A 57,671-nucleotide genomic window follows, 5' to 3' on the forward strand; every position below is an offset into this window, starting at 1 on the left:
AACGCAGGCCGGAAGCTTCCGCAGCCGTTTTCCAGAAGTATCCGGCAAAAATCGTTACAAGCAGTCCACCGACAGGCAACAGGATGTTGGATGCTACAAAGTCCATCCAGTCGAACACACTCTTCGATCCAATCGTCCATTCAGGCAGCAAGCCGAGCGACAATACCGAAGGAAGTCCCACGATGAAGACCGCTAGTGATATAACCCATACCGCACGACTTCGGCTCCAGGACAAACGTTCCATGAAATATTTCACCGGAACTTCCAGCAAGGATACTGCTGACGTTAATGCCGCAATAGCCAGCAGGATGAAGAACAGTCCACCAAACAAGAAACCAAGTGGCATTGCCGAGAAGGCCGCCGGAAGTGCCACAAAGATCAGTGACGGTCCTTGGTCCGGTGCAATACCAAACGAGAATGTTGTTGGGAAGATGATCAGACCGGCAATGAATGCATAGATCAGGTCACCTGCACCAACGGCGACGGTTGCCGCACCGAGGGATTGATTTTTATCCACATACGAACCGTAGGTTACAAGAATACCCATCCCCAGTGACAGGGAGAAGAAGGCATGTCCAAGCGCCACCAGTGCGGATTCCGTTGTAAGCTGCGAGAAGTCCGGATTCAGGAAGAAGGAGACACCTGCGCCTGCACCCGGTAATGTAACCGCACGGATCATCAGGATAATAAGCAGTACAAGCATAGCTGGAATCAGAACTTTGTTGAATTTCTCGATTCCGTTGGATACCCCTTTGGCTACAATCCAGCCTGTAATGAGGACCGCGACCAGTTGCCATACAATCGGCATATAACCACCTATGAAGGAATCGAACTGTCCGGCATAATCCGGATTGTTGAACAGTGTTCCACTGAATGACGTAATTGCATATTGGAGGGTCCACCCTGCAATAATGACATAAAAAGAAAGGATGATAAAAGGCGTCAGTACTTGCAGCAAACCGGCTGCGAGCCAACCTTTATGTCCACCTGCTTTGATAAAAGCCGTAGCTGCACTACCTCTGCCACTGCGACCAATCGCAAGTTCAGCCAGGAGCACTGGCAGACCAATCAGCAGCAAACAAACGATGAAGAGCAGGAAAAACGCAGCCCCTCCGTTTTCACCCGTAATGTATGGGAATTTCCACATGTTGCCCAGACCAACCGAACTACCAATGGCCGCCAGGATAAATCCAGCTTGAGAGAAACGTTCTCCTTTGCCAGCGTTGTCTTGATCTAGATTAGGCTTACTAAAATTCATCGTATCTACTCCATCACTTTAAAGTTTTCCCGTAATTATATACTACTCACCTTGTCAGGTCATTCGAAATTCGAAATTTGTCGAAATGTTATTTTTTTACATATAAAACGCACGGAAATCTTCATCTCATAAGTTCCTTAAACACAGTATGTGATAAAGTCCGTTAGTCCAACCGTATGAAGTTTCAACAAATCCGTATTCCCAACTGTTCAAAGCCCAATAGAATCAAAAAGAGGTGTCCCCTCAGCCATTTGGATGACTGCGGAGCACCTCTCTTTTTGAATTACACTTTAATTTGAAGTAACTCGTACTTGATAACGCCCATCGGAGCATTGACATGAATGACGCTGCCCACTTCTTTGCCCATTATCTCCTTGCCCAGCGGGCTCTCGTACGAAATTTTATTATCCGCAACATCGGCCTCGGCAGGGCCAACCACTTTATATTCAATCTTCTCGGCGAACTCAATGTCATTAAGCAACACCGTGGATCCAATGCTCACTTTGTTGGAGTCTATATTGTCTGAAGAGATGACTCTTGCTTTTGTCAGCATCTTCTCCAAGATCAAAATCCGGGTCTCCATAAAGGCCTGATCATCTTTGGCTGAATGATACTCACTATTTTCCTTCAGGTCACCGTAACTGATCGCGAGTTTCAGACGAGCTGCCAATTCCTTACGCTTCACCGTCTTCAAATCCTTCAGTTCGTCCTCCAGCTTTTCCAAGCCTTCCTGTGTCAAAATCACTTCATCATTAGCCATTTTTCCATCTCCTAATCCTGCTATCTATCTATATTCTAACCTATATCCACTCCAAAGGGTTAGCATACCCCGGAAAAAGAAATAGCTCATCCATATATTGTATTTCAATGAAATCAGAACCATGCCCATCTCTTGAGATGAATTTCAAGGCTTTGTTCAATAATTGTACCGTTACAATCTGCACAACTGATGATGTCGTTTTCATCCGTTCGCTTTTACAATGAACACAGGGCAGCAGAAGTTTATAACCATCGCCTGCAGCCCACTATATGACGTGAGGTGATCTGAATAATGATTGAACTATTGAATACAGCTGAAATACAGGCCTATCTGAAACGGATCGGCATAGATGATATAAAGGAACCTACACTGGAATTCTTATTTGAACTCCAGCGAGCACATGTGCAATATTTATCCTGGCAAACGCTCGATATTTTTGCAGGTCTTCCTGCGGAAATCAGTCTTCAAGATTCAATTCAGCTTATATTACAGGGACGTAGCGGCTACTGCTTTCATCTAAATGGTGCATTTAGTGTTCTTCTCCGCTCGCTGGGTTATACGGTTGATTGGCATCGCGGGGGAGTACAGCCTCATGGGGAACAACCCCGTGTGAACTCATTCCATCTCGGTCTATCTGTGCTTCTGCCAGATGCTGACCCGACAGTTGAACGCTGGATTGTAGATGTAGGTCTCGGCGGAATGCCCTTTGAACCTCTGCCACTTCGTTATGGAACCTATGGTTCAGCTCCGTTCACGTACCAATTGATGCCATCATCTGTTGTGGCTGGGGGATGGCGGCTTGAGTACGAGCCGAATGGGCCAAGTGAAGGTGTGGACTATGCTCCTGAAGCAATTACCAGCCTGGAAGAGTTCATTCCCAAACATGAATTCTACAGTCGGGCAGTCGAATCACCTTGGCATAACGTATTTTTGCTTCGTCAGCGGAATGAGATCCGCAGTCATGAACTACGTGGATGTATGCTTCGAACACATGATATGGAAGGAATCCGGAAAAAGGAGATCCGGAATTATACCGAGTGGCGTAACGTATTAACTGAAATATTCTATGAACCCTTGGTGAATTACAGCGAACTGGAATGCCAAGATATGTGGGAGCGAATACAGGCTGCGCATACAGAATGGAAACGAGTACAGGAAGCATGAAGAGGAAGATGCAAAACCTGAGGCCTTAACATGAAAAGCGAGACAATCGGCTTGCTTGTTAGGGGCATCCGTATAGTGATGATTTGGGAGGAAGAGTTGAGGGGACGTTCCATATAAAGGAAAGTTACTGAACTGCGCCGAATACGTATTCAGGTGATTAATGATGATAACTATTCGTGTACTCCAAGTTCCAGAAGTATTGCCCGAGGCGAACTGGAACCAATTGCTATCGCAAGTTTCTGCGGAGCGACGTGCTCAGGCTTCGCGTTTTGTGCGTCAGGCTGACGCGTATCGCTCCGTGCTGGGAGAGATATTGACTCGTGTGACTTTGAGCAAGTTAACTGGACTGAGACCTGCTGAGCTTTCTTTTACCCGTAATTCCTACGGCAAACCTTCGCTCAGTCACCATTCGGATGTACAATTCAACGTCTCCCATTCTGGTGATTGGATTGCTCTGATCTCCGGCAGTACAGATGAACTAGGCGTGGATGTGGAAAAGATAGCTCCAATTGACATGCAGATTGCAGAGCGTTTCTTCTCTCCTAAGGAAAGCCAGTTCTTGGCTGCCGAGCCTGACGATCGTCGGCTGGAAACCTTCTACCGTCTATGGACGCTGAAGGAAAGTTATATCAAGGCAGTCGGTATGGGGTTGTCCATACCATTGGACTCCTTCGCCCTAATTCGTAATGTGGACGGAGACTGGCACTCGCCAGAAGCGACTTCTTATCAATTCCTAAGTCTACGGCTTGATCACGGACATATGTTGGCAGCTTGTTCCGCAGGAGAAGATTTGCCTGCTCAGCCGGATTTCATCACAACTGAAGAAATGTATCAAGTTTTATTATGAAGGCAGGGTATAAACCAATGTTATTAATTTAAGCTCAAAGATAAGACCAGGATAAAAAAATTGAAGTATAACGGCATGGGAAAAACCCTGTGCCGTTTGTTTTTTTTGTGCAGGCAAGAAAAAAGTAAAGAGCAAACCAAGCGAAAAAAAATGCTAAAAAATGTTCTTATGAAAAAATTATGCTGTTATTTAGACGAACATACCAAATCTTGAAGTTGACTTGGTGAGAATAGTAAAAACCATCTCCTTTTACATTACCTTAGGACGTTATTCGTATATTCACACCGAAACTGCGCCTGTGTTTCAATTTCTATCAATTTAATTTGAAAGATATCTTAGATTTCGCTCTACTAATCAACTTAATGATATAAGCTAAAATATTAATTCACTGGTTATTTTTTAGACTTAATTTATAACTTATTAAAATTAATAAATAAAAGAGTATTGATATTCATTGGTTAAATATGTATTATAAAGAATATAAAATCAAAATATATATTTTTATAACTTAAATGGGATATATTAATTTATTGTAATCAAAATATGTTATCTCAAGTATCCGAATTTTTAAAGAAATAGTCAGGGTATGTTATTAAAAATATAATTAGAATTTTTGATTTAATCTTTTTGAAAGGGGATTTTGATATGTAACATTAGGCTCTCTTTTTTTAATATAGATATGAGTGGTTTATATTTTCAATTCGTGCCTGCCAAATAATTCTCTTAACAAAGAAATAAAGATACTCATTATCTTTTGAAGACATGAGCAATTAGGGATTTTTTTGAATTATAGAATATACTGAGAGGAAGAAAATTATGAAAAGAAAAAAAATTGCTGTTGCCCTTACTGTTTTAAGTTCAGTAGTATTGTTTTCAAGTTTTGTATCGGCGGATGTTTTCCCCAAAAAAAGGCTTGAAGGCAAGTATTCGGCCTGGTATGACTCTTCCGTAAGTTCATACGGTTATACGGGCTCTGTTGATGCAGGTAGACAAAGCTGGAACGGGATATCCTCAAAGGTTAATATAGGTAAAACTACTGTTAAAACCGGGAATAGCACGGATGAGGTTTATGTTGGAACTACTACAGACGCTGAGACTCTGGGTCAAGCAATGCCATATATGATATCTTGGCCTGCTAATATTATTGCACCACCTAACCTATTTAACTGGGATTACTCTGTAATATCGCTTTATCATAACACTATATCTGCCGGCAAAATGAATACTAATGACCTTCGTAAGTCAATTGTATCGCACGAATTCGGACACGCACTTGGCTTGGCCCATACAACAGGTAGCAATGCCTCTAAATCAATAATGAAACCAAAATCTAATTCTCAAGAGACTATTTTTGAACCACAAACGTATGATAAAGCTGAATTAAAGAGTAAATGGGGAAATTAAATCAGTATGACCTTTATTTTAATAATCATCTAATTAATTGGAGGTTTTGAGAATGTTGATAAATCATAAAAAAAAGTGGATTACAGGCTTTGCTATAGTCCTTGGACTTTTTGCTGCTTATTACTTTTTCATATTTAACAGCTATAAAAGTGGAATAGTGGATGTAGATTCAACCTACATATCATATGATAACGCAGATAGTTTGGTCAGTTCCGCAGAACTGGTTGTCATCGCGAGTCCTGTTGCAGATTTTGATGATCGTGAACATGATGTTACTACTTATTTAACCGGAGCAGTTCAAGATTTTTCTACTAAAACAGAGCTGAGAGTGGAGAATATTCTAAAGGGGGACTGGAACGAAGAGTTTTTAACAGTTATTGAACCCGTCTCTTATATCCAAAGTTTGGATGGCAAACAAAAAATCACACGTGATGGCTACGTTGAAATGCAGAAAGGGCACACTTACATTATTGCGTTAAAGAAAAACACTTTTGGAGATTATAGTATTATTAATAGGGAAAATGGAGTGTTTGATTTAAATGATAAGATTTCAACACCAAATTCATTCTCCGCTGAACAGAATAATACATCTGATATAATTTCAGTTGAAGGAGAGAACGAAGAACTTTTTGAACATGAACGAATTAAGAATGAGATTTTAGACATGTTTAATATGTAAGAAAACTGATACAGATATAAATGAGGTTAATATTTTTTGATTTACTTTACTTAAATAGTTTTATGTTTTCGGTGAATTCAAAAAATATAAAAAATCTAACAACCAGCCCACTTTAATGATATGGAGGCAGGTTGTTAGATTTTATTTTAGAAATATTATCCATAATAATCAAAATTAATCTCCAAATTGCAAAAAGAATCATTGTATTATATCGCTTTTCACAAAGTTCAGTAAACAGTTAATAAACATATTGGAGATGACAAAACTGATTATGAATAAAGATGTTGCAATAATTCAAGAGTTCTTTAATAAGATTAATCAATTCGAACTTCCATCAACTTGGGACTCACATCGAAATGAGTTAAAAAAGATTATTGGCATTTCCGAGTTTTTTGGTGAAAACTTTGATAACAGCGTAATAATTGGTGCAGGAAATTTATACGATCTTCCATTCAATGAAATCGTTGAAAACTATGAACAAACTGATTTACTAGATGTAGATTCTGCAACCTTAATTAAGGCTAAGGATAGAGTAGATACGGAGTTGCAAAGTAAAGTTAATTTAATTACTAGGGATATAGTAGGTTATCCTGAGCAAATTTCCATTTTAGATCTTCAGGACTTAGACAAAAATTCTGTTGCAGTTAAGGAATTGTTACAACAACTTTTTAGTGCTGAATTATGTCCAATCAAAATATTTCAAACTCAATATTCGTTAGCTATTTCTTCGACTGTTTCTAGTCAGTTAATCCTTCCTATATCTAAGATAACTGATCATTCTTCAAACGACGAAGTGATAGTTATGACAAAAGAATTAGGAGATGTAATCGCTGACAGACATGTAAAGCAAGTTTGGGATTTACTTAAACGAGGTGGTATAGGAATAATATCTTCAGAACAATATGCGTGGGGTTCTATAGATAACTCCCCTCTACCTCTTACCAAAGTTATAAACGATCCAGCTTTAATGATGGATGAAAACATTCAAAGTCAAATTGAATTAATAAAAGGGGGATTGGTCATTAATGGACGAGTAACATCTGAGTCTATTTTACATCATATACCTCAAAGCAATATTCTGAAGGAATCTGAATGGATTTGGCAGTTTGATAATGAACTATTTTATTTGGTTAAGTGCTGGGTAATTATTAAAGATAGGTAATAAATTTGAAAATAAACTACACCTTATGTAAAGGACATTTCTTACAAAATATCTATACGGCTTCTAGAAGATGATCTCCGTATTTAACAAAGATCATTCATTTTTAAGTTCCACCGGTGTCTGTAGTTGTTCTAAGTCATGTATACTTTGACTTAGTCCAGCATGCTGCAGATTACATCCTTAAAATGACCAAAGAACGACTCTTGTTAAGCGTTATCCCCGCCAAATTCCTCTTCTAAACATAGTTTGCCAACCCCATACGTTTCACTCTCTTCTAAAATCGAGATGAGTGTGGTGGATGCCTCGATCGGAATGAAGGCATTTTCTGTGCACTTCATTTTCCAGTAACATGAGGCTACTCCTTTCGATCTGGTATTAGACTCATTCATAGACAACAACAAAAAGCCAACGGCGTATTTCTACACCCATCAACTTTTTGGGGAATGCGATTCTGAGTCAGAGGAAGAAGGATTTTATGAAACTAGTCCCGGCTACGCAATTTGCCCAGCAGACGGATGATCTCAATGTACAACCATACCAGCGTCACCATCAATCCAAATGCACCGTACCACTCCATGTACTTGGGCGCACCACGTTCAGCACCACCCTCGATGAAGTCGAAATCAAGGACCAGATTGAGGGCAGCCACAATGACGATAACGACCGAAATACCAATGCCGATCAAGCTGTTATCATGCAGATAAGGAATCGAAATGCCGAAGAAACCCAGTACAAAGCTCAACAGATACATGATCATGATACCGCCAGTTGCAGCAACAACGCCCAACTTGAAGTTCTCCGTAGCTTTGATCAATCTGGTTTTGTATGCCACCAGCAGAGCGATGAATACAGCCATGGTCAACAGAGCCGCCTGCAATGTAATTCCGTTATACAGTGACTCATAGGTTGCGGAGAGTGCTCCCAGGAACAGGCCTTCTGCCACGGCATAGACCGGTACGAGATAAGGTGCCGCTACTGGTTTGAACGAAATCACAAGTGCCAGAATGAAACCAACAATTAATCCACCATAAGCGAGCGGCATCACTTGTTGTCCGTTAAAGAACATCATCCATGTTGCAAACGCACTGCCCAGCAGAATCACAAGCGTAATAAACGCTTTGTTCACCGTGCCGTTGATTGTCATGTAATTCTGATACCGATCTTCTCCATATCCTCTGTTTTCAAACGTGCTGTCTTTAAGTGTAGGGTTTCCGCTACGACCGATCAACACAATCACCTCTTCATATGTATTTGATATATCTGTGATACTAAGTTTGGGCGTACTACGTTTCAAAATCTACAAGCTACTCCCTCAAAAAGATCGGGATGGCACCAGAAGGAATCGGATGCAATCCTTCGATTACATCCTTACCCACTGGCGCACCACTTAGGACATATGTCCCAGACATTGCATGTTCATGTGCTTTTTAAGCGTCTTATTTGTACAAGACTTTATCTACATTGTATTTCGCACGCATCGTGTTGATGATATACGTCTCGTAAATTTCACGATCTACAGGATCTTCAACCAGGCATACTTCAATCTTCGTTACTTCTTCGCGGTGATTCTTGATTGGTGATACGGTATCTTCAAAATGCTTTTTGATGCGGGGTCTTAATTTTCGTGCTTTCCCGACAAATAACAATTCTCCATCGGCATTGTAAAACATGAAAATCCCGCCTAGTTCCCGGGTAATCAGGTGAAAATCAGTAAATCCATAAATGTGGCTAAGCTGTGGATCAGCCTGCTTTGTAATGGTTACATCAGGTGTTGGCACGGTAATATTAATCAATAGGCTCACTTCCTCATTATCTATAGGTTTACATCCTATCACATATTATAAAGGGACACCATTTCAATCTATATGAAGTACAATTCACGCAATTTTCGCTATTACGACAAATATTTCAAAAAAAAGGTTAACTTCCCTGATTCAAAGTGGTACTATAGGGGTATGAGGAAGAAATTGGGCACTGAGACATACGTCTTTATATCTACCTCCGTCTATTGTACCCTATGATTGAATATCTTTTTCATGCTGAATTCTGTTACGTGATCACGACAAGAGTACAGTTAGCAAGAACCCTAGCTTATAGATTGTAGATTCATCATCTAATCGACCCTTGCAGCAAGCAAACCTAGAAAGACCTAGATTCATGATTCGCTGTAGATTTTAAGTATCACCTAGAAAGCCTGCAATTATAGTCGTACTGAAGTTAATAGACACACGTAGAAGGTCAGATAGCTATCGATCCTAGAGAGACTAGTCATGCAATACAACTGTAGAAATTATAGCAGCAGTACTATAGAAAATGGATCAAGTTTCACCACCAGGCCCCGGCATACTGCCAGGGCTTTTTTGCGTTTGTGCGAACAACCAACCACACGCTCAGGGAAACAGAGGTATCGTGGTTCTTCCTGCTGGGTTTATAATATGGCAAGATACCAGTAGAGGGAGTGATGGGATGTATTCCGATCTGCAACTGACGGAGGACCGCCCTGTATATATACAAGTCAAAGATTATATGAAGCGATTGATGCTCAAAGGCGGCCTGCAAGCCAAACAAAAGCTGCCCTCGACCCGTGAACTCAGTACACTCATGAAGGTTAGTCGCAGCACGGTCCTGCTCGCTTATGCCGAGCTTGAAGATGAAGGTCTGATCTATGCAGTCAAAGGCAAGGGCAATTACGTCAGTGCCTCCATCGAAACACCTGAGGCAGCAGCGAACTGGGAACTGGACTGGACGACAGAGGTAAGCGAGTACGCAATTCAGGCAGAGCAGTACGATCTGATGAAGCATGGCTCCGGAGCAGAGCGAGGTGAGATATCGTTTACTAGCATAGCGCCGGATGAAAAGCTGTTTGATCTGCACAACGTGAAGCGGGCTTTTTTGGATCGCATGTCACTTGAAGGCGAAGTACTGCTGAATTACGGATATGCGCAAGGATACAGACCGCTGATGAATTATTTACTACGTTATATGGAGAACAAAGGGGTCGACCTCCGTGGCAAGGACATTCTGATCACCAACGGATTCACGGAAGGTTTCGATCTGGTGCTTGGAGCGTTACGCAAAAAAAGCGGAAAAGCGCTCTGCGAGAATCCAACGCACCACACGGCAATCAAAAATCTAAAATTGCACCAGTTCCACCTGACCGGTGTGAACATGGAGCCGGATGGCTTGGACTTGAAGCAACTGGAACATGAACTTGAGGCAAGTCCATATGATCTGGCGTATCTCGTGCCATCCTATCACAATCCAACCGGGATTGTGACGTCCCCTGCGAAACGGGTAGAGATCATCCGGTTGATGAACAAGTATCAGGTACCCATCATTGAGGACGGTTTTAACGAAGAATTGCGATATTCAGGTTCCCACGTATCTCCCCTGATCGCCAGCATGGGCAAAGGCAATGGACTGGTGTATCTGGGCAGCTTCTCCAAAGTCCTGTTCCCAGGTCTGCGGGTAGGTTGGATTATTGCGGATGCGGCGCTGATTGATTATCTGGAGAGTATGAAACGGGCACGCAGCATCCATACCTCCACGCTGGACCAATCGTTATTGTATCAATATCTGAGCAACGGTAATTTCGAGAAATATTTGAAGCGAGCACGCACCGAATATAAGCGAAAATATGAATTGGTTGTTCGTTGCCTGAAACAGTATCTGCCAATGTGCCGAATTTCCGGTGCGGGTGGTCTGCATCTGTTCGTGCAGTTCCCGTCCGAATACAGAACCCGTGAACTGCTGGAAGCCTGTAAAGTGAAAGGTGTAACGTTCACACCTGGGGATACCTTTTATCTGGAACCCGGTCAGGGTGTAAACACGATGCGTCTGGGTTTCTCCAGAGTCAGCGATGAGAATATACGTAAAGGCATTCGCATCATTGGCGAGACAGCAGCTCAAATGAGATAAGGAGGATTTCACATGAAAGTTGGCGTGATTATGGGCGGTACATCTTCAGAGCGGGATATTTCCCTGCTCACCGGACAGGAGATGATTGCAAACCTGAATAAAGACAAATACGAGGTTGTACCCATCGAGCTGAATACCAAGCGCGATCTAATCGACAAGTCAGCGGGGATCGATGTGGCACTGCTTGCCCTGCATGGCAAATACGGCGAAGACGGTACGGTCCAAGGCACATTAGAATCTCTGGGTATTCCCTACACAGGCTGTGGTGTGCTGGCAAGTAGTGTATGTATGGATAAAGACATGTCCAAACAGCTCATGCAGCATGCAGGTGTACTTACAGGAGAGTGGCTACGAGTGAGTCATATTGAGGAACTGTCCTCAACTGCTGTTCAACAATTAACGTACCCCGTGGTGGTCAAACCCAATTCAGGCGGTTCCAGCATCGGTACCCAAGTGGTGAAGGAAGCTTCCGCCCTGCCAACTGCTGTAGAGGCTGCCCTCGCCTGGGATGATACGGTCATGATTGAACAGTATATCGAAGGTGAGGAGATTACCTGTGCCATTCTGGATGGTAAGATGCTGCCGGTGATCTCCATTCGTTCGAGCGCCGAGTTTTTCGATTATGCCTCCAAATATGATGACCACGGGGCCGATGAGCAGGTTGTGCAATTACCTATGGACCTTCACCATCGCGTCGAAGCTGCGGCCTTGGCCTGTTATCAGGTGCTCAAATGTAGCGTCTACGCTCGCGTGGATATGATGATTCGGGAGGGTATGCCGTATGTGCTTGAAGTGAACACGCTGCCGGGTCTTACCCGTAACAGTCTGCTGCCCAAAAGTGCAGCTGCTGCAGGCATTTCTTTTGCAGAGCTGCTGGATACCATTATTGAACTTTCGTTGAAGGAAAGACCCAAGGAGGATACAACATTATGAGCCTGGATGTGACGATTAGACATAGCTCCACTACCGATCTGCAAGATATGGTCATTCTGATGGACCAACTTGGTTATCCCACCACGTACGCCGAGATGGAAGAGCGCTATACCCATATCTCTGCGGACGCAAACTTTACTACACTGGTTGCTGAAGCACGAGGCCGCGTAGTTGGACTGATCGGATTACAGACTTCTTATATGTATGAAAAAAACGGAAGACACTGCCGCATCTTGGCATTGGTTGTACACGACCAGTTCAGGGGCTCAGGCATCGGCCGTCAGCTCATTCTTGAAGCTGAGCAATGGGCAGCCACGCATAACGTGGATTCCTTGTCTCTGAACAGTGGCAATCGCCCAGAACGTGAAGCTGCACATGAATTCTATCGCCAGATGGGCTTTATAGCCGGGAGTACCGGGTTTAGCAAAAAGCCGCAGATTCTACAGCATACTTAACCTGCCGGATACGGGATACGCCCCCTTAAATATCAAATCAAAAAAAGAACGCCCCAATCCACACATTGGCGAAAAAGGGCGTTCCTCAGTATATATCTATGCCACATTGATATACTTTTTGATGAATATGGGATCAATATTTGGCTGACTGCGCACCATCAATCGGAATAATGGCTCCATTGATAAACGGTGCTTCGCCAGACAGCAGGAAGGCAACGAGACGCCCTACTTCCTTCGGTTCACCCAAGCGCTTCGCCGGGTTGTCCTTCACGAACTCTTTGGATGCTGACTCCCAGTCATTCGGATTGATCTGTTTGAACGAACCGATGACCATATCTGTCAGAATGGCTCCGGGTGCAATTGCATTAACGCTGATCCCGTGCTCGGCGTATTCAATCGCTGCGTCTTTGGTCATGCCGGCTACGGCATGTTTGCTCGCTCCGTAGGCAACCAGGTTTGGCACGGCGCGAATCCCTCCAACAGAGGACGCGTTCACGATGTAGCCTTCGCCCTGTTTTTTCATCACAGGTAGAACATGCTTCAACCCGAAAAATACACCCTTCAGATTGATGTCGATAACTTTATTAAACATCTCCGTCTCGTAGTTCTCGATCAGGTTTTGCTTGCCTTCAATGCCTGCATTGTTGAAAAATGCATCGATACGCCCAAATTCATTGACCGTATCACTAACATACTTCTTCACAGCTTCTTCGTCCGATACGTCACCTTCAATTAACAGAAATTCGGCATGCTGTACCTCTTCCGAGATCACACGCTTGGTCTCTTCCAGCGCCTTCATGTTCACATCCACTAGGGCAAGTTTGGCCCCTTCACGTGCAACTTCCACAGCAGCCGACCGTCCGAGACCGGAGCCACCGCCTGTAATCAGTACCACTTTACCCGCAAATCGTTCAGTCATAATCCATAGACCTCCCTTTGCTGTTTTGACATCCTCCATACGTAAATACCCATTTCTTCATTTGCTCTAATCTAACGGGGAACAGTTACAGCCATCATCTCAACCGGATTAGTATGCTTCCGTATTGGCCCTGACATTCGTCCTCAGGACTTCATAGCCTCATAGGCTGCAAGTAATTCCCTTACTTCTACTCCGTTGATCTTCATCCCGTTCACTTGACACTGTTCCAACTGTACTCCAGATAGATCGCAATCGATAAAACGACTTCCCCCAAGATCACAATGCGCCCACTGCATGGGTACACGGTCAGATCCAAGATGTGTGTCCTGGAATTGAACGCCATTCAAAGCACAAAATTCAATCTTGCTATCAGTTAGGCGTAAATCAGCTAGCAATATATTGGTCATATTTAAATTGGTAAATTTGCTTCCACTCAGGTTGCAGTCGGTAATCCGACTATTGGTCAGATTACTGGTGCTGTAACGGACTGAGTCCAGATTAGCTTGAACATATTCAACCACCGACTCACCCGAGTCCTTGGCTAATGTCTCATCACATGTTGGATCAAAAGAATCAACGGACATATTCTTCTCATATACAAACTCATCCTCAGATGCATAGATACAAACATATCCCATTTTTTCGTAAAAATGATGATTATCCAGTTGCCGACCTGAGGTCTCCAGCTTCCAGGTTTCAATCTGCGGAAATTCAGCCTCAATAAGCCTCATGACTTGAGTTCCCACGCCACGGCCCTGGCATACGGGTTCAATATAGATCTTATCGATCCTGGCATGTTTTCGTCCAAGCACGTTAACACTCACTCCGCCAATAGCGCATCCATCTGATTCTACAACATAATAATCCCATTCACGGATCACGTAACGATGCATGCGAACTGACGAATAATCAGGCGGGCATAGATTGCTATCGATATCCTTCTCATTATCCGCCCAGACTTTTATGACATGATCAAAAGCACGAGTGCAAATCTCTGTAAGTACAACAGCATCTTCCTGCTGTGCTCGTCGTAAGCGAATTTCAGAATGTATCTGCTTCGGTTGCACTGGTTCGGTCTTTACTTTGAGCAGTTCAAAATAATCGTAGTTCTCCTGATCCACAAGTTTCCTGCGAGAGATATAACGAAAACCCGCATGCTCCAGAACTTTGCGTGACGGCTGATTGAAGGGCTTCACAATGCCCACAATTCGATCCAGCAAGGTATGCTCAAATAAATATGCTGTTAGGGCATGCACCGCCTCTGAGATATATCCTTTATTCCGGTAATCCCGGGAGATGGCGTAGGCCACTTCACGGTCATCACGATCCAGCAGTTCATTTGGAAATACGCCACACCAACCAATGATACGCTGATCTTTATTGTGTACAACAGCAAGCAGGATGCGTACATCTTCCGGGTTGAACTGTTCGTAACTGCCAACGACAAATTGTAAGAATTCGCGCAACTGCTCCTCGGTCATCTTCCAATCTGGCAGGACATCTGTGATTTCAGGTTGTTGGGTTAATGCATACACGGCAGCCTGATCTTCAAGCGTAAATGGACGCAACGTAACGGAGTTTGAATGGGTGAATAATTGACTTTTCATATACAACACCTCTGGGGATTTATTTAGGATGAAACGACAAAGAGGAGCACCTCCAATAGAGGCACTCCCCGATCCGTTTCATCATTTCAGAAACGCCGAAGCTCCTCGTAATGGGTCAAAAGGACACACGTATCCCGTTCATGGTCTAACGGAATTTTTGCGGTGTTCTTTTCACGATCATTACGAGAAATCTGGCATACTCTGAAATCCCCTCTCATACTAAGGATTACTTATAACGTCTCACTTAAGGACGGTCAATGTAAATCCAGCCTGTTTCTTGTTCCTTATCTACAGTAGCTCCAAGGGATTCAGCCATAAAGCGCAGCGGCACATACGTCTTGCCGTCTTTGCCTACATAGGCGGATTCCACCATAGTTACTTCTTTACCAGCAACGGTTGCCTTCTTGGAACCTACGGTCAGGACAATCTCATCACCAGTGATGTCGTCAATGACAACGATTTGGTTCGAGCCTTTGGTCCATTTCACTTCAGCATCCAATTCTTCAGACACGTAGCGAAGCGGTACAAATGTTGTGTTCTTAACAGTGATCGCCCCAGCGTATTCATCATCCGGGAAGAGCACTACACTTTTACTCGTGATCCCAGCCTCATCTTTCAGCAATTGGTATGCGAGTGAATTGGAATCAAAATTGCGCAGCATCTGTCCAGGCGTAATATCATCCTTCATCAGATCCATAACGCCTCCCGATACATCCACTTCATCAACTGCAACTGTGCCACCGATATTCCACTGTTCACTGTCTCCACTTACGGTTACAGAGTTCACCGGCAGATCCTCAGAAGCAGGCAGCGCTACTTTCAGTTCAAAGTTTTGCTTGCGAATATCCAGCTTGCTGTCGAGATAGAAGTCCAATTTCAGTTTGGTTTCTGTGCCAAAGACCGTTTTGAATTCAGGAGTCTCATTCAACAGGTTGTTCAGCTCCTGATCATAATTGACCAGCATACTGTCCAGTCCTACTTTGATGATGGCATACAGAGACGCAACGGCTTCATCTTTCGATTCAGGAACGATCGAATTCAGCGTGTCATCTCCCCCACCTTCTACCTCATTCACTGCTTCCAGTACAGGGTAGAACACATCGTACAGATCGCCAATCAAATCTTTCAGTCCTTGCTCATCCTTCGAAATACTCGTCAGGAACGGTTTAACCATGGCAAGCATCTCTTCACCACTAACTTCCAGATGCAGCTTGGAGAGGCTAAGTGCTTCGCCATTCACGGATTCCTGTACCGGTGTTACGGAGATGTTCTTCGGATTGGACAGATGTTTCAGGACAAAAGAGAACAGTTTCGGGGAAATTTCCTCGAGTTGTTTCTCCAGAGCCTTCGTATCTACCATCGGAAGCGCCTGTGCATCCTGGAACGTATCCAGAGACATGTACAGCGGTTTCTGGGCTCCGTCCAGATCAATGACCAATTGGGACTCATTCATGGACACGTGGAAAGGTAACTTCGTTCCCTCCATGCTCAGTGTACCTTTGATCGATGCTGTCTTCGCATCTTTCATTTTGGCTTGATCAATATCCAGGGATATGGAGTTAATAAGTTCGATCATTTCAAGGTCTTTCTCTGTAGCAAATTCCTTAGCCGGTTCTATGTTTATATTCATGGATTGTCTGGATTCACCGGACTTGATACTCGCGCCATTGGCCATTGCTTTGCCAACGTCTACTCCACCCACAGCCTGACATCCTGTAAGAACAACCATTAAAAGTACTAGTGGCACTGCCATCCATTGGACTAACTTCCGATTCGTAATATGAACTCCTCCTTAGAAAAATATGGTTCATTTCCATTATGAAGGTATAGGTAATTCTTGTAAACGGATACGCAAAAAAATAAACCAAAAGGCCGGAACATGTCCGACCTCTGGTCTATCTATATTTCAGCATATCGTATGTTTCGATAAAACATCCTGCTTCATTGTGCAATGCTGGGAGTTATTCTTGCTCCTGATCTTCTGCGAGTTTCTCATCCGTTTCTTCATCTTCCGCAGTTGCGGGAGTCTCGAATTGATCCGGCTCGTCCTCTTGAATCGCTTTATTCTCTTCGTTCTGATCCTGTGTCATATCGCATTCCCTCTCTTCTACCGGATTGTCATGTCATCAAGGCCTGAGCCTTGTGTCTATCAATAACCCGAATAGGCGTAGTTCAAACCTGTCTCTGTGTCGGCCAACCATTTTCCATCATAATTTCAATGCTCACTTAGAAAACATAAAAGATGATCCCGTTCCCACTTGCAGCCGTGGCCTGAAATAAGGCCTGGACATCATCCACAGTCTGAACGATCTCCTGAAATGTCTCTTCCGCATCCCAATCTTCCATGACTGGATAGACACCTTCAGCGATCATCCGGTCCAGACTATACCGCTCCTTTAATTCTTCCGGTGTGAGTTGCTCCAATGCCATGTAGGCTTCCAGCACCTGCTCGTTACTAAGCAAAAATAGATCCATGTCCGAATAGTTTCCCACGTATTGCTCACCTGCGAGAGGCACCACATAGCCCAGGGGCGGCTCCCCTTCTAACAAGTTACCGTTCAGCGTGAATTGAAGCATCTGCCACGTTTTATCAATATCCAGATCCACTGCACAATCATGCACACTAATCTCACCTGACTTGATGGATTCAACTAACTCCTTCGTTACCACAAGATATCTGCCGGACATTCCCATACCGCTATCCCTCCTGTGTAATTCCTTCTATTGTTCCCCATTAACCGTGCTTGTTGGTTCAGAATCGGGGTAATCCCTATCAAGGAGGGTGTATACATGAAAAAATTTGATTACAGTCTCAATTATGATGAGTTGGATCTGCGCAAACATCCTGAGCTGTACACCGTAGGCCGAGGTGAGCAGGGTGTTCTGATGGTAGAGCCGTACAAAGGCGAGATTCTGCCACACTGGCGATTCAAAACACCCGAGATTGCGACAGAGTCATCGGAGAAGATCTATGAGCTATTTTTGGAGTATAAGAAAAAGGGAGATTTCGTGGGTATGGATATGGCTCGTAAATTTCTCCAGATGGGCTATACACGGGCCAGACGTTATACGAATCACAAAGGAGGACGCAAATACTCGAAGGAGGATGGCTCGATCCTGCCCTATCAGAATGATAAGGTGAAGGCAGAAGCCGCCGCTATATTCAAAGCACAATGGGAGATTGCGAAGACGGATCCAGACTATGTGAAGATGAAGAAGGAGCATCGGGAAAAGTACGAGTCTGATGAGGCGTAGGATCAACGGTGAAAAGATTGACTTATGGAAACATTTGTCTCAGAATCGATCTTGTTACTGTTCATTTTCAACCATTATATTGGAGAAGAGAGGCACATCCGATTATGACAGATTCGTTCATCCACTTAAACACAGGCCAGAATATCAGTATCAACGAATCCACCCAACTTCAGGTGACCATTCAATGTACATCATCTCCTTCTCCCTTGGATGTTAGCTGCTTTATGGTGAACGAAGAGGGAAAAGTCCCATCTGACGACTATTTTGTATTTTATAATCAGAAGGCTGATCCCCACCACAGTGTACTTCTGCAACAGGCAGATGAACTGCAATCCTCTTTTGTACTGGATACGAATCAATTACGGCAAGCTCCTGTAGAAAAATGTGTGTTTACGGCTACTCTGGATGCGGAAGGCACATTCGCCAATGTTCAGGCATGTCAGGCGATTGTACGAGCTGGTTCCCAGCAGATTACCTATGAGATCACGCAGGTCACTGCGGAAACAGCGCTTATTTTCATTGAAATCTACAAGTATCGTGACGGATTCAAAGTTCGTGCGATTGGACGAGGTTTCTTTGGTGGATTGCAGCCGCTGGCAGAATCATTTGGTGTTGAGATCGAGAGTAACGATACTTCAGAAGCCGAACAGGTTCTTAACACGGCACGAGCTGAAGTTGCAGCCGCCTCTCCAGAAGCCCTGGCACCTGTTGCTGCACCGAACACGAATCATGCACCGCTAAACCTGACCAAGATCGATCTCCTCAAACGTAAAGTAACCCTGTCTCTGCAAAAGAAAAAGATTGAACCTATACAGGCACGTGTTGCCGTTGTATTTGACGCATCAGGCTCCATGTACCATCTGTATCGCAAAGGCATCGTGCAAGAAGCCTTCGAGCGTATCCTGGCGATTGCATCAGCATTTGACGATAACGGAGAGTTGGACGTATGGTTCTTCGCCAAAGACTTCTTGCGTGCACCTAGCGTCACCGCCAGGGATTTCGAGAATTATATTGAGCGCACATATACGCTGGGAAGCAAAGGCGGTACCAATAACGAACCTCCTGTGATGCAGGATGTCATTCGCAAATATACGATCGAGGAACCCGATGTGAAGATTCCAACGTATATTATCTTTTTTAGCGATGGTGGAGTCAGTCAAAAAGGGAAAATCATGCGGCTTATTACCGAAAGTTCAACCAAAAATCTGTTTTGGCAATTCATTGGCCTGGGACAAGCCAATTACGGTATTCTGGAGAATCTTGATGATATGACTGGACGTTTCATCGATAATGCTGACTTTTTTGCTCTCGACGACATCTCCAAGATCAGCGATGAAGAATTGTACGATCGTCTCCTCACTGAATTTCCAGGTTGGATAAAGGAAGCTCGGGCCAAAGGCATTTTGGCCTAAAGCTTTATCCCTATACCACTAATCAGGCTTGTACTTTTTCTGCTTTACCACCCTTGGAACGTGGACGGAGCATACTTCCTACAATTCGCAACATCAACTTGCGTGGCACGAGGCGGGTGAACTGCGCTGTCCAGTAATTACCGGCCCCCGGCACAGCATAAGGTTTGCCTGACTCGAGTGCTCTCATGGCCACCGCCACGACATGCTCAGGTGTATCACGTTTACCCACCGAGGCTTCATCAGCGCCCACTACATCAAAGAACGAAGTCTCGGTTGAGCCTGGGCATAGTGCCAAAAACTGAACGCCACGCTTCCTGTTTTCTTCGTATAATGCCTCGGTAAAAGAAAGTACAAATGCCTTCGTCGCTCCATACACAGCCATATACGGATCAGGTTGAAAGGCAGCCGTCGAAGACACATTAATGACAGCACCATTTTTCTTCTGTAACATGCCTGGCAAGAAAAGATGCGTCATGTTTGTCAAGGCAAGCACATTCAACATAATCTCCTCCTGCTGGCGGGAACCATCCACCTGTTCAAAACATCCATGGGTAGCAAATCCCGCATTGTTGATCAGCATATCGATGTGTATTCCCCGATTCTGACATTCCTCATATACCCTCTGAGGTGCATCGACTTGAGACAAATCCGATACGATCACCTCAGCCCTTACTTGATATGTACGTTCTATACGTTCTGCCAATTGAATCAGTTTGGATTCTGTTCTGGCCACCAGCACAATATTTTTACCCTTGGAAGCCATTTCGAGTGCAAAAACTTCCCCAATACCTGAAGAAGCACCTGTAATAAGTACCCATTGATGCTGTTCTTTTATCATCTCTCATCCATCCTCTATGCATAATTTGAACACTTGTTTTTACTAGGAAACACTGTTTCTGTATAGAATCATCGTAACCAAAATCCATGACGCTGTCAAATACATTTGTTAAATTTGAATCTAGAACGTGGTGCTTACTTATTAAATTCGGATTAAATTGACGTCATCCGGCGTAAAACAGTAGAATGACCATAAGAAAAAAATATATCGACGTACTTTCATAGAAGACAGACCGCATTTAAGCTGAAGTTTTTCTTGCCATCATCGAATCCTTCAGCTCCGCTGAAAACGTATAAATTCTATAATCTTAAGAAAAGGAAACGTAGTTTCTGTTCAACAACAATACGGTTACGAGGATGAAATCAATGAAGGATCTTAATTCGGGTTCCACAGAATCTGCACATACGGTAACAACCTTTCAGGAAGCCAGACTCCAGCACTCGGATAATCTGCGGCAAAATATTGTGCATGCTGCTGCTGCTTTACTGCAAGAGCATGGACCAGAAGCCGTCACGGTACGCCGTGTAGCTGAACGCATGGAGTGCTCCACCAAAATCATATATAACCTTTTTGGCAAAAAAGAAGGGTTAGCCAAACATCTGTATTTAGAGGGATGCTCCCTCATGGCCCAGCGATTTGAAACTATACCCCGGCAGGCATCGTTCGAACAGTATTTCCGTGATCTGGCCTACGTCTACTGGGACTTCGGCATTTCTCAATCCAGCTTCTATCAGCTGATGTTTGGAGGATCTTTTTCCGAATTCAAACCAGATGGAGAAACCTTACAGGGAACAGCGACTGCACTGAAGCAAGTGTCTGCTTTGGTGGAGATTGCCATTGAACAGGGAATGCTTCAGGTACAAGATCCCATGCTTGCGGTTCGGATGATCTGGGCTCCCTTACACGGTGTTATTCATCTGTATTTGGGAGGCCATATTGAGAGCGAAGAAGCTGCCAAAACCCTCTATGATCATACGTTATCCATGGTTATACACTCCCTTGTGAGTACATCTGCGAATGGATAAGCATTAAATCTGTGCTGTTTTAGATACTTTTAGAAGATAAACGAAAAAGGAGCAGGCCCATTGGCGTAATACGCCTAGGGCATGCTCCTTTATTTGGTTGACTCTATCTAGTTCTGTAACGGTTTCAGTCGATTAACGTGCCTCTTGGTTCTCAGCTTCCCAACGTGCAATTTCTTTGCGCACAATTGGAGCGACTTCTTTACCAAGCAGCTCGATTGCTCTCATAACCTCGTTGTGCGGCATTGTGCCGAGGGGGGTGTGCAACATGAAGCGTGTGATCCCGACTTCTTTACGCAGGTAAATAATTTTCTGAGCTACGGTCTCCACATCACCTACATACAATGCACCTTCCAGGCTGCGCGCCGCATCAAATGTCGCACGGCTGTAGTGTCCCCATCCACGTTCACGACCCAGTATGTTCATGACCGCTTGCGCTGGCGGGAAGAATTTCTCCACGGCTTCGTCTGTTGTATCGGCAATGAAGCCGTGAGAGTGAGAAGCAACGGTCAGCTTGGAAGCATCATGTCCTGCATGTGCAGCTGCTTTCTTGTACAGTTCCACCAGTGGTGCGAATTGCACCGGACGACCACCGATAATGGCAAGCACCAGTGGCAAACCGAGCAGTCCTGCACGAACTACCGATTCCTGATTACCGCCACTGCCAATCCATACCGGAAGTTTTTCCTGTACCGGGCGCGGGTAGATGCCCAGATTGTTAAAGGAAGGGCGGTGTTTGCCTTCCCAGGTTACTTTTTCCGAATCACGCAGCTTGAGCAGCAAATCCAGTTTCTCGTCGAATAACTCATCGTAGTCGTTCAGATCATAGCCGAACAGTGGGAACGATTCGATAAATGATCCCCGCCCTGCCATAATCTCTGCACGTCCGTTCGAAATGCCATCTAATGTCGCAAAATCTTGATATACCCGTACCGGGTCATGCGATGACAGCACGGTTACCGCACTCGTCAAGCGAATATTCTTGGTCTGTGAAGCTGCGGCCGCAAGAATGACAGCTGGTGATGAAGCGGCGTAGTCAGCACGATGATGTTCTCCCACGCCATATACATCCAGACCCACCTGATCTGCCAAAACAATCTCTTCAACAACATCGCGAATGCGCTGCGCATGACTGATAAGTTCTCCTGTTTTTACATCCGGGTTTGTCTCCACAAATGTACTAATTCCGATTTCCATTGTCTGTTCCTCCCTGGTATGAAGCGATCCGTCGTTCATCTAACCTATTGTAAGTAGATCACCTTTTGTTATGTATCTTAATATTGAACTATTTTGATGAAAAACACAAGTACCCTCTGTTTCCAGAGGGCACATTTATGTTTATTTTCTATCGATTATGGCTTACCTATACTTAGTTCCATCAGGTTGGCATTAATTACAACACCGGTCTGTTTCATAAAATTAAATCCCAGAATTCCGTCAATCTCCAAACCATAATCCATATTTCCTATTTCAACTTGAAAATCATTAATAGTTGTTCCATCTACAGTTATAGAATCGAGCGACTTGGTATAAACATACTCTATACCGCCTACACCTCTTATAATATCAACGAGATCATCCTCTTCAGGAACCATTCCTACTTCCCGAACTGCATCTGCATTCAATAATGTACTAGCTGATCCGGTATCCAAAAGGACTTTTTCTAATTGTAGTACTTCTCCTCTAAATTCAAGTTTTATGCTTATGAAGGGTAGACCATAAATCTCTGAAATTTTCATCGAGGACCTCTCATGCCAACATATCGTTCTCTTGCCACAACTTCTGGACGTGAAGTGTGAAAAAAGCAGTATTCCCGTCTGGGATCTTCCTGATGCAATTCACCATAACGTTTTAGTGCCTTTGTAGAATCATCAAATGAATCAATCACTGCCATCTCTTCAATGTAACGCTGGCCTTCTCTAGAGTACGCCTTGGTTGCCTCAAAAACGACCCATTCATTAGGGAATCGCTCCTGAACTTCCTTCCATTGCATAGTGACACCTCCAGACCATTAGATAGAAATATTATATCATGTGGAAACAGTATTCCACGGGCTGACATTCTAAAATACATAGATTTTTAGAACATTGCCTGTAAGTCTATTATTTCTTTCTCCCAATGTACAGCAGATGAGACGAGATTCCCAATATGGAAGGGTCTTTGGCGGCTTCAATCATATATTGCATGAGTTCATCGTACTCGCCACGCTCTTTCCAGTATTGCTGCTGCTCGTCCGTAAGCATCGCTCTAAGGCTGGATGAACCAATCAAATCAACGGTTTCAAATCCATGTTGCTCCATGAAGGGTGCAACGTCCTGAATATTAAAATAGTATGCTCCCGTAAATCGTCCTTGATCCTGATGATCGAATATACCCTTTTCCACAAAAGAACGGATGGCTGCCATGTTATCATTCGGTTTCCAGTGCTGCGGAGATTGCAGCGAATTGATACTCATGCGCATTCGGCTTTGCATCGCTACAAACACCACGCCTTCTCGCTTGGTCACACGGTACAACTCCCGTACAGCAGCCATCCGCTCTTCGTCTGTCTGTAGATGATATAACGGCCCCAGCATGAGGGACGCATCGTACGTCTCGTCAGCCATACCGGAGAGCGAAGTGGCATCGAGAACATGGAACCCATCGAATTGCTGTGTCAAACCAAACTCCTGAGCCTTTTGCCTCGCAGTATCCACGGAGGAAGGTGTCAGATCCGATAAAGTGACTTGGTACCCCAGCTTTGCAAGCTCCATGGCATACTTTCCTGGTCCTGCGCCATTATCCAGAATACAACCAGTAGGGGGGAGATGTTCCCTGATGTAATGCATGTTAATGATGAATTCAATTGGTTCCCGCTCCAGTCTGCCCCACTCATCAAACCCGGAATAATATTTAATAATATGATCTCTCTTCATCGCTCTGACACCTGCCTTTTCTTATATGTAGACCACCTAACCATGTTCAAAATTAAATTCCAACCAGTATATATCTACTAAATATTTCCTGTCAACAAAAAAACGTTCAATTTCCATTGAATGCGGAACTGAACGTTTTTCGATCTTATATCTTTTTCACAAACTCAGATTTCAACTTCATTGCACCCAAGCTGTCGATCTTGCAATCAATATCATGATCCCCATCAATTAGGCGAATATTCTTCACCTTCGTGCCCTGTTTAACTACAAGCGAGCTACCTTTTACCTTCAGATCTTTAATGACGGTAACGGTATCGCCATCACTTAGCACATTTCCGTTGGCATCACGGATTACTTTTGCATCCTCTGCGTTATCATTGTCTGCTTCCAAAGACCATTCATGCGCACACTCCGGGCAAACCAGCAGGTTACCATCCTCGTACGTGTACTCCGAATTACATTTGGGGCAGTTAGGCAAATTAGACATATGTATTAAACTCTCCATTCTACGATTGGCATTCCCGCAAGTATACGGGATTTCGGCGGTATATTCCATACGATTGCTCACTGCAAGGATGGATTTAAACCAAATTTAAGGTTCTTGCATCCCTCACTTTAAGGGTAACTACTTATGATGTAACTAATAGATACGCACTACACATACATGAATTTTTCTGTTTCTATGAATGTTATTATATTTAATACCAAAGGAGTTCCTACTCATGTCCTCATATGTTTTCCCTGTGCAAACGGCTTTTTTGATCTTTGTTGTTGCGGCCATGTTTTTGCTGGTGCCGTGGTTGATCTATGGTTATCGCAAAGACGGCTTCTTCAGTTGGTCACGGTTTGGCGTGAGCTTTTCTTTTATCTTTTATATTCTAGCTGCCTATTGCCTCGTTATTCTTCCGTTTCCGACTACGCGAGATACCTGTGCGCAGCAAGCCGCTGACACGATCTACTACAATCTGGTTCCATTCACTTTTGTCAAAGACATTATGAAAGAAACACCCATTGTATGGTCTCAGCCATCTAGTTATATCGGAATGATTCAGGGCAGAGCCTTCTTGCAAGTTCTATTTAACGTCCTGCTTCTTATGCCGCTGGGTGTATATATCCGTTATTTTTTTCAAAAAAGAGTCTTCTGGAAGTACGCCCTGCTAGGTGGATTCGGGCTCTCCTTATTCTTCGAGATCACCCAGATCACCGGATTCTACGGGTATTATAATTGTCCTTACCGTCTCTTTGATGTAGATGATCTGTTATTGAATACTTCAGGAGCGGTCATTGGATTCTTCACAGCGCCCATCCTGCTTGCTTTATTCCCATCACGTGCAAGCATTCAGGCGAAGAGCGAACAGATCGTGGAGCAAAACCAAGTGTATGTTATGCCTCAATTGCTCGCGTTAATTATCGATGGAGTTGTTGTTGTCTTCCTCTCGAATCTGATTTCGATCTTCACAGCATCTGATGTGATCAGTGATGCGCTAAGTACATCCATTGCTATGGTCATTGTGCTGTTCTTCATCCCTTGGGTAAGAAATGGGGTAACTCCAGGCTCAATTATCTTGCGATTCCGCTATGTAGATCATCAGACCGGCACACCCACCAGTGAATCGTTATTCAAAAGATTTGCCGCACTCTATGTTCCCTGGCTGCTAGTTACGATCATTCGCCTGGTCAACGATTATGCTTTTTCAGGTAAACAGGATGCTATGCTCCAGCCTTATCAAATATTGCTTTCCCTGGGAACAGTCGGTGTCTATATGTTGGTCTATGCCGTGCTCTTCATTCATGTCTTAATTGTGCTGTTCTCCCGTGGAAAACGTTCCTTCTACTTCGATGAGGTGTCACGCACGCGTGCCTCTCGTAAATAATGTTTGGAGTATAACAATGCAATGCAATGCATAATGTATCCCCCTAATTGGTACTTACGTTCTGCTTACTCTCCAGCCGGATTACAAAAAGAGGAGGTTCATTCTGAGAATGAACCTCCTCTTTTGATTAAGCGTATAGCAGTTATTCAGAGTATCCATTTCAAATAATCGGCTTGGATTATAACCCTAACAGCTCTCGCTTGGCTGCATCCGGATCATGTACGACCTCAATCTCATGGTTGAAGATTAGTGTCGCACGATCCTGCTCATATTCAGGCCAGTACACACCTGCAACTTCAGGTTGGACATTCTTGGCAAAGGAAATCCAGGCATCCTGTACCTTGAGGGCAAGTGCCGCCGCAGCTTCATCCGGCTCCGCATTCATGAATTTGAGGACATGCAGTGTATTAAACACAAAGAACATTTCGATACTGTGAATCGCTCTTTTTAACAAGGGATGTTCCGGCATCACCCAATCAAAACGATACATCCACACTGGGGCATGTTTCTGTTGTGCCGCAGCATATTGCAGCGCTGACCGCCAGAAGAACATATCGGTCATCACTTGGGCTTGTCCATCTGCCGTTTTTGGATAACTTTCCGCGATGGCTACCCGGTTCTCCAGATCTGGTGTCATAAAGTCTACGCCCTGAACCATATCGATTTCTTTTGAAAAAGGCACATGCGGCTGGATGAACAGTGCACCCTCGTGCAATGTCGTACCAATCAGCACCGGAATATCCTGCGCCGAACCTTCGCTCACCGCCTGAAGTGGCACCTGTGGTAATGTATGCCCATCCAATACAGGTTGGAACAATAATGCCATACCTGCCCCGCTCTGCTGTTTGACCGTTTCACCCGCTGCAATAATCTGCTCTACAGGAATTGTATTTAACTTCTGCAGGTTGTCCCGATCCACCCCAAGAATCTTCAGCATCGCTTCCCGCAACGCTGAGGCTTGCTCTGCTGGCATGAACTGGGATGCACCACTCTCCATAATGGCACGTTGGAACAGTCCTTTGGCCGCTGGCATCGCCATCAGTGCTGCAATACTCATACTGCCCGCTGATTCGCCGAACACCGTAACTTGATCCGGGTTACCACCAAAAGCAGAGATATTATCCTTCACCCACTGTAATGCCGCAACCTGATCCAGCAGACCTGCATTGGATACATATGAATCACCTAATGGAGCCATATGAAGGAATCCCAAAGGTCCTAATCGGTAGTTGATCGTCACAACGATGACGTCCCCCCGAACCGCTAACTGTGTACCATCATACATCGGCTGGCTACCTGAACCTGAAACAAAGGAGCCGCCGTGAATCCATACCATGACCGGCAGTGGTGTTGCTCCTTTTTCCTTAGGTGCCCAGATGTTCAGATATAAACTATCTTCTGACTCATTCGGAATTTCTGTCTGGCCTTCTGGTTGATGATTTCGAGGTTGTATATTCTCAGGCCCAAATTGTGTAGCCTGTCTGATTCCATCCCATGACTCGGGCTGTACCGGAGCCTTGAAACGCAGCTCACCTACCGGAGGTTTCGCATAGGGAATGCCTTTCCATACGCTTGCATCGTGCAAAAGTTCGCCTTGAACGGTACCATATGTCGTTTGAACCTGAAGTTCTCTCATGCCGCTTCTACTTCCTCTCCGTAAATAGGTTAAATTAACGAGTATGTGCATATCATGTGTACTTATTTGAGTATAGTTTGTAATCATACCCATTTACAACTTTACCCAACTCTAGCCTCACCTGCTACGTTTCACGTGGAACTTTATGGGGTGGATGTTCTGATACATATCTTTAAGATGGACACCAAAAAGGCCACCTTTGAGCAATGTCATCAAGTCTAAATTATCTTAATGACATTGACCCTTAGCATGACCTTTTCCCGTTGACTATCCAAATAGCTACCCTTTTACAGGATAACGCACCGTAAACTCAACACCCTCGATCCATTCACCCGCGACAAAGTCCCGTCCCTTCACAACCACTCGATCCTTATAAACCTCCACATGAAGTCCTTCACTGCCCTCCAGATGCTCATCCTGATCTGTCCAGAGATAACCTACAGACGAAGCATTGAACATCGTTGGCATCTGGCCTGCACCATCGTACATCGTATGCTTTGCTTCAAGTTGCCAATGGGTATGTCCCGAGAAAAGGATCGCTTGCGGGTATTTAGCCAGAACGGCCTTAAGTTCTGCATCCTGATTCACACCATACCAGCCTTGTTCCTTCAGCGATCCTGCTACCGTATCCATGAGTGGCTGGTGCAAGAACAGGAAGATGGGATGATCTGGCGTTGCATGCTCAGACAATTTCGCATCCAGCCACTCCAATTGTTCAGCCGACATATCACAATCCTTCGGGTGAGGTTGCTCGGTGCCCAGGAAAATATAATGATAACCATCAATCCAGTGATCGTGGTAAGAGCCCTTCATGCCGGTTATTGCTTCAAAATCACTCAATCGACGTTGCCATAACCCGGCGACTGTAATGGGGTCGACTCCTGAAGAGATCGGTCCCTCATCCTGACCCTCCTGCTCCGGAGGTGCAGCCGACAACGTATATGTCCCGACGGATAGTTGCTCAATCAGTGCAGCTGATTCAGCAGCGGTTTGTTTTGTTACCAGCTCCATTTCTGCTTCCTGCTCCAATAACTCAGCTACTTCGTCCTCTTTCATCTCAAGCAAAACGATCGGCGGATCTTGCCATAACACGGCTCCAATATCATGATTACCTACCGTGTATCTGATGTCGGGCAAGCTCTCCGCATGTTGCTTCCATATGCGTTGCAACTCACGATATTCGCTCGGCAGACCTCGATCCGTCACATCGCCCACATGCATAATCCCGCTGCTCCCCTGACTAAATGTAGCTATGTCGGCTAATGCTTGGTCCAGATGCCGGTTATGAATATGGTCTGCCTCTTCTCGCACATGTGTGTCCGTAATAACCTGGAAGCTGGCAATAGGTTGCTCCGGTGTATGTTCATTTTTCATCAAGAATCACTCCATTTCAGTCCAATAATGCCAATCAGAATAAAACCGATCCATACCATCGACGTGAGCCGCAGACGTTCACCAAAAAAGTAATGCCCTACAACGCCAATGAGCGTAATGCCCACCCCAGACCAGATCGCATAGGCCACAGCCAGCGGCATATACTTCACTGCAAAATTAAGAAAGGTAAAACTTGCGCCATAACAGACAAACATCAACACCGAAGGCCATAACCGCGAGAACCCATCCGATACTTTTAGCAAAATGGTAGCACTAAGCTCCAGTCCGATAGCCAGTGCCAACAGTACCCAGCCCAAGTAGGCGTGACTGTTCGTCATCGATTCAGCCCACCATTCAGCAATTCATGGAAGGATTGAATTGTTCTGTCCGCCAAGCGGATTCTTCCCGGTTCTCCAATCCCAATCCTGTACCCCGCACCAGTGGTTCGTGCCATCTCCATGTCTCCGTCCGTATCTCCAATAACCACTGTATGCTGTACAGGTACTCCCAACCGTTCACAGGCAAGCAGAAGCATATCGGGAAATGGTTTGCCTCGCTCCACCAGGTCCGTACCAATTACCACGTCAAAAAAGGAATCCAACCCCATCCACTGTAAGTGTTTGACTGCACTAGGTGTATCATCTGCCGTCACAACACCCATAACCACGCCTTCGGTACGGCACTGTTCAAGGAATTCTTGAACGCCCGGTAACGGACGTGCCGGACGATGCTGTTCCATCTCTTCCTCCGCTCGCGCCAAACACTCCCGAACCATGATCTTGGCTTCCGCCCAGCTGAGACCCGCACGATATCCATGCCACGTCAGCACGGCATACACTTCATCCATCGTGCCCATCGCAAGTGGCCCCCGCACGTCATACCCATTCATTCGGCCTTGCTCATCGTGGAAAGTTCCCCAGATCTGCGGAAGTTCATCTGTGCTAATACAAAGTCCCCGGGTCGCCAACTGGTCTCTGAAGTCGTTCAACACACAATCAGTCCAGAACCCCCACATGCCCGTAAAATCAAGTAATGTTCCGTCCTTATCGAACAAAACGGCTTTAATCGGATTTGATAATCCATCCACATACGTTTCATCTTGCATTGGTCAAACTCCTTGTCTGCGATCTTTATGAACGGAAAGGACGGTACAGCATGTACCGCCCTTTCCGCTTGAGTTACTTATAGTGATTAGTGATACGTTATGTTTACAATTCAGTCAGGTTCACGACCGAGTCTCTTGGAAACAGTTCTTGTCGATATCGTTATTTCGTTACACGATCCAGTTCCTTCTGCGCTTTCTCTTTTGCTTCCTTCAGTGCTTGTTCCGCTGGCATATTATTGATCTGTACCTGATCAGCTGCATCCTTCAATGCATCATTGATCTTGCCACCCGTTGGATCCTGGAATGGAGCCGAGGCGTGAGCTGCTTGTTGCAATGGTACCGTGATCTGTGGATTTTCCTCACTGAACTTCATGAACTCTGGATCTTGTTGAGCAGATTGACGTACTGCGATATATCCGGTGTTCATGGACCATGAAGCTGTGTTTGAAGTTTCAGAGAAATACGTAAGCCATTTGTATGCTGCCTGCTGTTGCTCTGGACTTGCTGCTGACGGAATACCTGCCGATATGGCACTTGCTACCGGTTTTCCTTCACCAATACCTTCCCAGCCTGGTTGTTGCATTGCAGCGACTACGCTAAAGTCCAAGTCACCTTGGTCACCACTAGATCCGGTGTAACCTGCTGCTTTATTTTTCATCACATCATCAATCGTTTTGTACCAGTACTCCCAGCCCTGACCTCCATAATGAATGCCCATAATCTTGTCTTCGTTAATCCATTTACGGAACAAGTCCCATGTCTCGATCCATTCCGGGGAGTCGATCATAACGGTTTTGCCATCGTCGCTAAGAATCTGTCCGCCCTTACCCAGCACGGCATCAATCATATTGTCTCTACCCCACATCGGTTCCCAACCGTAGAAGGTGGTCTTGCCATTTTCTTGTTTGCTTATCTTCGCAGCCGCCTCAGCCAGATTCTCCCATGTCGTCAGAGTTGCTGGGTCAATTCCGTTCTCCTTGAACGTATCCATACGGTAATACATGATTTGAGTTGTACCGTACATTGGCAAAAAGTATTGCTTTCCATCCACCTGTCCCTGGTTCAGGAATGTCTGAATGAAATCGTCTTTCTTAAAATTCGGATCAGCGGCAATCATCTCATCCATAGGTGCATAATATCCTTTACGTGCCCAGTCTATATTGGAGCTGAGTACAGCGGCTGGAACCTTCTTGGAAGCAATTGCTGCTTGCAGCTTCTGTTCCGTTTCCGTGTAATCTGCTTGTACAATTCCTTTTACAACGACTTCGTTCTGGGAGGCGTTGAACGCATCAATCGTCTTTTTCATGTTATCGCCCAGATTACCACCCAGACCATACCAGAACTCAATCTCCACCGGATCTTTCGCCTGAGCTTCGGTTCCACTGGCAGCAGCCGTAGTGCTTGATTCTGCGGGTGCTTGCGTTCCACAAGCGGTCAGTAGAGCAAAGCTGGTCGCGAGTACCAGCGACATGCCACCCTTCCAGTTCAACCTCAATCTCTTTTTCCATGTCATGCTTGCCTGACTCCAATTCATTGTTGTTCCTCCCGTTTTAGGTGAATGGTAGTTAATATCAGTTCTTGTTCACACCAGCCGTGATATTCACGCTCTGCATGATCGTCTTCTGGGTGAACAGGAAGAGAATAAGTAAGGGTGCGATGGTGAAGGCACTCGCAGCCATAATCTGTGGCCAAGCCAGTCCATATGCCCCCCCTTCTACAAAGAAGCTGCGCAGACCCGCCGATACCAGCTGTAAATCAGGGTCTTTGGTGATGAGCATAGGCCAGAAATAGTTGTTGTACTGTTCAATAAAAGTAATCAGAACCATCACAGCGAAGCTTGAGCGAACAAGCGGCGTGATAATCGTCCAGAGAATCCGGAAGTGGGATGCACCGTCCAGCTGTCCGGCTTCCACCAATTCATGAGATACCTGCATGAACGCCTGCCGGATCAGAAAGATCGAGAACACGCTGACACAGTTGGATACAATCAAGCCTGTGTAGGAATCTAGCAGATTAAGTTCGCTAAGCACCAGGTAACTAGGCAGATACACGGCTGTACTTGGTATCATATAACCCACCAGAATCAGGGATGTCAGTACACCTTTGAGACGGAATTTCATATGTGTCAGGGCGTACGCCATCATACTGGAGTTGACGATCTGAAATAGACAGATGGCTAATGCTACCCCGGTACTGTTTAGAATGTAACGGGCAAATGGTGCCGCGTTCCAGGCATCTACATAGTTGCTCCACAGGAACGTCTCCGGCCAGAAGGTCGGCGGGAACTGCCAGATCTCATCATTGGTTTTGAACCCGCTAATGACCATCCAATAGAAGGGAAAGGCTGTACCCAGCGCGATAACGGCTAACAGAAGGTAGCGGATCAATTTACTTATTTTAAAATTCGGTTGTGACACGTTCTGCAAGTCCTTGCGCTTCATCCGTTTAGAGTTTTTGTTGGGCAATGTCATTGTCATTAGTAGTGCACCAGGCGTCTGCCAAGCAGGAAGGATACTCCCGACAGCAACACGCAGATCAGAATAATCACAACGGCGATGGACGAAGCCTCACCTACATTAAAGGATTCGAATGCAGACTGGTAATACATGTACAGCAACGTTCTCGTTGATCCCGCCGGTCCACCCTGCGTCATGACATTGATCTGGTCATAGGCTTGCAAGGACTGGATTGTAAGAATAATCGATAGAAAGAATGTTGTTGGTGAGATCATCGGCAATGTGATACTTCTGAACTTGTCCCAACCGTTGGCTCCATCGATTGAAGCTGCTTCAAGCAGATCGGAAGGTAGATTTCGTAGCGCAACGAGATAAAATACCATTGCCCATCCTATCGACTTCCAGAGCGTGACAATCAGAACAGCAACCAACGCCCAGTCCGCGTCACGCAACCAGCCGATCGGAGATACGCCAACCCAGCCCAGCATCAGATTAGCGAGTCCGACTTCTGGCTCAAAGATCCAGGACCACGCAATGGATACCGCAACTGTCGGGGTGACCCAAGGTGAGAATAGTAATGTCCGGAAGATGCCGGATGATTTGATTTTGCTATTCATGAGCATCGCAAGCGCCAATCCGCCCACAATGGTTGGGATTACACTGCCCAATCCGAATAACAAGGTGACTTTCAGTGATCGATAGAATTCAGAGTTTGTCAGCAGATAACTGTAATTGTCCAAACCAACAAACAGCTTGTCCGGGCTCATAAAGTCCCAGTCGGTGAAACTGAGATAAACGATATATCCCAGAGGTCCCAGCCAGAAGATCAGCAATGGGATAAGAGCTGGCAGCGTGAATAGTACCGCCTCAGACTCCCTCCATAGTTTTAAACGCAAATCCCCCACTCCTTACTGTCCAATTTTTCTTTAATGATTGGGAATTTTTGAGTATAATCGACTTTATATTTCTTCTGTACAAAATTGATTGTACACTCGTATTGAAAATTCTAATTCCGGCTTATGTTAAAATTGGAGCAAGTCATGTAAAATATGAGGCAGCTAGTGGGAACGCTATCATAAACCAGAGGTGACATTGTGGGAAAAGAAACCGCCGGGAACCCGAATCATTCTTCGTTACCTGATCGGCATGCGCTGAGGGAGAGAGTTATTGAGGCCATCGCCAATACGATGGATCTATATGGGGTTAATCATACGTTTGGCAAATTGTACGGCATCATGTATTTTGAGGATCGTCCGATGACACTTGAAGAGATGAAAAACTCGATGAATATGAGCAAGAGCAACATGAGCTATGCGGTTCGTTCGCTTACAGAATCACAGATGATCTATAAACTGGAGGAAAAGAAGGAGCGCCAGGATCAATATCTGGCTGAGACCGACTTCTATCGTACGTTCCAGAATTTCTTCGGAGCCAAGCTCCAGCGGGAAGTAGATGTCATGTTAGAAGGCATTCGTGAGGTCATTCCTGACCTGTCCGCAATGATTCTTTCGGAGCATACCTCTTCTGAAGATCGAGATGATGCACTGCGCGATCTGCACAAACTCCAACACGCAGAGCAATATTACGTCTGGCTCCAAGGATTCGTGGATCAATTGCGAGACGGGAAATTTTACGAGAATGCTGCACACGCACCCAACAAAGAGTAGTACAACTGCGTAAACAGAATAACTAGTAGGTGACCCAGGGGCGCTAACGAACCTAGACGATCTGACGTACCATTGTTGAGTCACACTAAAGCGCAAAAAGGAGCTGTTCCTAGCCAATGTATGGCTTTTTGGAACAGCTCTTTTTTTATTCTATCTATTGTATTGTCATATCCTATCCGTCATTAGGGGTTCTCTTTTCCATATGCTACTGCGTTAATGACCCCTTTTTTTCTTTTATAAATATTACTTTTGCGCTGCAGCTTCGATATCTGCATATGCCCAGTGTGTTGCTGGTACATCACTGAACGTTGGCGTAACTGCACCAGTGATTGGTGCGCGGTTGAACAATACATTCAACACTTTCACGGCTTCAGCACGTGTCAACTCGGCATTCGGTTTGAATGTACCATCGTTGTAACCAACCATCAGGCCAGCGGATTGCACATAAGCAATGGCTTCTGCTGCCCACAGGTCTGCGGATACGTCTGTGAAGGAAACTGCTGGACCATTCACGGTTGTTGCACTCGCCTGTTGCTGCATCCAGCGATACGCAATTGCCGCCATCTGGGCACGAGTAATCGAACCTTCCGGTGCAAATTGAGTGTTGCTCATGCCGTTCATGACGCCAGCGGATTGTGCTTTTTGAATCTCACTTGTTGCCCAGTGTGTCGCAGATACATCCTTGTAACTCACGCTATTCGCGGAACCTGCTGCCGCTTCAGTTGGAAGATTGCGAGCCAGCATAGCTGCCATCTGTGCACGTGTTACGAATGCATCTGGACGGAAATCTGCACCAAAACCTTGGATATACGGTTGGTGTGTACCTTGCGAAGCTTTCAGTCCATCCACAACAACGAGGGTGAACGTACTGAATTTGGTTACGGTAAATTCGATGCCTTCGCTGTTATCCACGAGTTGCACCAGTTTGCCTTGAATCAATTCTTTTGTGCCGTCACTGTGCTCGATGTAGATCGCCAGGTTATCCAAAGCCTGCTGACGAGCAACCGGATCGGTCGGCAGACTATCACGCAGTGGCAATGTCAACGTCACTTCGCGGCTCTGCATATTTGTTTCGATCTCTACTGGACGAGCCAGTACGCGAACATTCGTATTCGGAGCAACTTGTTGAATCAATTGCTCTTTCTTCGCACGTTCTTCGACTTCCTTACGCTCGGATTCCTTTTTCAAAGGTACAACGCGGAAGTACAAGTCTTGATCGAATCCAGCGATGGAATTCGTCGGAACGGAAATCACTACATTTTCAGTGGAGATTTCAAGTTTCAGCGAACCATCATTCAATTCTTTTACCGCTGCCTTAGGCAGTTCAAAACGTGTCTCGGACACGGCATCTTTGGTGTCTGGGATGACAATGCGTGCGGTGTTCATGTTTAATTGCTTCGCTTTTTCCACCGATTCCTTGGCAATCGCTTCGGTCATCTTCACCAGATCTTTAATCATGCCGTTGGTTTCGGTTGTACGTGTGATTGGTGTCTTGGTCAAGTTGGTGCCATTTGCACCATTAACGTCAACCACGATCTGCTCTTGTTTCGTTGTTGGTCCAGGTGTAGACGTTACTGGTGTGGTCGTGGACGATCCACCACCAGCACCACCACCTGTGCTTCCACCCGGGTTAGGCGTTGGAGTATTGGATGTAAACGTAAGTGTTGTCCATTTCCATGGCGGTGTGTTGCCTTTGGCTCTTACACGAACCACAATTATTTGGTTGCCCTCAAATCGATCTGTATTGGTGAATTTATTCCAAGTCTCCCCATTATCTTTGGAGTATTCCATCGTTTCATCTGCACCGATAACCACATTGGCTGTATCATCAGCAGTCACTTTAGGCGCTGGGGGAGCAAAGAACAAGTCAAATGCTCTTTGAATATCTTTAATTTTTTCATATCCTCCAACAGGTCGTTCACTAAGCATCCACTCTGCAAGTTGTTGTTGCTCCGCATTCGTTGATAATGTTACTATCTGGTCAAACTTCAGAGGGGGTTCCTGAAGACTTAATCCTGGATTGTTGGCTAAAAGTATTTGGTACTGCATTTGAAGCATTTGGTACAAATTCAAGTTATTTAATATCTCACTCGCTGTCTCTGCTTGGTTAATTGAAGGGAATTCTTCAGATAGCGTAAACATTAGACCTACAGCCGATTCACTGTCCATTGCAACAGAAGTGAACTTCGCAATATAAGCAATTAACTGCTGATCCGCCTGGTTAGATTTCAGATAAAAATCTGCTGCTCTCTTGAACTGTTCAAACTCTTCTTCAGAAAACAGATTAGCACCTTTTACAATGACCTGATCGTAAATGTTATTTAATGCAGAAGCCATATCACGGTAATCTAACCGATACCCCAAAAGGATATTGATACTTATATCTACAATAAATTGAACCTGATCTTCATTGTAAGATCCCGATCTCGGAGTCATTTGGACTAACGTAGCAGCAACTGTCTTTTGTTCTTGATCTGTTAGCTCACTAAACGCTCCAGGGTGATTGAGCAGATCTGTATTTTTTAATATGGATAACACTGTAACTTTATCCTTGAGAACTATCGCTGCGTTCAGCTGCTTCAGCGATTGCTTCTCAGGAGTGCCAAAGAACTCATCAAATGCTTCCTGCGCGGCTTTATATGTTAAATAGCCATTACCCGGCTTTTTCAACAGCATCCAGTCAGTAAGCTTTTCCATTTCAGTCATGTCGGAGGAAATGCTTTTCATTTTACTAAAATCAAGCGGGAATGTACCAACGAGGGTCTCTTTATCTGTGCCTTTAAAAGCCTCTGCTTGTTCTTGAAGCTGATATAATTCCATTAGCGCATTAATCATTTCACTCTGTGTTGAGGCATTCGTGAAATTGATAATTTGGCTCGATGCCAGAGAAAGATTCATAACTGATTCTTCAAGGGATGAATTATTAGCAATTCGTTGTAGCTTAATTTTGAATGCCAGCACGTTCCGTTCCAAGTCAGAAGCCATAAAATATCGATCTAACATCGGTTTAATCATATTCAGATATTCAGGACTAACCGACGCTGCAAAAATAAGAGTTTTTTCGTAATAAGCAGTCAATCTCTCTTGGACATCGGACAACTCATTTACTTTCATTACTGAAATACCTTCTTGAATATAATCTACCAAAAATTGAACCTCACTGTTACTCTGATACGCATTAACAGGCTCATTCATATGTCCCGCTAATGTTACCAGTGCATTCTGTTCTTCCAGGGGAAGAGATTCAAAATCCGGCGTCGTAGTGATAAAATTTTCATTTTCGAACAGTTCAGTTATTTTAGCTGCATCAAAGTTTTGACCAATAGAGTTATTGAATCCATTCAGCGGTGTAGTAAATTTAATGGATTGCATCTGATAAGCAGTTTCCATACTGTATCTATCCTGAACAATTACATTGAAATAATAGGTCTCACCATCGCTTAAACCCGTAATTTGTTGGTGAAAAGTACCATCTGTAGATTCCGAACCCTGAATCCAACGGTTATAGGAATAATCGGTTGTGTGACCGTTAATTGTAGCAGCGTCTATTAGATTCGGTTCGTCAGATAAGAAAACCCGATAATATAAATCAGGCGGGGAAGTAGAATCGGAATAGGCGTATGTCCAACTAATTTCAACCGAGTTGTCATCTACACCTTTCACTGTAATTAGGCCATTGTTCCCTGGATTGGTATATCCTCCTGCACTTACCTTTCCTGCTGGTGCCAGCCATGGAGCTACCAACACCAAAATGAGCAACATGCTCATTATTTTTCTGTATTGCATCTTTTCTTTCCTCCCTAATCTCGCTTCTCTAAGATAGGCCTATTGTAGTACACAACTCTGAACGGATTCTGAACAACAGAGCAAATAAAAGGGTTTAAAACCATTTATTTAGATATAATTAGTAAAAATACTCATTTTTCTCGTCATTATTCAACATTTTTATTTTGAGATATATTATCTAAGACCTATAAAAATATATACCGCGAGTTTAATCAAATCTTAGAATATACTCCCCTGAATTTCAGTAGAACAAAGAAGACCACCCTATTTGGGGTGGCCTTCTTTGTTCTACTTTATTAGCTTGCTCATAACTAAACTGCCTGCTGTAAGCCTCTTAATCTTGCAAAGATATTATTACTGCGCTGCAGCTTCGATATCTGCATATGCCCAGTGTGTTGCTGGTACATCACTGAACGTTGGCGTAACTGCGCCAGTTAGGGGTGTGCGGTTGAACAGCACGTTCAGCACTTTCACAGCTTCAGCACGCGTCAGCTTGCTGTCTGGTTTGAATGTACCATCGTTGTAACCAACCATCAGGCCAGCAGATTGCACGTATGCAATCGCATCTACTGCCCACAGGTCTGCGGATACATCTGTGAAGGAAATTGCTGGACCATTCACTGTTGTATTACTCGCTTGTTGCTGCATCCAGCGATAAGCAATCGTCGCCATCTGTGCACGGGTGATCGAACCTTTCGGTGCAAATTGGGTGTTACTCATGCCGTTCATGATGCCAGCGGATTGCGCTTTTTGAATCTCACTTGTTGCCCAGTGTGTTGCAGATACATCCTTGTAGCTCACGCTATTCACGGAACCTGCTGCCGCTTCAGTTGGAAGATTGCGAGCTAGCATGGCTGCCATCTGTGCACGTGTTACGAATGCATCCGGGCGGAAATCCGCACCAAATCCTTGGATGTACGGTTGATGTGTACTTTGTGAAGCTTTCAGTCCATCCACAACAACGAGGGTGAACGTACTGAATTTTGTTACGGTAAATTCGATGCCTTCGCTATTATCCGCGAGTTGCACCAGTTTGCCTTGAATCAATTCTTTTGTGCCGTCACTGTGTTCGATATAGATCGCCAGGTTGTCCAATGCTTGCTGACGAGCAGCCGGATCGGTTGGCAGACTGTCACGCAGTGGCAATGTGAGTGTCACTTCGCGGCTCTGCATATTCGTGTCGATCTCTACCGGACGAGCCAGTACACGAACATTCGTATTCGGAGCAACTTGTTGAATCAATTGCTCTTTCTTCGCACGCTCTTCAACTTCTTTGCGCTCGGATTCCTTTTTCAAAGGTACAACGCGGAAGTACAAGTCTTGATCAAATCCGGCGATGGAATTCGTCGGAACGGAAATCACTACATTTTCAGTGGAAATCTCCAGCTTGAGCGAGCCATCATTCAGTTCTTTTACCGCTGCTTTAGGCAGTTCAATACGTGTCTCGGACACGGAATCTTTGGTATCTGGAATAACAATGCGTGCGGTGTTCATGTTCAATTGTTTCGCTTTTTCTACCGATTCCTTGGCAATGGCTTCGGTCATTTTCACCAGATCTTTGATCGTGCCGTTGGTTTCGGTTGTACGGGTAATTGGCGTTTTGGTCAGGTTGGTACCGTTTGTTCCATTAACGTCAACCACGATCTGCTCTTGTCTCGTTGAAGGTGCAGGTGTAGAGGTTACTGGTGAAGTTGTGGACGAACCTCCACCACCTCCACCACCACCACCTGTGTTTCCATCCGGGTTAGGCGTTGGAGTATTGCCATTATCTGTATTGCTATCACCATTCTGTGTAAAGACAAACTTCACAGCGCGGCCTGGCAGTTCATCGCTGATTGCTTTGTAACGAACCCATACCGTTTTGTTGCCGCTAAGGTCCATTTTTTGAATGAAGGCAACATCAATCCAGTGCAACTTATTGTCGAAGGAAATCTCCATCGTATTGTCCAAGCCTGTTAGGGTGTTATTGATGTCATTGCCCTTCACATTAGGAGCCGTAAAGAATCGGTTAAATACATTTTGTAGATTCCCAACATCCTCGTAACTGTCTTGTTCATTTAGGACCCATTCAGCCAATTCCTTTTGGCCTTCAGGACTGAGTTCTGCCCTTTTGGATAAATCAAGAGCGCCTCTAAGATTAAATTTGTATTTGCTGAAGAATGCTTCACCTTTAATCTGATCTTTCATTGCTTTATCAAGCCATTGATCCATTCGCGGTATAGAGGTAGCTTGCTCAAATGAATCGATAGGCATAGAGAGGAGATTCAGGACAATATCCGGATCAACAATATCCCCTTTAGACACTCCTTCCAACCTTTCGAATGCAACTAGATGCAAGTAATTGAATGCCAGTACACCTTTATCTACTTTGCTACGTTCCAAATGTTGTTGTCCAAGGCTGCGTAACACATATGTCTGTTGGTCATTAAAGTGATTAGGTCCATTTACTAATTGCTGAGCGAGCAGATCCAGTTTATTCCTAAGAACACTGAGTTCCCTCTGCTCCCAAACAGATTGTGCCAATACACCAAGTTCAATCATATATTGGACCTGTTCTTTGTTTTTGTAATCTTTATTTACATATTCAATCAGGAATCCCGCAATGAAATCTCTAACCTGCAGAGACAAGGCACCGTATCCATTGGGTAAAGTAATACCCAGATCCGGATCTTCCATAGCCATTCGCATAGCCGCTATATTACTGTTGCTCTTTGCAGTATTTAAGACACTCAATGGATTGCTTTCGTTATCATCCGGGAAAAATTTATTAAATGCAGTCTGGATTGCATTATAGTTTACAAACCCTCCGCTTGGTCGAAGTTCGATCATATGATCTGCTAATTGTTGCTGATACTCGTTCGTTAAGGTATCTATTTTGGTAAAGTCCAAAGGGAAAGACTCCAACGGACTTTCTGGGTAATCGGAGTTATATTTCTCAACATCTTTCTGAATAGATCGGAGTTGCTCCAAAGACTCCAACACTTCTGCTTCCGTTAAGGCCTGGTTAAGATAAGGTGTTCTTTCAACAGCAGTGTCCGTGAATTTGACTACTCGGGAGATGGACTCTTTCCCTTTCAGCCTAATTGCATATCGATACTTAGTCATCCATTTGTCCATTTCGGAGGATGTGAGGTAAGTATCAATAAGTCGGTAGTATTCCCCTTCTGCATCGGGCTCCTTGAAATAATCTACTCGTTTTGCTTGCTTTTTATAAAACTCATCAAGTGCAGTTATTGCGTTTGGTCCATCAATTTCGCGAATGACTTCAAGTGCCTTCAAGGCTACTTGCACCATGAATTGGACCTGTTTATTATTCTCATATCCAGCATTCGTTGGTGGATCTATATCCAGTAAGTATATTGCGATATCCTCCTGATCTTTGACAGAAAGCATCTTGAAATCAGGCTCAGTGATGAATTGTTCATCGCGCAGTAATGCAATCATATCTTGGATAAAATCATTGCTGTTACCCCGATCTGCTTCTTTCTTCAGTTCGTTATACTTGGTCAGCGGTGTATCCTTATTAAAGAACGCATCAAACGTAGTTTGAACTTCAGATACCGTTTCATAACCGTTCTGCGGCTTATGATCAATCATCCATTGTGCAAGTTCGGATTTAGTGGCTACATCATTCTGGATGGTCGACATTTTCCCCATATCAAAAACAAAAGGCTGGATGTTAGGATTTGGATTAAAAATGACATGCATTTGAATGAAGTCATACTTACCATAAAGATTATCCAATGATGCTTCCATGCTGGAAAGGTCAAGTGCTCCATTCAGTTCTTTATATTCTGATATCTTAGAAACCATAAATTCCAACTGACTATTAAATTGCGTAGGATCGCTAGAATTCATGAATATAATATTATAGAACATAAGATAGCTCACAAACATTGGCAAGTCTGCACCCGTCAAATTCATATAATGATTACCAGCTTGTGTCCAATCAGGTTTACCAACATTCGGGAAATAAGTGGACCATTCTGCCAGCAGGCTATAAACCAGAGTGATGTTGTACTGCAATGCGCTCGACTCAGTCTGCTTAGGAAGTGTGATAAGATGGTGCACCAAATCAAATACGTAATTGGCCTGATTGTTGTTCTCATATGAGAACTCCAGTGGAAGCAGCAAGACCATGCCTCTGGCAATTTCATATTTTTGATTATCGTTTAATGCTTCATAATCTTCAGGTAGTGTGATTAAATCTTGTTGTTCAAGTAAATTTTGAACATTGGTCATCGTCGTACCCTCATCCGACTCAACATACATGTCTCTCTCCATATTAAGTTGATCCAACGGAGTAAACGGGTCAGCACTTGCAACCCCACCCACACTAACCACCTGTAACAACAAAACCGCAATTAAAAGGTAGCTTATCAGCTTTTTGTAATTCATGTACTTGATCCTCCCTATCTCATGTTTTTTACATATAAATTCAATCCATCTGATACGTAAGGCCTATTGTAGTGCACTGCGATAAACAGAATCTAAACAAAAAGAGCAAATAAAAGGAAAAAGATCCCCCCTGTAGTACAAAAACAGGATAGATCTCAACTTTTTTCGCCAAAATTCATCATTTTATTTTAAAAAAAGTATTCTTCGGGACCTATATAGCTCCGACTCTTAAATCAAGGTGTACCCATCCACATACAATGTGCTGCCCGTCGTGAACGTATTGGTCATCAGATACGTAACTGTATGTGCAATTTCTTCATTGTGCCATCAAGGGTAAAAATAACGCGAACGAAGCGACTTGAACGACAACTACACAATGGAACTTCACAGCAAAAAGACGAGAGACAGATCACCTGATATCAGGCATACCCGTATCCCGTCTTTGTCACATCACATTCCAATCCGCAATCCGACCCTATACGATCCAGATGGTCACTGACCTAAGAAAGTAACCCCAACTTCAGTACTCTTGCAATATTCTCGGCGGTACGTTCCACATTCTCCGGGCCTTCTCGCAATAGTCGATCCAGATCTGCTGCCCCAGGCACAATACCAAATATGGCATCGATGCCTTCCGCGTAGAGGGTGTCAATCCCTTCGCCTACACAACCTGCAAGGGCAATCACAGGTTTACCTTCTTCCTTGGCTGCCCGAGCAACACCATAGGGGGTCTTGCCAAATTTCGTTTGGAAGTCGATACCGCCTTCACCCGTAAATACCACATCCGCAGCAATCAACTTTTCACGTAGCTCAGTATATTCAATGACAATCTCAATCCCTTTACGTAACACAGCCTGTGTAAAAATCAAGAGTCCTGCGCCCAATCCACCAGCCGCTCCGGCTCCTTGTACATCTCGGATATCTTTGTGTAGCTGCTGTTTCACCACATCTGCATAATGGGACAGATTCGCATCCAGCTGTTCAACCATCTCTGGAGTAGCCCCTTTTTGTGGTCCAAACACCCTTGATGCGCCATACTCCCCACATAGGGGATTGGTCACATCACAGGCCACAATGAACTCCACTTCTTGCAAACGCTCATCCAGACCAGATACATCAATCTGAGCCAGTTGATCCAGAACCCCGCCCCCACGCGCAAGCGGCTGACCCTCTGCATCCAGAAACTTCACACCAAGTGCTTCAGCCATGCCAGCCCCACCATCGTTGGTCGCACTACCACCAATGCCAATGATGATCTTGCGTATGCCAAGGTCCAGACATGCGCGAATCAACTCACCTGTTCCATAGGTTGTCGTCCGGAGTGGGTCCCGGGTCTTCTTGGTAACCAAGTGGATGCCGCTAGCCGACGCCATTTCGATGGCCGCCGTTGTTCCACCACCCAGAATGCCATACTGTGCAGTGACTGTATGACCCAATGGTCCGCTCACCTCGTGCTGGTGAAGGACGCCGCCGGAAGCGTCCACAAGGGACTGCACCGTACCTTCTCCACCATCTGCCATAGGTACATGAATATAGCGTGCCGTCGGATATATTTTACGCAACCCTTTTTCCATCGCGATACATACTTCTTTCGCTGTCATGCTTTCTTTGAACGAATCCGGCGCCAGAACAAATGTCTTCTCTCTAGTCTCTCTCATATCTTAAAGAAGAACACGGTTTTCCATAATATTTTTCATGCTGATATGGGATTTGGAGGGTCCCAGCTTCACCAGTGAATCCTGAAATTCGGCAAGTTCTTCAATGGACGCCGTCTGTACCTTGATCAGGTAGTTATACTCACCGCTAATCCGATAGACATCCGTGACTTCGATAGCCCGTTCACAGAACTGGACCAACTCGTCGCAATGCTCTGTTTTGAGCAAAATAAACGTCGTGGTTCCACGGTTTAACCGGGCCAGATTATAGATGGTCGAATATCCCGTTATTACACCTCTCTCCTCCAGTTTCAGAATTCTTTCCTTAACCGAAGGTTGGGACATGTTAATTTCTTTGCTGATCTGTGCAACGGGGATACGTGCATGATGTTGCAACAAGCGCATAATCTGCTGATCGATTTCATCTATCATGTGTTCCATTTGCAAGACCTCCGAGTCGTCGACTTATTTAATAAGGTTTCCCTGATAAATTAGCTATAAATAGTTAGATTTAATCTCATTATATCCTTTGATATTGTATGGTTCCAATGCGATATCAACCCTATAATTTAGACTACAATCTGAAGAAGGAGCGATGTAATGTGAGTGTTATTGGACTTGCACATGTAGCCATTCAGGCTCGTATTTACGAAGATACTCTGGCGTTTTATACAAAAGTATTGGGATTCAAGGTCGGTCACTCCTGGAGTTTGCCTTCCTTCCACATTACCGAGGCATGTATGCTGATCTCTCCGGATCAGCGCACCTGTATTGAGGTATTTGATCCAAAAGCCGTCATTCCCGCCGAGGGTGAACCTGCCACCTCTCCTGAAGCGATCCGGCACGGCGCACTGTTACATTTCGCCTTTTACGTGCATGATGTAGAAGATATCTATCAGCGAGCGCTCTCCCATGGAGCCAAGGCTTACGTTGAACCGGATTGGATATCGCTTGGCGAACCTGCACTTCGGGTTAGAAATGCGCTCGTCCACAGCCCGAATGGTGAAGTGATCGAATTCCTTGAAGAGGTTGATTTTGACCGATCCTCATCCTCACCATCATCCATATGAAGTACACAAACAGCCTGTTGCCTCGTCATTCGTGGCAGCAGGCTGTTTCATGGTTCGATTTCCTTGGCAAGCATCAGCACACACACCTACCCTACTCTTGCTCTGTATTCCCCAGCGTATACTCGCTTAGCTTTCCTTCATAGACCAATTGCAATCGTTCACTCTGGCGAAAATCATCCGGTGTCACCAGCGCAGGCAGCTTGTTCCACAGTTTGATTCCCGAACGCTGTAGAATCTCGGCTACAAATTGGGAGCAGAAGTAGGAGTTGCTGAACTCCACCGGTTCCTTGAGTGTAATGCCGATCACGCCGAGCAGATTGTACATATATTTCTGGCGGCTGCGGATGAAGATGTGCAGCACACGTTTCATCTTTTCCACTTCCCGATCCGTCACCTGAAGCTTGTATATGACACATGTGGTATTGGGATACTTGCTGTATGTACCTGTCTGAATATTTTCCTTCACAAACCCGCCATTCAGCGGATTGCTCGGATGCTTGCGGCCGAAGCTGTACAGCTCGGTTAACTCCCGGTCAAATGAGATCGATGCGTGATTATATGGCGCTCGGGTATAGCTCTGAATAACCTTGGTAAACAGCGTTCCTGTATTCGTAAGCAGGATATAGATGGAGCGTTCATCTGTCATAGCAAAATTTCCCCTTATCAAGTTGGCACTATTCCTTCATAATAACATAGGTACCCTACAATGGAATCTTACTTTGAATAAGCAGGTGATCGGTACGTGAGCAGTTCACTCTTTACACTAACGTTAATCTTCACAGCTTTACTTGTGATACATATCGTGTACAAAATTATTGCAAAGCTTCAGCCAAGCAAAGACTATTCAGGCATCGGCCAAAAAATTAAAACCTGGTGGGGTATGTTTGTGATTTTCTGCCTCGCCACCCTTTTTAACCCCATTGTGTCCCTCATCTCCCTCATGGTGCTTGCATTCTTCTCACTTAAAGAATACTTCTCCATGATTCGCAGTACACGCAAAGCCGACCGTAGGCTGTTCCTGTGGGCGTATCTGGCGATTCCGGTTCAGTTTTACTGGATCTACATTGGATGGTATGGCATGTTTATCGTGTTTATTCCCCTATATGTGTTCCTGGTGCTGCCCTTGCCACGCCTGATTAACAAAGGTACGGTCGGTTTCCTGCGCAGTGTCAGCTCCACACAATGGGGACTAATGCTGATGGTGTTTGGACTGAGTCACCTGGCCTATTTCCCATTTGCCTCACCGGAGTACGGCTCCAAGCTGGTGCTGTTCTTGGTCGTGCTAACACAGCTTAATGATGTGGTGCACTATCTGGTCTCTCTCTATCTGGGCAAACGAAAAGTGGTGCCTACCGCCAATCCATTTGTCACCTGGGAAGGGTTTGCGTGTGCGTTTATTGTAACGACAGCTACGTCTTATTTCATCCATCCCTACCTGACGCCATTTGATTGGAAATTCTCGCTGTTCATCGGGGTGTTGATCAGTCTGGCTGGATTCTTCGGTAGTCTGACGGTGTCTGTACTGAAGCGCGATCTGTTAATTGGAGATGACAACAAGTTCGATTCGCTCAAAAAAAGCTACCTGAGCCGGGTCGATAGCCTGACCTATACCTCGCCGGTTATGTTCCACGTGGTCCGTTATTTCTTTGACTTTATGTAGCAACAGATGGATCGGCGAGCTTGTAATTATGTATGTCAAAAAAAGCAGCCCAAGTGGCTGCTTTTCCTGTTCAATAGGCTCTGGGCAGAGCCTTCATGATATGCCTGCTTACTTCAACGTAATTTCTTTTTCGGACATGATTTCGTTCCCCTCATCATTTGTGAAGACAAATGTGGCTTTGCCCCGCTCGCCCTTCATCTCATCCGAATAGATAAAGCCGGAGAATTGTCCATTACCGCTAAAGTAAAAGCCATCTTCTCCATTTCCACCATGTTCAATGGCTTCCTGTAGTGAATTCACAATCGTCACCGTGTTAGACGTCCACCGCATCTCCGTTAGTGTATAGCCCTTCGGAACCTGTTTAATTCCAAAATCAAAACTGTTACCCTCGCTCGGTTTCTCCGACTGGTCAATGACGATATCAATCTTCTCAGACGGTTCAGTTGATTCCGATTGAGCTGTTGGCTTGCCCTCATCACCACTGGCACTGCCTTGGTTATTGTTATTCTTCGCATCCGCATTCGGTACAGAGTTTTCTCCAGCTTCCTCTACGGGTTGCTTCGATTCCGGATAGGCATGTTCCTGAACCGATTCACCACTAGTGCCACAGGCACTGACGAATAGCGAAATACAGAGCACAGACATGCAAAGTACAGATTTCTTTATATTTATTTTCATCATCTGATTCTCCCTTCATCCATCTTCAGCACGTATATCCAACACACCACTTACTAATCACTACACCATATCGTCCCACATGAAGCTCCATTATATGTAAATGATTAATAAATTCAGTATGTAACTGCACCTCGATGAGTAAAAAAAGAACTCTGTTCATGACGTCATGCACCGTTTATTTTATCGATCAAACCCAGGTAAGACCAACACTTGTCCAATCTGAATGGCGTTAAGCTCTATTTTGTTCACTTTCTTGATAGCTTCTACATACACACGAGTGTCCATCTGCTGAGGTTTATGTGCCAATGAAATGCCCCACAGTGTATCTCCCTGAGATACAACGATCTGGTCCCCCGACAACAATTGCTCATCCCCGGCAAATGCAGTGAATACAGCACTACACCCTATGATTATAATTAGAGTTATAGTGACGATCTTCATTAGCCAGGTTGGCGTCTTCACACGCTTCATGAATTGATCTTTGACATACATGGTGCGGGACTCGGACGTTTTGGTATAAACGGATTCATAAATACTTTTGTACGTAGAATATCTCATTCTAGTCGACCTCCAGACTTTCATTCCGCTAATCTTTAATTTCATGTTTACCTATGTATTTTTCCTATAACAATGAATTATCAATAACTCACTTTTTCACTATATAGGTATCTTTTCCTAAGTCATCCTACCCTGATAGGTCTATACTACCAGTTCACTCTAAACAAATTCTGAACAACCAAATTTCAATGTTATATCAGATTTAATCTATCCAATATTCATGCCTGATTTTCGGCGATGCTTGCTGCAACGTTTTTCTATAATAGGTATAGATAAAGATTCTAATGAGTAAGGACGTGCCCCCATGATTTCTGCTGATCTGAAGGAACAATATTACGAGGCGCTTGTGGCCAAGGATTCGGAATACGAGGGTTTATTCTATGTTGGAGTCCGAACCACAGGTGTGTTCTGTCGTCCCACATGCCCTGCGCGAAAGCCAAAATTCGAAAACTGCGAATTCTATGAGACGGCTCAACAGGCACTTCTGGCCTCTTATCGCCCTTGCCAGCGCTGTCGTCCGCTCTCTCACCCTAACCAAGTATCCGATGTCGTTCGCATATTAGTGGAAGCTGTGGAGAAAAATCCGGAGAAACGCTGGAAAGAACAGGATTTCAAGGCCCTCTCCATCGACGAATCCACGGCTCGCCGACAATTCAAGAAGCGGTTCGGCATGACCTTTGTAGAATATGCTCGCGCTCGCCGCATGGGACTTGCCCTGAAAAATATTCGCTCCGGCCGCACCGTTATTGATAGCCAATTATCTACCGGATATGAATCAAGCAGCGGCTTCCGCGATGCCTTTTCACGGATCATGGGTGCTGCCCCTACACAAGTCGATGAAGGATATATCCTAAAAGCGTCCTGGATTGACACCCGCCTCGGCCCGATGATGGCCATTGCAGATGAGGAGTCGCTATATTTACTTGAATTTGTGGACCGCAGAGGTCTGGAACGTGAAGTTGAGCGTCTGCGCAAACGAACCAAATCAGCGATTGTACCCGGCACTACAGCTCCCATCCAGTCCATTGAGCGTGAACTAAACGAGTACTTTCAAGGTATTCGGACAGCATTCGACACACCGTTGTTCTGTTTAGGAACACCATTCCAAAAGCGTGTGTGGGATGAGTTGCTGGCCATTCCGGCTGGTGAAACGAGGTCATATCAAGAGATTGCAAATGCACTGGGAAAACCGACTGCTTGCCGAGCTGTGGCACAGGCGAATGGAGCCAATCAGCTTGCGATTGTGATTCCATGTCACCGTGTAATCAATGCCAGTGGTGAGCTGGGCGGATACGGCGGAGGATTAACTCGCAAAAACTGGCTTTTGACTCACGAGAAACAGGGGCAGGAACAGGATCGCCGCGAATAACAGAATGAAGTAATGAAGTAATGAAGTAATGAAGTAATGAAGTACGTATCAAATGTCCAAAGGAATGCATGATATAACAAAGGAGAGTCGACATAATATGAGTACCTTAGAAGAAAAAGCAGCGTTGTTCCAACAATACCATGTGAAAGGAAAACCACTTGTTCTGGTCAATGTATGGGATGCCGGAAGCGCACAAGCCATCCAATCCGCTGGAGCAACGGCCATTGCTACCGGAAGCTGGTCCGTTGCTGCGGCCCACGGTGAACACGACGGTGAAGCCATGTCATTCCATCTGGTGCTTGCCAATCTCGCACGGATTACAGCGAGCGTGGATCTGCCTGTAACGATCGATATAGAGGGAGGGTATGGGAGGTCTGTGTCAGAAGTGAAGCAAAATATCCTGCAAGTCATCGATCATGGTGCTGTAGGAATCAACATTGAAGATCAACTTCCCGCTGGCTTGGGATTGTACACTGTGGAGGAGCAATGCCCGAGATTGTCCGCCGCCCGGGAAGCTGCGCAGCAGGCAGGCATCCCGTTGTTCATTAACGCCCGCACAGATATTTTTCTGCAACATGCACCTGAACACCATAACCACTCTCTCCTGGAGGAAGCACTTATACGTTCGAGCCATTATGCAGATGCAGGAGCCAGTGGTCTGTTTGTACCCGGTTTGCAGGATCACCAACTGATTCAGGAATTGTGTGAGCGTTCACCGCTGCCAATTAACGTTATGGTTACGTCTCCTGAGCCTTCACCAAAACAGCTTGCCACACTGGGTGTAGCACGTGTAAGTTACGGGCCATATCCCTATCTGCAAGTTATGGAACACCTAAAAGAACTGGGGAGAAACATTTTATCGGGAAATTAACAGGAGGGCATGTTATAATCACCTCTATTGAACATTTACAGGAGGCAATTATGCTTAACGTGGAACAAAAGCTAGAAGTGCTACAATCGTATCCCCAACTGCAACGCAAAGATGTTTCTCTCGGTCGAGTTAATTTCCACTACGAGGATAGTGCGTATGATAAAAAAATTGTTGCTCTCCATATTCATCCTAACGGAAACGGTTATATCTATGCAGGGCTACTGCCTAACTATGAGACCGATGCCAAAGGATTCGTCAATATTCGTGATTACTCCGAAGCAGATCTGCGCACATTGTTAGATGAAACGATCCAAGCGATGTCTCACAATCCCAACGCAGTTGAATTCGAAGAGCCAGAACAAGTAAAAGCTACTGCTCCTGTATTGTCTACAACCTCTACGGGTGGCGGAACGTGGATCGATGAAGATGGACATACGCTGACTTTAAAATACGAAGATGACATGTGGTATGTATATTCCGGTGATAATCTGGATATGGCTTTTGAGTCACGTAGCGAAGCCGGCGAGTACCTCAAAGACGAAGGATTCAAACCGCAGGCTCAAGCTTAAGGGATGCACCTTCATTTGGAATTACGTATAAAGATTGTTGAATAGGTAAATCCAATGATTTAGGATGATACAAAAAACACGAGGCGTGTTCGCACTCGTGTTTTCTAATTTCGGAGATTTCGCTTAGATTCCTTGCCCAGTTCCTTTATAACTGTTTCCTGTCAGTCTTTTTTGGTTTTCATGGTAAGCGGCGCATTCTTCATCATCGGGTACGTAGATAGAAGTAGCGCACCACCAATACATCCCAGAACGGTGAACAGTGTCATCATATTCACACTCGCAAACCACTTCATCCACTCCCCAAGATCTGCGAAGACAACGATCAGAGTGATCATTAGCCCTACCCCAAAGAACATAATGAAGAAGTTACGCATCCCCAAGCGCATCCAACAAACCGTCGGGAAGACAGAGATTCCCAGTACGAGAAAGCCGCACATCAGATCGATCCACAGGTAGGATAAGAAATGATAATCGCTTGAATACAACATGCCTGGTTGATAAAGGGTTACGTTAACAATTCCTTTTTCCTGAAGCAGGTGTATGAGGAAATACGCCACATGCAGAATGACCATGGTGCCTGCAACCATCCATACCGAGTTCATATAGAAGGATTTCATGAATTGAATTCGTGTACTGCCCATTCCAATCGCAACCGGAAACAGTGTAATCATTCCCCCGATTGCAAACGTACATATCCCTCCGTACATGGGACCAAACAGTTGCGTAGCATACGAGACATCAAATATGAAGCCAATGGCCAGATATACAACGGCGAGCATTAGAGCGATGGATGAAAAAATGCCCAGATACAAACGCATATCATCGCGAATCAGTCGGTTCGTACCTTTTACTGCGTTCATGGTTTAACCCCCTCTTGATTACGGGTCCTGTTAACCAAATAATCTTGTAATGTCGCTTTCTCAATGGATAGCCCCTGTGAATGAGCGATATCCTTCCACATTTTCGAGTAGGGCTCATCAATCATGACTTTCACAGTCGATCCCATCTGGGAAGACTCTATAACTTTAACACCTGCTGTGACTCGGTTGATATCATCTATTCCCCCTGTTAGAAGAACTCCTTTTTCGCGCATCTCTTCCATCGATTGATTTAACAACACCTCTCCGGCTTGCAAAACAATAAGGGACTCACATAAAGGCTGAATCTCCTCAATATGATGACTGGATATTAGAATCAGACGCGGGTTATCTTCATAACTTTCCAGTAGCGCATTATAGAAGAATTTACGCTTCTCAGCATCGAGTCCATTGGTAGGTTCATCCAGAATGGTTATCTTTGCATTACTGGCAAGACCCAATATAATCTGGGCAGCAGTCTTCATGCCTTTCGAAAATTTAATGATCTTTTTCTTCGCCGGTAGTTCGAACACATCGATTAAACGTTCCGCCAACTCCTGATTCCACTGCGGATGAAAATATTGTCCCATTTGAACCATATCACTAACTGTCCAGTTTTTCCCCAGGGGATGATTCTCCTGGATGTAACACAGATGCTCTTGGGCAGCCAGATTATTATAGGGGTCTTGACCCATGATCTGAACGGTTCCACTGTCCGGGCGGTTATGCCCTGCAAGTAAACTCATCATGGTTGTTTTACCCGCTCCATTTCTTCCCCAGATTGCACTAATGATTGGCTCACTCTCATGTAGCGTAACCTGGTTCAGAACGGGTGTCTTCTGGTAGCTGTAGTTGACCTGCTCCATATGAATCATAACTCACTCTCCTTATCCTTCTTGCCGCGAATCAGATCAATGATCATGTCTTCATTCATGTGAATCCGTCTAGCTTCTTCAAGTAAAGGCTTGATGTATTCTTCATAAAAATCTTGCTTCCGTTCAACGAGCAATGCTTCTCTTGCTCCCTTTGCAACAAACATTCCAACACCTCGCTGTTTGTATATAATCCCCTTGTCCACGAGTTCCTGCAGTCCTTTGCGGGCTGTAGCCGGATTGATATTGTAGAAGCGTGACAGTTCATTGGTTGAGGGAACCTGTTCTTCCACCTTCAATCTGCCCTCCACAATATCGTCCATAATCATCGTAGCAATCTGATGAAAAATAGGCTGAGATTCATCCAAAGTCGATTTCATGTGCTTCCAACTTTCATACGTATTCATTAGTCAGTTAGTCGGTTAGTTACTCATGTAACTAACTATAGTATACAAAGACGCAAATGTAAATAGGCGAACTTAATTCATCGCCTTTCCTACCTTGGCTCTGTTGTATTGATTAATAAGCCCGTCCAGGACTACGGATTGCTGGATCACTTCCGGATGAAGCAGACTACCGTATTCCATATGCATGCGATATAACAACTGTCTGGCATCTTCGATCCGTGATATCAAATCCAGGCGATCCATAGTACCCCTCCTTTTTGTCATATTTTAGTGTATTATGCCAATCATAAGCGCATGTGAGATACGACATACTTATTCTTCCACTTTGATACACAAAAAAAGAACGCTTCTGAAATGAATTCAGAAGCGTTCTTTACTTTTATTAAGTTCCAAATCCATGATCAGCGGGTCTCATAATTTCGGGGTTCGGGCTTTCGGGATTCGGGCTTTCCTTGCTTGGGACAGGTTCCGTAGCAGGAGCTACGATGAATACAACGATACTACAGGTAGCTATCAGCAAAGCCAACTTTCTCTTCATTGAGTTTCTGCACCTCACTAATTATCATTTTGTATTGCTGTTTCGCCGTCTCAGATGCAAATTCCCGGTATTGCTCAAACAGTCCGACACCTCTAAGCATACCTCGTCCACTGCTAATTTCAATAGAAAATTTTAAACTATCTAGCACAAATTCTATACCTAAATGATACTCGTCTTTCTTTAAATAATATGCACCCAAATCTGCTAAAAGTCGTAAATATCGATCATCCGTAACTTGTCTGCTTACTTTACCAATTCGGTTACTCTGTTCCTGATAAGTGAAGTAGGATTCATACTGTTTGAGAACATGATCAATATCCTTATCATAGCGATTAGCCGCCGTTACAATATCACAAAGCGCTGGGAATATCTCATTTTCCTTCGTCGAGATATACGCCAGGTAATCTGGTAATACCTCAAACTGTCCACCCATTAAATGATATATATATCGATTAGCTTCAGCCCATTCTTGAAACTGATTCATAACTACGATTTCATCTTTATCCGGGTTCCTCACCCAGCGATTATCCGAATATAAAGAAACATATTTAAGTGCCTCAGTGTAGTCCTTCAATTGATAACAGGCACTTCCTGCAGCTAGATCGGAGTATAGAATATAGAAAACAATTGGTCTTTTTGTCTCTTCTTGTTTCCTTCGGCCATTCATCTCATAATGGATGGACGCTTTTATTTTCAATTTTTCAGATAACTCCTGAACCTTGTCCCATCTATGCAATGCTCCAAAAGCATTAATCAGTTCGTTAAGCGCATCCAACTGGTAGCGTTCATCCAGCCGATCCACATAATATTCGAACCGAGATGCAATAATCAGATTTCGGTGCTGATCATTGGTTAGCCCCAACCTGAACAGTCGATACTGACAGAGTGCAAGCCGCTCGGAATGTTGCATTTTCTCACTCTCGGCGATGTTTTCATATAGAAGGATGGCTGCTTTGAATTTACCCGCTTGGTAGAACTCTTCAGCCACATCAAATAACAAAGGAATATAGGATAGATTATCCATCATCAGACGAATAACCTCTTCAATACAGTCCAACTTGTCCAACTCGGCACAGCGATGAAGGAAGGGTCCCAGTCTTCGCCAGTCCGGGGTCGCGTGTACAAAACACTCGTCTATGTATAACTCATAGAAGTAACCTTCTTCCAGTCTCATGGCGGAAGTAATGCGATCCAACTGCTGCATGGCAATAGGCCGATTTTTATTCAAAATATTGCTGAGCGTACCCGAATTAATCCCTGACGTTTCCGAAAAATGACTAATGGACATCTGTTCACGCTTCAGATAACTTTCCAAGTGATCGCGTATCGTGGTTGTCGACTCCAAACGAACACCACCCTCCAAAATAAAAAACATAAACGGGATTATCGGTATGCAAAAGTAATTATATGTAATTAGAAAGTATCGGTCAATATAATAATTTCAACTAATTTGTATTAAAACCATTTTAATCCTTTTATAAAACGGACAATCCTATCCTTATTTTATATCGGAAACACGTCTGGCATCAAACCTGAAATTAGACAAAAAACACGAGCCATCTACGGGCTCGTGCTCTCAACTGACTCAGCAGTCAGTATACTCACTATAACTTGGATTTAAGGCAGTATATTACCTGCCGCACGGTAAATTTCATACCACTCTGGACGAGTGAGATGAACATCTCCTGCTTTTACACAGTCTTGCAGACGTTCAATGTTCATCGTGCCTGTCACAGGTTGCATCTGCGCAGGGTGACGAAGCAACCATGCGATTGCAATCGTTGTATTGCTCACGTCATACTTCACAGCAATCTCGTCAATCTTTGCATTCAATTCCGGGAACTTGTCGCTACCCAGGAATACACCTTCGAAGAATCCGTACTGGAACGGGGACCACGGCTGAATGGTGATATCATGCAGACGACAGTAATCAAGAATGCTACCGTCACGGTTAACCGCGGCATCGTTCTCCATGTTCACATTAATGCCACTGTCAATCATCGTGGTATTGGTAATACTCATCTGCAACTGGTTGGCTACCAGTGGCTGTTTCACGTATTTTTTCAACAATTCGATCTGGTTCGGATTCTGGTTGGATACCCCGAAGTGACGCACTTTACCTTCGCGCTCCAGTTGATCAAAGGCTTCAGCCACTTCCTCCGGCTCAACCAATGCATCAGGACGGTGCAACAGCAGAACGTCAAGATATTCCGTTTTCAGACGTTGCAGGATGCCATCGACTGAATTCAGGATGTGCTCTTTGGAGAAATCAAACATGCCTTTGCGGATACCGCATTTGGATTGAAGAATCATATTTTCACGAACTTGGGGATTCATCTGTACTGCTTCGGCGAAGATCTCCTCACATGTTCCTGTACCATAAATGTCGGCATGGTCAAAGAAATTCGCGCCAACCTCCATTGCAGAACGAACAAAATGTTCGGCTTCCTTACCGTCTAGTGAATTAATCCGCATGCAGCCCACCGCGACTACAGGTACTTCTAGTGCACTGCTGCCCAATTTAATCGTTCTCAAGATGTTTTCCCTCCATATTCGAATATTATCGTGTATCTTACCTTTGATTGTGACATATATCTGCAATCGGTTTCAATAGCTTTATCCTACATTCATATGGAGAAATGATAGGTTCTTCATTCCAGCCTATAGATCCAAAAGAATAAACTATACTTCTTCCGGTATAATGACCTCAATATGCCTTGGCAGGACACGGATATGAATCGGCAGGGCAGGACCTTCTTCCCCATCTACATTAGTGCGAATGGCTTCGTCTGAGCGAACATGAACTTCTTTGGCTGTAAAATAGTCCACGTCCTTATGGTCTTTCAGACTACCAAATAACAGGGAGGTGCCCAGGGTCAGACTGTTGAACACACTGATATTACGAACAACAAAACAATGTATCAGACCATCGTCCACCTCTGCATCCGGGGACAACTTCTCGAATCCTCCGACCGAGTTGGTCAGCGCCGCCAGAAAAAGTGGCGATTCCCCCTCCCAGAGCTGTCCGTCATATTCGATGGTTAGATGATTGGCTGGTGTATTCACCAGGTCTTTCAAGCCTTCTTTGAGATATGCGAATGATCCCAACTTCGACTTTTCTTCCGAGGATACGGAGAACAAAGCTTCTGCCAAAGAACCTGCAGCCACAACGTTGGCAAACAGGCGATCATTGATTTTCCCCAGATCCACGATATGGGTCTGATTCGAACGTAACTGCCTAATGGCTTCTTCCGGGTCAAGCGAGATATTCAGCGCACGCGCAAAATCATTCACCGTACCTAGCGGTATAACGCCTAATCGGGGACGATGATCCTGATCCATCATGCCGTTAATCGTCTCATGCAGCGTACCGTCGCCTCCGATGGAGATGACCAGATCACAGCCGTCTTTGCAGGCGCTCAGACAGTAGTTGGTGGCATCACCTTCCCCGGCCGTCTCATTAACCACCACCTCATACTGCTGTGACTCCAGAATTTCTCTGACTTGGGACACATACTGCTCGGCCTCTTCCTTACCTGACGATGGATTACTAATGATCATGGCTTGGCGCATACTCACATCTTCCCCTCCAAATTGGCATCTTTACTTCATCTTTACCCTTTTCAAGGGTGGGTTGAATAGGGTCTGCGGGAGATGTTTTATTTTTTTTGATAAACATGTCTCTGAAGAGTGCAGAGCAGGGTTTGTTTCATATAGAATAGA

Annotated in this window: 55 protein-coding genes and 1 pseudogene (1 of these 56 only partly in view); 18 read left to right on the forward strand and 38 right to left on the reverse strand. The window is 44.7% G+C overall.

Annotation, left to right across the window (positions count from 1 at the left end; genetic code table 11):
* A protein-coding gene (locus tag MKY95_RS32090; RefSeq protein ID WP_076329216.1) for a sodium-dependent transporter crosses the window boundary here: on the reverse strand, window positions 1-1,258 show its 5' portion. The gene continues 98 nt to the left of window position 1, outside the view; 1,258 of the gene's 1,356 nt are visible here — the first part of the coding sequence; it begins with the start codon at window positions 1,256-1,258; its stop codon lies beyond the left edge, outside the window.
* 283 nt (window positions 1,259-1,541) lie between these two features.
* Complete coding sequence (greA, locus tag MKY95_RS32095; RefSeq protein WP_036612258.1) at window positions 1,542-2,018, reverse strand: transcription elongation factor GreA; 477 nt, start codon at window positions 2,016-2,018, stop codon at window positions 1,542-1,544.
* 291 nt (window positions 2,019-2,309) lie between these two features.
* Here greA and MKY95_RS32100 point away from each other — a divergent pair, with 291 nt between their 5' ends.
* From MKY95_RS32100 to MKY95_RS32120, 5 genes are all read left to right on the forward strand, one after another.
* Window positions 2,310-3,182 carry an arylamine N-acetyltransferase gene (locus MKY95_RS32100; protein ID WP_036612261.1) on the forward strand — a complete coding sequence of 291 codons (873 nt, stop codon included), beginning with the start codon at window positions 2,310-2,312 and terminating at the stop codon, window positions 3,180-3,182.
* Between the two features lie 160 nt (window positions 3,183-3,342).
* Entirely contained in the window at window positions 3,343-4,029 is a 687-nt protein-coding gene (locus MKY95_RS32105; protein ID WP_081745975.1) for a 4'-phosphopantetheinyl transferase superfamily protein, read from the forward strand.
* 816 nt (window positions 4,030-4,845) lie between these two features.
* Window positions 4,846-5,433 (forward strand): matrixin family metalloprotease, encoded by a 588-nt coding sequence (locus tag MKY95_RS32110; RefSeq protein WP_076320373.1) that lies wholly within the window; start codon window positions 4,846-4,848, stop codon window positions 5,431-5,433.
* Window positions 5,434-5,485: 52 nt separating this feature from the next.
* The gene (locus tag MKY95_RS32115) at window positions 5,486-6,112 is read left to right on the forward strand and encodes a hypothetical protein (RefSeq protein ID WP_076320374.1); all 627 of its coding nucleotides are present in this window, start codon (window positions 5,486-5,488) and stop codon (window positions 6,110-6,112) included.
* Between the two features lie 271 nt (window positions 6,113-6,383).
* The gene (locus MKY95_RS32120; protein ID WP_076320375.1) at window positions 6,384-7,274 is read left to right on the forward strand and encodes a hypothetical protein; all 891 of its coding nucleotides are present in this window, start codon (window positions 6,384-6,386) and stop codon (window positions 7,272-7,274) included.
* Window positions 7,275-7,480: 206 nt separating this feature from the next.
* On the opposite strand, the gene MKY95_RS32125 is transcribed toward MKY95_RS32120, so the two are convergent.
* The 3 genes from MKY95_RS32125 to MKY95_RS32135 all read right to left on the reverse strand — a co-directional run bounded on the left by MKY95_RS32125 (window position 7,481) and on the right by MKY95_RS32135 (window position 9,067).
* Complete coding sequence (locus MKY95_RS32125) at window positions 7,481-7,612, reverse strand: hypothetical protein (RefSeq protein ID WP_338707342.1); 132 nt, start codon at window positions 7,610-7,612, stop codon at window positions 7,481-7,483.
* A 143-nt stretch (window positions 7,613-7,755) separates the two neighbouring features.
* Entirely contained in the window at window positions 7,756-8,502 is a 747-nt protein-coding gene (locus MKY95_RS32130; RefSeq protein WP_036612268.1) for a Bax inhibitor-1/YccA family protein, read from the reverse strand.
* A gap of 208 nt (window positions 8,503-8,710) precedes the next feature.
* Complete coding sequence (locus tag MKY95_RS32135) at window positions 8,711-9,067, reverse strand: nucleotide excision repair endonuclease (RefSeq protein WP_076320376.1); 357 nt, start codon at window positions 9,065-9,067, stop codon at window positions 8,711-8,713.
* Between the two features lie 673 nt (window positions 9,068-9,740).
* Between MKY95_RS32135 and MKY95_RS32140 the strand changes: the two genes are divergently transcribed.
* The 3 genes from MKY95_RS32140 to MKY95_RS32150 are packed head-to-tail and all read left to right on the forward strand — an operon-like array spanning window position 9,741 to window position 12,580.
* A complete protein-coding gene (locus MKY95_RS32140; protein WP_076320377.1) occupies window positions 9,741-11,192 on the forward strand; it encodes a PLP-dependent aminotransferase family protein in 1,452 nt (483 codons plus the stop codon).
* 12 nt (window positions 11,193-11,204) lie between these two features.
* On the forward strand, window positions 11,205-12,125 hold the full coding sequence (locus MKY95_RS32145; RefSeq protein ID WP_076320378.1) for a D-alanine--D-alanine ligase: 921 nt from the start codon (window positions 11,205-11,207) through the stop codon (window positions 12,123-12,125).
* A complete protein-coding gene (locus tag MKY95_RS32150) occupies window positions 12,122-12,580 on the forward strand; it encodes a GNAT family N-acetyltransferase (protein WP_243391265.1) in 459 nt (152 codons plus the stop codon). Before MKY95_RS32145 ends, MKY95_RS32150 begins: the two co-directional genes overlap by 4 nt.
* A 133-nt stretch (window positions 12,581-12,713) precedes the next feature.
* Here the strand turns inward: MKY95_RS32150 and MKY95_RS32155 are convergent, their stop codons facing one another.
* The 5 genes from MKY95_RS32155 to MKY95_RS32175 form a co-directional block, all read right to left on the reverse strand.
* Window positions 12,714-13,499: a glucose 1-dehydrogenase gene (locus MKY95_RS32155; RefSeq protein ID WP_076251972.1), complete on the reverse strand. Its 786-nt coding sequence runs from the start codon at window positions 13,497-13,499 to the stop codon at window positions 12,714-12,716.
* Window positions 13,500-13,642: 143 nt separating this feature from the next.
* Window positions 13,643-15,106 carry a GNAT family N-acetyltransferase gene (locus MKY95_RS32160; RefSeq protein ID WP_083669986.1) on the reverse strand — a complete coding sequence of 488 codons (1,464 nt, stop codon included), beginning with the start codon at window positions 15,104-15,106 and terminating at the stop codon, window positions 13,643-13,645.
* Between the two features lie 244 nt (window positions 15,107-15,350).
* Entirely contained in the window at window positions 15,351-16,859 is a 1,509-nt protein-coding gene (locus MKY95_RS32165; RefSeq protein WP_076251974.1) for a copper amine oxidase N-terminal domain-containing protein, read from the reverse strand.
* A 208-nt stretch (window positions 16,860-17,067) separates the two neighbouring features.
* Window positions 17,068-17,196 carry a hypothetical protein gene (locus MKY95_RS32170; RefSeq protein ID WP_017691584.1) on the reverse strand — a complete coding sequence of 43 codons (129 nt, stop codon included), beginning with the start codon at window positions 17,194-17,196 and terminating at the stop codon, window positions 17,068-17,070.
* A 136-nt stretch (window positions 17,197-17,332) separates the two neighbouring features.
* The gene (locus MKY95_RS32175) at window positions 17,333-17,800 is read right to left on the reverse strand and encodes a YfbM family protein (protein ID WP_339196094.1); all 468 of its coding nucleotides are present in this window, start codon (window positions 17,798-17,800) and stop codon (window positions 17,333-17,335) included.
* Between the two features lie 96 nt (window positions 17,801-17,896).
* Here MKY95_RS32175 and MKY95_RS32180 point away from each other — a divergent pair, with 96 nt between their 5' ends.
* Window positions 17,897-18,361: a DUF4385 domain-containing protein gene (locus tag MKY95_RS32180; RefSeq protein WP_047840920.1), complete on the forward strand. Its 465-nt coding sequence runs from the start codon at window positions 17,897-17,899 to the stop codon at window positions 18,359-18,361.
* A 104-nt stretch (window positions 18,362-18,465) separates the two neighbouring features.
* On the forward strand, window positions 18,466-19,773 hold the full coding sequence (locus tag MKY95_RS32185) for a VWA domain-containing protein (protein WP_339196096.1): 1,308 nt from the start codon (window positions 18,466-18,468) through the stop codon (window positions 19,771-19,773).
* 22 nt (window positions 19,774-19,795) lie between these two features.
* Here MKY95_RS32185 and MKY95_RS32190 read toward each other — a convergent pair whose 3' ends face one another.
* Entirely contained in the window at window positions 19,796-20,611 is an 816-nt protein-coding gene (locus MKY95_RS32190) for an SDR family oxidoreductase (protein WP_339196098.1), read from the reverse strand.
* A 365-nt stretch (window positions 20,612-20,976) separates the two neighbouring features.
* Here MKY95_RS32190 and MKY95_RS32195 point away from each other — a divergent pair, with 365 nt between their 5' ends.
* Window positions 20,977-21,636 carry a TetR/AcrR family transcriptional regulator gene (locus MKY95_RS32195; protein WP_091035574.1) on the forward strand — a complete coding sequence of 220 codons (660 nt, stop codon included), beginning with the start codon at window positions 20,977-20,979 and terminating at the stop codon, window positions 21,634-21,636.
* A gap of 132 nt (window positions 21,637-21,768) precedes the next feature.
* Here the strand turns inward: MKY95_RS32195 and MKY95_RS32200 are convergent, their stop codons facing one another.
* The 5 genes from MKY95_RS32200 to MKY95_RS32220 form a co-directional block, all read right to left on the reverse strand.
* Complete coding sequence (locus MKY95_RS32200) at window positions 21,769-22,830, reverse strand: LLM class flavin-dependent oxidoreductase (RefSeq protein ID WP_091035571.1); 1,062 nt, start codon at window positions 22,828-22,830, stop codon at window positions 21,769-21,771.
* 155 nt (window positions 22,831-22,985) lie between these two features.
* Window positions 22,986-23,372, reverse strand: coding sequence for a retropepsin-like aspartic protease (locus MKY95_RS32205; RefSeq protein ID WP_339196101.1), 387 nt, complete (start codon window positions 23,370-23,372; stop codon window positions 22,986-22,988).
* Window positions 23,369-23,626, reverse strand: coding sequence for a hypothetical protein (locus MKY95_RS32210; protein WP_074092774.1), 258 nt, complete (start codon window positions 23,624-23,626; stop codon window positions 23,369-23,371). The genes MKY95_RS32205 and MKY95_RS32210 overlap by 4 nt, the downstream gene beginning before the upstream one ends.
* Window positions 23,627-23,735: 109 nt before the next feature.
* Window positions 23,736-24,548: a class I SAM-dependent methyltransferase gene (locus MKY95_RS32215; RefSeq protein WP_339196104.1), complete on the reverse strand. Its 813-nt coding sequence runs from the start codon at window positions 24,546-24,548 to the stop codon at window positions 23,736-23,738.
* 145 nt (window positions 24,549-24,693) lie between these two features.
* Window positions 24,694-25,035 carry a zinc ribbon domain-containing protein YjdM gene (locus MKY95_RS32220; RefSeq protein ID WP_017691576.1) on the reverse strand — a complete coding sequence of 114 codons (342 nt, stop codon included), beginning with the start codon at window positions 25,033-25,035 and terminating at the stop codon, window positions 24,694-24,696.
* 235 nt (window positions 25,036-25,270) lie between these two features.
* Here MKY95_RS32220 and MKY95_RS32225 point away from each other — a divergent pair, with 235 nt between their 5' ends.
* Complete coding sequence (locus MKY95_RS32225; protein ID WP_133386315.1) at window positions 25,271-26,422, forward strand: VanZ family protein; 1,152 nt, start codon at window positions 25,271-25,273, stop codon at window positions 26,420-26,422.
* 178 nt (window positions 26,423-26,600) lie between these two features.
* Here the strand turns inward: MKY95_RS32225 and MKY95_RS32230 are convergent, their stop codons facing one another.
* From MKY95_RS32230 to MKY95_RS32260, 7 genes are all read right to left on the reverse strand, one after another.
* The gene (locus MKY95_RS32230) at window positions 26,601-28,058 is read right to left on the reverse strand and encodes a carboxylesterase/lipase family protein (protein WP_339196105.1); all 1,458 of its coding nucleotides are present in this window, start codon (window positions 28,056-28,058) and stop codon (window positions 26,601-26,603) included.
* A 279-nt stretch (window positions 28,059-28,337) separates the two neighbouring features.
* Complete coding sequence (locus tag MKY95_RS32235) at window positions 28,338-29,432, reverse strand: metallophosphoesterase (RefSeq protein WP_339196107.1); 1,095 nt, start codon at window positions 29,430-29,432, stop codon at window positions 28,338-28,340.
* The gene (locus MKY95_RS32240) at window positions 29,432-29,770 is read right to left on the reverse strand and encodes a multidrug efflux SMR transporter (protein WP_083684565.1); all 339 of its coding nucleotides are present in this window, start codon (window positions 29,768-29,770) and stop codon (window positions 29,432-29,434) included. Before MKY95_RS32240 ends, MKY95_RS32235 begins: the two co-directional genes overlap by 1 nt.
* Window positions 29,767-30,537 carry an HAD family hydrolase gene (locus MKY95_RS32245; RefSeq protein ID WP_339196110.1) on the reverse strand — a complete coding sequence of 257 codons (771 nt, stop codon included), beginning with the start codon at window positions 30,535-30,537 and terminating at the stop codon, window positions 29,767-29,769. Before MKY95_RS32245 ends, MKY95_RS32240 begins: the two co-directional genes overlap by 4 nt.
* 160 nt (window positions 30,538-30,697) lie before the next feature.
* The gene (locus tag MKY95_RS32250) at window positions 30,698-32,071 is read right to left on the reverse strand and encodes an ABC transporter substrate-binding protein (RefSeq protein ID WP_133386317.1); all 1,374 of its coding nucleotides are present in this window, start codon (window positions 32,069-32,071) and stop codon (window positions 30,698-30,700) included.
* A gap of 37 nt (window positions 32,072-32,108) precedes the next feature.
* Entirely contained in the window at window positions 32,109-32,978 is an 870-nt protein-coding gene (locus tag MKY95_RS32255) for a carbohydrate ABC transporter permease (protein ID WP_339200077.1), read from the reverse strand.
* Window positions 32,979-33,013: 35 nt separating this feature from the next.
* A complete protein-coding gene (locus MKY95_RS32260) occupies window positions 33,014-33,889 on the reverse strand; it encodes a sugar ABC transporter permease (RefSeq protein WP_339196113.1) in 876 nt (291 codons plus the stop codon).
* A gap of 198 nt (window positions 33,890-34,087) precedes the next feature.
* Here MKY95_RS32260 and MKY95_RS32265 point away from each other — a divergent pair, with 198 nt between their 5' ends.
* Window positions 34,088-34,660, forward strand: coding sequence for a transcriptional regulator (locus MKY95_RS32265; protein ID WP_133386318.1), 573 nt, complete (start codon window positions 34,088-34,090; stop codon window positions 34,658-34,660).
* A gap of 243 nt (window positions 34,661-34,903) precedes the next feature.
* Here the strand turns inward: MKY95_RS32265 and MKY95_RS32270 are convergent, their stop codons facing one another.
* From MKY95_RS32270 to MKY95_RS32290, 5 genes and pseudogenes are all read right to left on the reverse strand, one after another.
* A complete protein-coding gene (locus tag MKY95_RS32270; protein WP_339196116.1) occupies window positions 34,904-38,446 on the reverse strand; it encodes a DUF4073 domain-containing protein in 3,543 nt (1,180 codons plus the stop codon).
* Window positions 38,447-38,800: 354 nt separating this feature from the next.
* Entirely contained in the window at window positions 38,801-42,844 is a 4,044-nt protein-coding gene (locus MKY95_RS32275; protein ID WP_339196118.1) for an S-layer homology domain-containing protein, read from the reverse strand.
* A gap of 228 nt (window positions 42,845-43,072) precedes the next feature.
* A pseudogene (locus MKY95_RS32280) lies at window positions 43,073-43,165 on the reverse strand (dehydrogenase); the annotation flags it as partial.
* Window positions 43,166-43,344: 179 nt separating this feature from the next.
* Complete coding sequence (locus MKY95_RS32285) at window positions 43,345-44,502, reverse strand: glycerate kinase (protein WP_339196120.1); 1,158 nt, start codon at window positions 44,500-44,502, stop codon at window positions 43,345-43,347.
* 3 nt (window positions 44,503-44,505) lie between these two features.
* Window positions 44,506-44,940 carry an Lrp/AsnC family transcriptional regulator gene (locus tag MKY95_RS32290; protein WP_127550228.1) on the reverse strand — a complete coding sequence of 145 codons (435 nt, stop codon included), beginning with the start codon at window positions 44,938-44,940 and terminating at the stop codon, window positions 44,506-44,508.
* 161 nt (window positions 44,941-45,101) lie between these two features.
* Between MKY95_RS32290 and MKY95_RS32295 the strand changes: the two genes are divergently transcribed.
* Entirely contained in the window at window positions 45,102-45,569 is a 468-nt protein-coding gene (locus tag MKY95_RS32295; RefSeq protein WP_339196123.1) for a VOC family protein, read from the forward strand.
* Between the two features lie 91 nt (window positions 45,570-45,660).
* On the opposite strand, the gene MKY95_RS32300 is transcribed toward MKY95_RS32295, so the two are convergent.
* Window positions 45,661-46,215 (reverse strand): hypothetical protein, encoded by a 555-nt coding sequence (locus tag MKY95_RS32300; RefSeq protein ID WP_036671746.1) that lies wholly within the window; start codon window positions 46,213-46,215, stop codon window positions 45,661-45,663.
* 96 nt (window positions 46,216-46,311) lie between these two features.
* Here MKY95_RS32300 and MKY95_RS32305 point away from each other — a divergent pair, with 96 nt between their 5' ends.
* Window positions 46,312-47,229, forward strand: a complete 918-nt coding sequence (locus MKY95_RS32305; RefSeq protein ID WP_076252010.1) for a phosphatidate cytidylyltransferase — start codon at window positions 46,312-46,314, stop codon at window positions 47,227-47,229.
* Between the two features lie 108 nt (window positions 47,230-47,337).
* On the opposite strand, the gene MKY95_RS32310 is transcribed toward MKY95_RS32305, so the two are convergent.
* Together MKY95_RS32310 and MKY95_RS32315 are read right to left on the reverse strand one after the other, a co-directional pair.
* Complete coding sequence (locus MKY95_RS32310; protein WP_339196125.1) at window positions 47,338-47,910, reverse strand: hypothetical protein; 573 nt, start codon at window positions 47,908-47,910, stop codon at window positions 47,338-47,340.
* A 177-nt stretch (window positions 47,911-48,087) separates the two neighbouring features.
* Window positions 48,088-48,465, reverse strand: coding sequence for a LysM peptidoglycan-binding domain-containing protein (locus MKY95_RS32315; RefSeq protein ID WP_315371445.1), 378 nt, complete (start codon window positions 48,463-48,465; stop codon window positions 48,088-48,090).
* Between the two features lie 304 nt (window positions 48,466-48,769).
* Between MKY95_RS32315 and MKY95_RS32320 the strand changes: the two genes are divergently transcribed.
* From MKY95_RS32320 to MKY95_RS32330, 3 genes are all read left to right on the forward strand, one after another.
* The gene (locus tag MKY95_RS32320) at window positions 48,770-49,834 is read left to right on the forward strand and encodes a trifunctional transcriptional activator/DNA repair protein Ada/methylated-DNA--[protein]-cysteine S-methyltransferase (protein ID WP_339196128.1); all 1,065 of its coding nucleotides are present in this window, start codon (window positions 48,770-48,772) and stop codon (window positions 49,832-49,834) included.
* 97 nt (window positions 49,835-49,931) lie between these two features.
* Window positions 49,932-50,705, forward strand: a complete 774-nt coding sequence (locus MKY95_RS32325) for an isocitrate lyase/phosphoenolpyruvate mutase family protein (RefSeq protein ID WP_339196130.1) — start codon at window positions 49,932-49,934, stop codon at window positions 50,703-50,705.
* Between the two features lie 50 nt (window positions 50,706-50,755).
* Window positions 50,756-51,274 carry a hypothetical protein gene (locus MKY95_RS32330; RefSeq protein WP_076329362.1) on the forward strand — a complete coding sequence of 173 codons (519 nt, stop codon included), beginning with the start codon at window positions 50,756-50,758 and terminating at the stop codon, window positions 51,272-51,274.
* Window positions 51,275-51,435: 161 nt separating this feature from the next.
* On the opposite strand, the gene MKY95_RS32335 is transcribed toward MKY95_RS32330, so the two are convergent.
* The 7 genes from MKY95_RS32335 to MKY95_RS32365 all read right to left on the reverse strand — a co-directional run bounded on the left by MKY95_RS32335 (window position 51,436) and on the right by MKY95_RS32365 (window position 57,521).
* The gene (locus tag MKY95_RS32335; protein WP_339196132.1) at window positions 51,436-52,134 is read right to left on the reverse strand and encodes a hypothetical protein; all 699 of its coding nucleotides are present in this window, start codon (window positions 52,132-52,134) and stop codon (window positions 51,436-51,438) included.
* Window positions 52,131-53,006, reverse strand: coding sequence for an ABC transporter ATP-binding protein (locus tag MKY95_RS32340; protein WP_339196134.1), 876 nt, complete (start codon window positions 53,004-53,006; stop codon window positions 52,131-52,133). Before MKY95_RS32340 ends, MKY95_RS32335 begins: the two co-directional genes overlap by 4 nt.
* Window positions 53,003-53,383 carry a GntR family transcriptional regulator gene (locus tag MKY95_RS32345; protein WP_036611682.1) on the reverse strand — a complete coding sequence of 127 codons (381 nt, stop codon included), beginning with the start codon at window positions 53,381-53,383 and terminating at the stop codon, window positions 53,003-53,005. The genes MKY95_RS32340 and MKY95_RS32345 overlap by 4 nt, the downstream gene beginning before the upstream one ends.
* Window positions 53,384-53,482: 99 nt before the next feature.
* On the reverse strand, window positions 53,483-53,653 hold the full coding sequence (locus MKY95_RS32350; RefSeq protein WP_017691550.1) for an aspartyl-phosphate phosphatase Spo0E family protein: 171 nt from the start codon (window positions 53,651-53,653) through the stop codon (window positions 53,483-53,485).
* A gap of 257 nt (window positions 53,654-53,910) precedes the next feature.
* A complete protein-coding gene (locus MKY95_RS32355; protein ID WP_036611685.1) occupies window positions 53,911-55,293 on the reverse strand; it encodes a hypothetical protein in 1,383 nt (460 codons plus the stop codon).
* Window positions 55,294-55,565: 272 nt separating this feature from the next.
* Window positions 55,566-56,483: an aldo/keto reductase family oxidoreductase gene (locus tag MKY95_RS32360; RefSeq protein WP_036611688.1), complete on the reverse strand. Its 918-nt coding sequence runs from the start codon at window positions 56,481-56,483 to the stop codon at window positions 55,566-55,568.
* 147 nt (window positions 56,484-56,630) lie between these two features.
* A complete protein-coding gene (locus tag MKY95_RS32365; protein WP_036611691.1) occupies window positions 56,631-57,521 on the reverse strand; it encodes a diacylglycerol kinase family protein in 891 nt (296 codons plus the stop codon).
* Window positions 57,522-57,671 lie beyond the last annotated feature (150 nt).

This window comes from Paenibacillus sp. FSL P4-0176, assembly GCF_037975265.1.
Classification (GTDB): domain Bacteria; phylum Bacillota; class Bacilli; order Paenibacillales; family Paenibacillaceae; genus Paenibacillus; species Paenibacillus amylolyticus.

What these genes read in the sequence shown, in the direction of transcription:
- greA (WP_036612258.1), bottom strand. Translation starts at nt 2,018, where the DNA reads ATGGCTAATGATGAAGTGATTTTGACACAGGAAGGCTTGGAAAAGCTG.
- MKY95_RS32100 (WP_036612261.1), top strand. Translation starts at nt 2,310, where the DNA reads ATGATTGAACTATTGAATACAGCTGAAATACAGGCCTATCTGAAACGG.
- MKY95_RS32105 (WP_081745975.1), top strand. Translation starts at nt 3,343, where the DNA reads ATGATGATAACTATTCGTGTACTCCAAGTTCCAGAAGTATTGCCCGAG.
- MKY95_RS32110 (WP_076320373.1), top strand. Translation starts at nt 4,846, where the DNA reads ATGAAAAGAAAAAAAATTGCTGTTGCCCTTACTGTTTTAAGTTCAGTA.
- MKY95_RS32115 (WP_076320374.1), top strand. Translation starts at nt 5,486, where the DNA reads ATGTTGATAAATCATAAAAAAAAGTGGATTACAGGCTTTGCTATAGTC.
- MKY95_RS32120 (WP_076320375.1), top strand. Translation starts at nt 6,384, where the DNA reads ATGAATAAAGATGTTGCAATAATTCAAGAGTTCTTTAATAAGATTAAT.
- MKY95_RS32125 (WP_338707342.1), bottom strand. Translation starts at nt 7,612, where the DNA reads ATGAAGTGCACAGAAAATGCCTTCATTCCGATCGAGGCATCCACCACA.
- MKY95_RS32140 (WP_076320377.1), top strand. Translation starts at nt 9,741, where the DNA reads ATGTATTCCGATCTGCAACTGACGGAGGACCGCCCTGTATATATACAA.
- MKY95_RS32145 (WP_076320378.1), top strand. Translation starts at nt 11,205, where the DNA reads ATGAAAGTTGGCGTGATTATGGGCGGTACATCTTCAGAGCGGGATATT.
- MKY95_RS32150 (WP_243391265.1), top strand. Translation starts at nt 12,122, where the DNA reads ATGAGCCTGGATGTGACGATTAGACATAGCTCCACTACCGATCTGCAA.
- MKY95_RS32155 (WP_076251972.1), bottom strand. Translation starts at nt 13,499, where the DNA reads ATGACTGAACGATTTGCGGGTAAAGTGGTACTGATTACAGGCGGTGGC.
- MKY95_RS32160 (WP_083669986.1), bottom strand. Translation starts at nt 15,106, where the DNA reads ATGAAAAGTCAATTATTCACCCATTCAAACTCCGTTACGTTGCGTCCA.
- MKY95_RS32165 (WP_076251974.1), bottom strand. Translation starts at nt 16,859, where the DNA reads ATGGCAGTGCCACTAGTACTTTTAATGGTTGTTCTTACAGGATGTCAG.
- MKY95_RS32170 (WP_017691584.1), bottom strand. Translation starts at nt 17,196, where the DNA reads ATGACACAGGATCAGAACGAAGAGAATAAAGCGATTCAAGAGGACGAG.
- MKY95_RS32175 (WP_339196094.1), bottom strand. Translation starts at nt 17,800, where the DNA reads ATGGGAATGTCCGGCAGATATCTTGTGGTAACGAAGGAGTTAGTTGAA.
- MKY95_RS32180 (WP_047840920.1), top strand. Translation starts at nt 17,897, where the DNA reads ATGAAAAAATTTGATTACAGTCTCAATTATGATGAGTTGGATCTGCGC.
- MKY95_RS32185 (WP_339196096.1), top strand. Translation starts at nt 18,466, where the DNA reads ATGACAGATTCGTTCATCCACTTAAACACAGGCCAGAATATCAGTATC.
- MKY95_RS32190 (WP_339196098.1), bottom strand. Translation starts at nt 20,611, where the DNA reads ATGATAAAAGAACAGCATCAATGGGTACTTATTACAGGTGCTTCTTCA.
- MKY95_RS32195 (WP_091035574.1), top strand. Translation starts at nt 20,977, where the DNA reads ATGAAGGATCTTAATTCGGGTTCCACAGAATCTGCACATACGGTAACA.
- MKY95_RS32200 (WP_091035571.1), bottom strand. Translation starts at nt 22,830, where the DNA reads ATGGAAATCGGAATTAGTACATTTGTGGAGACAAACCCGGATGTAAAA.
- MKY95_RS32205 (WP_339196101.1), bottom strand. Translation starts at nt 23,372, where the DNA reads ATGAAAATTTCAGAGATTTATGGTCTACCCTTCATAAGCATAAAACTT.
- MKY95_RS32210 (WP_074092774.1), bottom strand. Translation starts at nt 23,626, where the DNA reads ATGCAATGGAAGGAAGTTCAGGAGCGATTCCCTAATGAATGGGTCGTT.
- MKY95_RS32215 (WP_339196104.1), bottom strand. Translation starts at nt 24,548, where the DNA reads ATGAAGAGAGATCATATTATTAAATATTATTCCGGGTTTGATGAGTGG.
- MKY95_RS32220 (WP_017691576.1), bottom strand. Translation starts at nt 25,035, where the DNA reads ATGTCTAATTTGCCTAACTGCCCCAAATGTAATTCGGAGTACACGTAC.
- MKY95_RS32225 (WP_133386315.1), top strand. Translation starts at nt 25,271, where the DNA reads ATGTCCTCATATGTTTTCCCTGTGCAAACGGCTTTTTTGATCTTTGTT.
- MKY95_RS32230 (WP_339196105.1), bottom strand. Translation starts at nt 28,058, where the DNA reads ATGAGAGAACTTCAGGTTCAAACGACATATGGTACCGTTCAAGGCGAA.
- MKY95_RS32235 (WP_339196107.1), bottom strand. Translation starts at nt 29,432, where the DNA reads ATGAAAAATGAACATACACCGGAGCAACCTATTGCCAGCTTCCAGGTT.
- MKY95_RS32240 (WP_083684565.1), bottom strand. Translation starts at nt 29,770, where the DNA reads ATGACGAACAGTCACGCCTACTTGGGCTGGGTACTGTTGGCACTGGCT.
- MKY95_RS32245 (WP_339196110.1), bottom strand. Translation starts at nt 30,537, where the DNA reads ATGCAAGATGAAACGTATGTGGATGGATTATCAAATCCGATTAAAGCC.
- MKY95_RS32250 (WP_133386317.1), bottom strand. Translation starts at nt 32,071, where the DNA reads ATGAATTGGAGTCAGGCAAGCATGACATGGAAAAAGAGATTGAGGTTG.
- MKY95_RS32255 (WP_339200077.1), bottom strand. Translation starts at nt 32,978, where the DNA reads ATGAAGCGCAAGGACTTGCAGAACGTGTCACAACCGAATTTTAAAATA.
- MKY95_RS32270 (WP_339196116.1), bottom strand. Translation starts at nt 38,446, where the DNA reads ATGCAATACAGAAAAATAATGAGCATGTTGCTCATTTTGGTGTTGGTA.
- MKY95_RS32275 (WP_339196118.1), bottom strand. Translation starts at nt 42,844, where the DNA reads ATGAATTACAAAAAGCTGATAAGCTACCTTTTAATTGCGGTTTTGTTG.
- MKY95_RS32285 (WP_339196120.1), bottom strand. Translation starts at nt 44,502, where the DNA reads ATGAGAGAGACTAGAGAGAAGACATTTGTTCTGGCGCCGGATTCGTTC.
- MKY95_RS32290 (WP_127550228.1), bottom strand. Translation starts at nt 44,940, where the DNA reads ATGGAACACATGATAGATGAAATCGATCAGCAGATTATGCGCTTGTTG.
- MKY95_RS32300 (WP_036671746.1), bottom strand. Translation starts at nt 46,215, where the DNA reads ATGACAGATGAACGCTCCATCTATATCCTGCTTACGAATACAGGAACG.
- MKY95_RS32310 (WP_339196125.1), bottom strand. Translation starts at nt 47,910, where the DNA reads ATGATGAAAATAAATATAAAGAAATCTGTACTTTGCATGTCTGTGCTC.
- MKY95_RS32315 (WP_315371445.1), bottom strand. Translation starts at nt 48,465, where the DNA reads ATGAGATATTCTACGTACAAAAGTATTTATGAATCCGTTTATACCAAA.
- MKY95_RS32320 (WP_339196128.1), top strand. Translation starts at nt 48,770, where the DNA reads ATGATTTCTGCTGATCTGAAGGAACAATATTACGAGGCGCTTGTGGCC.
- MKY95_RS32325 (WP_339196130.1), top strand. Translation starts at nt 49,932, where the DNA reads ATGAGTACCTTAGAAGAAAAAGCAGCGTTGTTCCAACAATACCATGTG.
- MKY95_RS32330 (WP_076329362.1), top strand. Translation starts at nt 50,756, where the DNA reads ATGCTTAACGTGGAACAAAAGCTAGAAGTGCTACAATCGTATCCCCAA.
- MKY95_RS32335 (WP_339196132.1), bottom strand. Translation starts at nt 52,134, where the DNA reads ATGAACGCAGTAAAAGGTACGAACCGACTGATTCGCGATGATATGCGT.
- MKY95_RS32340 (WP_339196134.1), bottom strand. Translation starts at nt 53,006, where the DNA reads ATGATTCATATGGAGCAGGTCAACTACAGCTACCAGAAGACACCCGTT.
- MKY95_RS32345 (WP_036611682.1), bottom strand. Translation starts at nt 53,383, where the DNA reads ATGAAATCGACTTTGGATGAATCTCAGCCTATTTTTCATCAGATTGCT.
- MKY95_RS32350 (WP_017691550.1), bottom strand. Translation starts at nt 53,653, where the DNA reads ATGGATCGCCTGGATTTGATATCACGGATCGAAGATGCCAGACAGTTG.
- MKY95_RS32365 (WP_036611691.1), bottom strand. Translation starts at nt 57,521, where the DNA reads ATGCGCCAAGCCATGATCATTAGTAATCCATCGTCAGGTAAGGAAGAG.